The 57,671-nt window shown below is 41.6% G+C and carries 52 protein-coding genes, 1 tRNA gene, 3 rRNA genes and 1 pseudogene (1 of these 57 running past the window's edge); 47 read left to right on the top strand and 10 right to left on the bottom strand.

What is annotated here, in order from left to right; translation table 11 throughout:
• The 15 genes from nadA to WCY03_RS09290 all read left to right on the top strand — a co-directional run.
• Positions 1-567 carry the 3' portion of a quinolinate synthase NadA gene (gene nadA, locus WCY03_RS09360; protein ID WP_345992354.1) on the top strand. 432 nt of this gene lie to the left of the window's left edge, so 567 of the gene's 999 nt are visible here — the last part of the coding sequence; the start codon falls outside the window, past its left edge; it ends in the stop codon at positions 565-567.
• On the top strand, positions 564-1,379 hold the full coding sequence (gene nadC / locus WCY03_RS09355; RefSeq protein ID WP_345992352.1) for a carboxylating nicotinate-nucleotide diphosphorylase: 816 nt from the start codon (positions 564-566) through the stop codon (positions 1,377-1,379). The genes nadA and nadC overlap by 4 nt, the downstream gene beginning before the upstream one ends.
• Before the next feature lie 10 nt (positions 1,380-1,389).
• Positions 1,390-2,448: a flagellar biosynthesis protein FlhB gene (flhB, locus tag WCY03_RS09350; protein ID WP_345992350.1), complete on the top strand. Its 1,059-nt coding sequence runs from the start codon at positions 1,390-1,392 to the stop codon at positions 2,446-2,448.
• 14 nt (positions 2,449-2,462) lie between these two features.
• Positions 2,463-3,404, top strand: a complete 942-nt coding sequence (locus WCY03_RS09345; RefSeq protein WP_345992348.1) for a DHH family phosphoesterase — start codon at positions 2,463-2,465, stop codon at positions 3,402-3,404.
• A complete protein-coding gene (locus tag WCY03_RS09340) occupies positions 3,404-4,774 on the top strand; it encodes a M23 family metallopeptidase (protein ID WP_345992346.1) in 1,371 nt (456 codons plus the stop codon). Before WCY03_RS09345 ends, WCY03_RS09340 begins: the two co-directional genes overlap by 1 nt.
• A gap of 86 nt (positions 4,775-4,860) precedes the next feature.
• Complete coding sequence (gene lpxC / locus WCY03_RS09335) at positions 4,861-5,745, top strand: UDP-3-O-acyl-N-acetylglucosamine deacetylase (RefSeq protein WP_345992344.1); 885 nt, start codon at positions 4,861-4,863, stop codon at positions 5,743-5,745.
• Positions 5,726-6,202, top strand: coding sequence for a hypothetical protein (locus tag WCY03_RS09330; RefSeq protein ID WP_345992342.1), 477 nt, complete (start codon positions 5,726-5,728; stop codon positions 6,200-6,202). The genes lpxC and WCY03_RS09330 overlap by 20 nt, the downstream gene beginning before the upstream one ends.
• 8 nt (positions 6,203-6,210) lie before the next feature.
• Positions 6,211-7,092 (top strand): homoserine kinase, encoded by an 882-nt coding sequence (gene thrB / locus WCY03_RS09325; RefSeq protein ID WP_345992340.1) that lies wholly within the window; start codon positions 6,211-6,213, stop codon positions 7,090-7,092.
• 282 nt (positions 7,093-7,374) lie between these two features.
• The gene (gene infB / locus WCY03_RS09320; protein WP_345992338.1) at positions 7,375-9,984 is read left to right on the top strand and encodes a translation initiation factor IF-2; all 2,610 of its coding nucleotides are present in this window, start codon (positions 7,375-7,377) and stop codon (positions 9,982-9,984) included.
• Positions 9,981-10,346, top strand: a complete 366-nt coding sequence (gene rbfA / locus WCY03_RS09315) for a 30S ribosome-binding factor RbfA (protein WP_345992335.1) — start codon at positions 9,981-9,983, stop codon at positions 10,344-10,346. Before infB ends, rbfA begins: the two co-directional genes overlap by 4 nt.
• Positions 10,336-10,770, top strand: coding sequence for a ribosome maturation factor (locus WCY03_RS09310; RefSeq protein ID WP_345992333.1), 435 nt, complete (start codon positions 10,336-10,338; stop codon positions 10,768-10,770). Before rbfA ends, WCY03_RS09310 begins: the two co-directional genes overlap by 11 nt.
• Positions 10,764-11,774 (top strand): bifunctional diaminohydroxyphosphoribosylaminopyrimidine deaminase/5-amino-6-(5-phosphoribosylamino)uracil reductase RibD, encoded by a 1,011-nt coding sequence (gene ribD / locus WCY03_RS09305; RefSeq protein ID WP_345992330.1) that lies wholly within the window; start codon positions 10,764-10,766, stop codon positions 11,772-11,774. The genes WCY03_RS09310 and ribD overlap by 7 nt, the downstream gene beginning before the upstream one ends.
• A gap of 6 nt (positions 11,775-11,780) precedes the next feature.
• Positions 11,781-12,491 (top strand): bifunctional demethylmenaquinone methyltransferase/2-methoxy-6-polyprenyl-1,4-benzoquinol methylase UbiE, encoded by a 711-nt coding sequence (gene ubiE, locus WCY03_RS09300; protein WP_345992328.1) that lies wholly within the window; start codon positions 11,781-11,783, stop codon positions 12,489-12,491.
• A 1-nt stretch (position 12,492) separates the two neighbouring features.
• On the top strand, positions 12,493-13,749 hold the full coding sequence (xseA, locus tag WCY03_RS09295; protein WP_345992326.1) for an exodeoxyribonuclease VII large subunit: 1,257 nt from the start codon (positions 12,493-12,495) through the stop codon (positions 13,747-13,749).
• Positions 13,746-14,348 (top strand): hypothetical protein, encoded by a 603-nt coding sequence (locus WCY03_RS09290; protein WP_345992324.1) that lies wholly within the window; start codon positions 13,746-13,748, stop codon positions 14,346-14,348. The genes xseA and WCY03_RS09290 overlap by 4 nt, the downstream gene beginning before the upstream one ends.
• 39 nt (positions 14,349-14,387) lie before the next feature.
• On the opposite strand, the gene sppA is transcribed toward WCY03_RS09290, so the two are convergent.
• Entirely contained in the window at positions 14,388-15,257 is an 870-nt protein-coding gene (gene sppA, locus WCY03_RS09285; RefSeq protein ID WP_345992322.1) for a signal peptide peptidase SppA, read from the bottom strand.
• 2 nt (positions 15,258-15,259) lie between these two features.
• Positions 15,260-16,480: a metal-dependent hydrolase gene (locus WCY03_RS09280; protein ID WP_345992320.1), complete on the bottom strand. Its 1,221-nt coding sequence runs from the start codon at positions 16,478-16,480 to the stop codon at positions 15,260-15,262.
• Positions 16,481-16,577: 97 nt separating this feature from the next.
• Here WCY03_RS09280 and aroQ point away from each other — a divergent pair, with 97 nt between their 5' ends.
• From aroQ to WCY03_RS09210, 14 genes are all read left to right on the top strand, one after another.
• Positions 16,578-17,051, top strand: coding sequence for a type II 3-dehydroquinate dehydratase (gene aroQ / locus WCY03_RS09275; protein WP_345992318.1), 474 nt, complete (start codon positions 16,578-16,580; stop codon positions 17,049-17,051).
• A gap of 8 nt (positions 17,052-17,059) precedes the next feature.
• Positions 17,060-17,548 carry a 2-amino-4-hydroxy-6-hydroxymethyldihydropteridine diphosphokinase gene (gene folK, locus WCY03_RS09270; RefSeq protein ID WP_345992316.1) on the top strand — a complete coding sequence of 163 codons (489 nt, stop codon included), beginning with the start codon at positions 17,060-17,062 and terminating at the stop codon, positions 17,546-17,548.
• A complete protein-coding gene (gene flhF / locus WCY03_RS09265; RefSeq protein ID WP_345992314.1) occupies positions 17,545-18,819 on the top strand; it encodes a flagellar biosynthesis protein FlhF in 1,275 nt (424 codons plus the stop codon). Before folK ends, flhF begins: the two co-directional genes overlap by 4 nt.
• On the top strand, positions 18,816-19,691 hold the full coding sequence (locus WCY03_RS09260; RefSeq protein ID WP_345992312.1) for a P-loop NTPase: 876 nt from the start codon (positions 18,816-18,818) through the stop codon (positions 19,689-19,691). The genes flhF and WCY03_RS09260 overlap by 4 nt, the downstream gene beginning before the upstream one ends.
• Before the next feature lie 19 nt (positions 19,692-19,710).
• Positions 19,711-20,046, top strand: coding sequence for a hypothetical protein (locus WCY03_RS09255; protein ID WP_345992310.1), 336 nt, complete (start codon positions 19,711-19,713; stop codon positions 20,044-20,046).
• Positions 20,043-20,729, top strand: coding sequence for an RNA polymerase sigma factor FliA (locus tag WCY03_RS09250; RefSeq protein WP_345992309.1), 687 nt, complete (start codon positions 20,043-20,045; stop codon positions 20,727-20,729). The genes WCY03_RS09255 and WCY03_RS09250 overlap by 4 nt, the downstream gene beginning before the upstream one ends.
• 1 nt (position 20,730) lies before the next feature.
• Positions 20,731-21,819 (top strand): flagellar motor switch protein FliM, encoded by a 1,089-nt coding sequence (fliM, locus tag WCY03_RS09245; RefSeq protein ID WP_345992307.1) that lies wholly within the window; start codon positions 20,731-20,733, stop codon positions 21,817-21,819.
• Positions 21,820-21,823: 4 nt separating this feature from the next.
• Positions 21,824-22,693, top strand: a complete 870-nt coding sequence (fliY, locus tag WCY03_RS09240) for a flagellar motor switch protein FliY (RefSeq protein WP_345992305.1) — start codon at positions 21,824-21,826, stop codon at positions 22,691-22,693.
• Positions 22,694-22,772: 79 nt separating this feature from the next.
• Positions 22,773-23,792, top strand: coding sequence for a tRNA 2-thiouridine(34) synthase MnmA (gene mnmA, locus WCY03_RS09235; RefSeq protein WP_345992303.1), 1,020 nt, complete (start codon positions 22,773-22,775; stop codon positions 23,790-23,792).
• Positions 23,793-24,161: 369 nt separating this feature from the next.
• Positions 24,162-25,676: ribosomal RNA gene (locus WCY03_RS09230) — 16S ribosomal RNA — on the top strand.
• A 140-nt stretch (positions 25,677-25,816) separates the two neighbouring features.
• A tRNA-Ile gene (locus WCY03_RS09225) sits at positions 25,817-25,893 on the top strand.
• 377 nt (positions 25,894-26,270) lie between these two features.
• Positions 26,271-29,187 (top strand): 23S ribosomal RNA (locus WCY03_RS09220).
• 124 nt (positions 29,188-29,311) lie between these two features.
• Positions 29,312-29,427: ribosomal RNA gene (gene rrf / locus WCY03_RS09215) — 5S ribosomal RNA — on the top strand.
• Together the 16S, 23S and 5S rRNA genes with 1 tRNA gene alongside form the textbook arrangement of a ribosomal RNA operon.
• Positions 29,428-29,542: 115 nt before the next feature.
• Complete coding sequence (locus WCY03_RS09210; protein WP_345992301.1) at positions 29,543-30,826, top strand: AAA family ATPase; 1,284 nt, start codon at positions 29,543-29,545, stop codon at positions 30,824-30,826.
• Positions 30,827-30,831: 5 nt separating this feature from the next.
• Here the strand turns inward: WCY03_RS09210 and WCY03_RS09205 are convergent, their stop codons facing one another.
• The gene (locus WCY03_RS09205) at positions 30,832-31,428 is read right to left on the bottom strand and encodes a peroxiredoxin (protein ID WP_345992298.1); all 597 of its coding nucleotides are present in this window, start codon (positions 31,426-31,428) and stop codon (positions 30,832-30,834) included.
• Between the two features lie 156 nt (positions 31,429-31,584).
• Here WCY03_RS09205 and metK point away from each other — a divergent pair, with 156 nt between their 5' ends.
• From metK to WCY03_RS09165, 8 genes and pseudogenes are all read left to right on the top strand, one after another.
• On the top strand, positions 31,585-32,742 hold the full coding sequence (metK, locus tag WCY03_RS09200) for a methionine adenosyltransferase (protein WP_345992296.1): 1,158 nt from the start codon (positions 31,585-31,587) through the stop codon (positions 32,740-32,742).
• Between the two features lie 186 nt (positions 32,743-32,928).
• A pseudogene (locus tag WCY03_RS09195) lies at positions 32,929-33,135 on the top strand (4Fe-4S dicluster domain-containing protein); the annotation flags it as partial.
• 311 nt (positions 33,136-33,446) lie between these two features.
• On the top strand, positions 33,447-33,860 hold the full coding sequence (gene ndk / locus WCY03_RS09190; RefSeq protein WP_345979374.1) for a nucleoside-diphosphate kinase: 414 nt from the start codon (positions 33,447-33,449) through the stop codon (positions 33,858-33,860).
• Positions 33,861-34,040: 180 nt separating this feature from the next.
• A complete protein-coding gene (locus tag WCY03_RS09185) occupies positions 34,041-34,217 on the top strand; it encodes a hypothetical protein (protein ID WP_345992294.1) in 177 nt (58 codons plus the stop codon).
• Positions 34,218-34,236: 19 nt separating this feature from the next.
• Positions 34,237-34,386 carry a 50S ribosomal protein L32 gene (rpmF, locus tag WCY03_RS09180; RefSeq protein WP_345992291.1) on the top strand — a complete coding sequence of 50 codons (150 nt, stop codon included), beginning with the start codon at positions 34,237-34,239 and terminating at the stop codon, positions 34,384-34,386.
• Positions 34,387-34,389: 3 nt separating this feature from the next.
• Positions 34,390-35,388, top strand: coding sequence for a phosphate acyltransferase PlsX (gene plsX / locus WCY03_RS09175; RefSeq protein WP_345992289.1), 999 nt, complete (start codon positions 34,390-34,392; stop codon positions 35,386-35,388).
• A 2-nt stretch (positions 35,389-35,390) separates the two neighbouring features.
• A complete protein-coding gene (locus WCY03_RS09170; protein WP_345992287.1) occupies positions 35,391-36,386 on the top strand; it encodes a beta-ketoacyl-ACP synthase III in 996 nt (331 codons plus the stop codon).
• A gap of 38 nt (positions 36,387-36,424) precedes the next feature.
• A complete protein-coding gene (locus WCY03_RS09165) occupies positions 36,425-37,132 on the top strand; it encodes a DUF445 family protein (RefSeq protein ID WP_345992285.1) in 708 nt (235 codons plus the stop codon).
• Positions 37,133-37,142: 10 nt separating this feature from the next.
• On the opposite strand, the gene WCY03_RS09160 is transcribed toward WCY03_RS09165, so the two are convergent.
• Together WCY03_RS09160 and WCY03_RS09155 are read right to left on the bottom strand one after the other, a co-directional pair.
• Positions 37,143-37,346: an RNA-binding S4 domain-containing protein gene (locus WCY03_RS09160; RefSeq protein ID WP_345992283.1), complete on the bottom strand. Its 204-nt coding sequence runs from the start codon at positions 37,344-37,346 to the stop codon at positions 37,143-37,145.
• Positions 37,346-38,620, bottom strand: coding sequence for a DEAD/DEAH box helicase (locus WCY03_RS09155; RefSeq protein ID WP_345992281.1), 1,275 nt, complete (start codon positions 38,618-38,620; stop codon positions 37,346-37,348). The genes WCY03_RS09160 and WCY03_RS09155 overlap by 1 nt, the downstream gene beginning before the upstream one ends.
• An 80-nt stretch (positions 38,621-38,700) precedes the next feature.
• Between WCY03_RS09155 and WCY03_RS09150 the strand changes: the two genes are divergently transcribed.
• From WCY03_RS09150 to WCY03_RS09130, 5 genes are all read left to right on the top strand, one after another.
• A complete protein-coding gene (locus WCY03_RS09150; RefSeq protein WP_345992279.1) occupies positions 38,701-39,192 on the top strand; it encodes a DUF2062 domain-containing protein in 492 nt (163 codons plus the stop codon).
• A gap of 3 nt (positions 39,193-39,195) precedes the next feature.
• Positions 39,196-41,757 carry an aminopeptidase N gene (pepN, locus tag WCY03_RS09145; RefSeq protein WP_345992277.1) on the top strand — a complete coding sequence of 854 codons (2,562 nt, stop codon included), beginning with the start codon at positions 39,196-39,198 and terminating at the stop codon, positions 41,755-41,757.
• 154 nt (positions 41,758-41,911) lie between these two features.
• Positions 41,912-43,381 carry an FAD-dependent oxidoreductase gene (locus WCY03_RS09140; RefSeq protein ID WP_345992275.1) on the top strand — a complete coding sequence of 490 codons (1,470 nt, stop codon included), beginning with the start codon at positions 41,912-41,914 and terminating at the stop codon, positions 43,379-43,381.
• 26 nt (positions 43,382-43,407) lie between these two features.
• Positions 43,408-43,572, top strand: coding sequence for a hypothetical protein (locus WCY03_RS09135; protein WP_345992273.1), 165 nt, complete (start codon positions 43,408-43,410; stop codon positions 43,570-43,572).
• Between the two features lie 129 nt (positions 43,573-43,701).
• A complete protein-coding gene (locus tag WCY03_RS09130) occupies positions 43,702-46,332 on the top strand; it encodes an ATP-binding protein (protein WP_345992271.1) in 2,631 nt (876 codons plus the stop codon).
• On the opposite strand, the gene WCY03_RS09125 is transcribed toward WCY03_RS09130, so the two are convergent.
• Entirely contained in the window at positions 46,329-47,078 is a 750-nt protein-coding gene (locus WCY03_RS09125; protein WP_345992269.1) for a response regulator, read from the bottom strand. The genes WCY03_RS09130 and WCY03_RS09125 overlap by 4 nt on opposite strands.
• A 243-nt stretch (positions 47,079-47,321) precedes the next feature.
• Here WCY03_RS09125 and hemN point away from each other — a divergent pair, with 243 nt between their 5' ends.
• The 3 genes from hemN to lgt are packed head-to-tail and all read left to right on the top strand — an operon-like array spanning position 47,322 to position 50,796.
• Positions 47,322-48,689 (top strand): oxygen-independent coproporphyrinogen III oxidase, encoded by a 1,368-nt coding sequence (gene hemN / locus WCY03_RS09120; RefSeq protein ID WP_345992267.1) that lies wholly within the window; start codon positions 47,322-47,324, stop codon positions 48,687-48,689.
• A 2-nt stretch (positions 48,690-48,691) separates the two neighbouring features.
• A complete protein-coding gene (locus WCY03_RS09115) occupies positions 48,692-49,969 on the top strand; it encodes a (Fe-S)-binding protein (RefSeq protein WP_345992265.1) in 1,278 nt (425 codons plus the stop codon).
• Positions 49,969-50,796: a prolipoprotein diacylglyceryl transferase gene (lgt, locus tag WCY03_RS09110; protein ID WP_345992263.1), complete on the top strand. Its 828-nt coding sequence runs from the start codon at positions 49,969-49,971 to the stop codon at positions 50,794-50,796. The genes WCY03_RS09115 and lgt overlap by 1 nt, the downstream gene beginning before the upstream one ends.
• On the opposite strand, the gene WCY03_RS09105 is transcribed toward lgt, so the two are convergent.
• Positions 50,764-51,573, bottom strand: a complete 810-nt coding sequence (locus WCY03_RS09105) for a peptide deformylase (RefSeq protein ID WP_345992261.1) — start codon at positions 51,571-51,573, stop codon at positions 50,764-50,766. The two genes, lgt and WCY03_RS09105, sit on opposite strands and share 33 nt — an antisense overlap.
• A 29-nt stretch (positions 51,574-51,602) precedes the next feature.
• Positions 51,603-52,133 carry a carboxymuconolactone decarboxylase family protein gene (locus WCY03_RS09100; RefSeq protein WP_345992260.1) on the bottom strand — a complete coding sequence of 177 codons (531 nt, stop codon included), beginning with the start codon at positions 52,131-52,133 and terminating at the stop codon, positions 51,603-51,605.
• 96 nt (positions 52,134-52,229) lie between these two features.
• Here WCY03_RS09100 and WCY03_RS09095 point away from each other — a divergent pair, with 96 nt between their 5' ends.
• Positions 52,230-52,907: a MerR family transcriptional regulator gene (locus tag WCY03_RS09095; protein ID WP_345992259.1), complete on the top strand. Its 678-nt coding sequence runs from the start codon at positions 52,230-52,232 to the stop codon at positions 52,905-52,907.
• 50 nt (positions 52,908-52,957) lie between these two features.
• Here the strand turns inward: WCY03_RS09095 and dnaK are convergent, their stop codons facing one another.
• Together dnaK and grpE are read right to left on the bottom strand one after the other, a co-directional pair.
• Positions 52,958-54,838, bottom strand: coding sequence for a molecular chaperone DnaK (dnaK, locus tag WCY03_RS09090; RefSeq protein WP_345992257.1), 1,881 nt, complete (start codon positions 54,836-54,838; stop codon positions 52,958-52,960).
• Positions 54,839-54,961: 123 nt separating this feature from the next.
• Positions 54,962-55,501: a nucleotide exchange factor GrpE gene (gene grpE, locus WCY03_RS09085; protein WP_345992256.1), complete on the bottom strand. Its 540-nt coding sequence runs from the start codon at positions 55,499-55,501 to the stop codon at positions 54,962-54,964.
• Between the two features lie 175 nt (positions 55,502-55,676).
• Here grpE and WCY03_RS09080 point away from each other — a divergent pair, with 175 nt between their 5' ends.
• A complete protein-coding gene (locus WCY03_RS09080; protein WP_345992254.1) occupies positions 55,677-57,665 on the top strand; it encodes a hypothetical protein in 1,989 nt (662 codons plus the stop codon).
• Positions 57,666-57,671: the final 6 nt, after the last annotated feature.

Below are 57,671 nucleotides of genomic sequence, written 5' to 3'. Positions count from 1 at the left end.
AAGATGATCATAACTAACGCATTAAAAGAGGGAAAAAAGATCCTTTTCGTACCTGACAGATGTCTTGGACAGAACATAGCAAACCAGATGGGATTAAAATCAATGGTTATAGGGCTCGGCGGTGATCCAAAAGAGTGCGACATCATCTGTTACGACGGGTTCTGCTCGGTTCATCAGCTTTTTACGGTCGAAGATATAGAGTTTTACCGTAAAAAGTATCCGGGTATCCTTATAGCGGTACATCCTGAATGTGATCCTGCTATCTGTGACAGAGCGGATTTTGTAGGTTCTACCTCTCAGCTGATCAGATATATAACGGAACTTCCAGAAGATCAAAAAGTGGCTGTGGGAACGGAGTTTAACATGGTTAACCGTCTGCGCCCGAAAAATACTTACGTTCTTTCCTCTACAAAACCGGAGTGTCCGACGATGAACGAAACCACTTTGGAAGATGTGTATCTTACTCTTAAAGCGATAGACGACGGCGCTCCGATAAATGAAGTGTTTGTTGAAGAAGATACTCAGTATTGGGCAAAGATCGCATTAGAAAGAATGATGGCATTATGATAGAAGATTTTGTAAAAGCCGTTTTAGCCGAAGATGTCGGACGCGGCGACCTGTATGCGCTTGTTGAAACTCCGGTTCAGGCAAGTGCGAAGATAGTAGCAAAGAGTGACGGTGTTGTTGCCGGACGTATCTATATAGATGCCCTTGCAAAACTCGAATCATTTGAGATCGAGTGGCTCAAAGACGATGCAGACGAGTTTACAAAAGGCGATATCATCGCCAAGATACAGGGTTCTTCGCATACACTTCTCAGATGTGAAAGAACGCTGCTTAATATGCTCTTGCACGCAAGTTCCATAGCGACGCTTACAGCCAGGTATGTAAAACTGATAAAGCCCTACGGAACGAAACTCTTAGATACGAGAAAAACACGTCCGATGCTGAGAAATTTTGAAAAATATGCAACAAGAACGGGCGGTGCGGTAAATCACAGAATGGGGCTTGACGATTGTCTGATGCTCAAAGACACGCATCTCAAAACGATAGCCGATCTAAACGGGTATATAAAAAGTGCAAGAGAAAAGATACCTTTTACTTGCAAGATAGAGGTCGAAGCCGAAACTGTCGAGATGGCAAAAAGCGCTATGAAAGCCGGCGCCGATATAGTGATGTGCGACAATATGACGACTCAAGAGATAAAAGAGGTGGTCGAATATAAAAAAGAGTATTATCCTTCGATCCTGCTTGAAGCAAGCGGCAATATCTCTCTTGAGACGATAGAGGATGTCGCTAGAACAGGTATCGATGCTATCAGCAGCGGTTCTCTCATACATCAGGCAAACTGGATAGATATCTCTATGAAAGTTGAATAGGCGATGATCCATGGCTGAAGACGAAGGCGAAAAGACAGAGGAACCCACCTCCAAGAAGATAGAAGATGCCAGAAAAGAAGGCAATGTTCCCAAGAGTCAAGATGCTTCCGGAGCCATAACGCTTTTTGTCGCGATCTTGACCCTTTTGATGCTTTTTAGTTTTATGAAAGAGCATCTTATCCATCTGATCAAATACTTTTTTTCACTGCAGGGTCATACCGAACTTACGCGCGATACGCTTATGAACATCGCAATAGTATCGATAAAAGAGTTTTTGCTCATAGTCATACCCTTTTCTTTGGTAATAGCTATATCGGGGATAATAGGTTCTGTGGCACAGTTCGGATTTCTTTTTAACAGCGATGCCATAGCTCCGAAATTCGATAAACTGAACTTTATAAGCGGGTTTAAAAACCTTTTTTCTTTAAAAAAAGCGCTTGAGGGTTTAAAAACGACACTAAAATCCCTGACTACTTTGGGGATAGGCTTTTACTTCTTTTTTCTTTATACAAAAGAACTTCCGACCGTTGCTCTTTTCGGTCTTCATGAACAGCTTGCATGGATGATAAAAAAAGCGATCATTCTCGCTGTGATCATGCTCTTTGTCATAGCGGTTTTTGCATTGGCAGACCTTATCATCGTAAGAAAACAATATATAGACAATCTAAAAATGACTAAACAGGAAGTCAAAGACGAGATGAAAAACATGGAAGGGGATCCGCTTATCAAATCGAAGATCCGTCAGATCCAGATGCAGGCATCGAGAAAAAGAATGATGGCCGAGATTCCCAATGCGGACGTTGTCGTAACGAATCCGACCCATTACGCAGTCGCTATAAAATATGATGAAAAAAAGAGCCGTGCACCGGTTGTCGTAGCCAAAGGGATGAATCACATAGCCATTCAGATCAAAAAGATAGCGCGTGAAAATAATGTACATATAGTTCAAAATCCGCCGCTTGCAAGATCTCTCTATGCACAAGTAGAAGTAGAACGTGAAATACCCGAAGAGCTTTTTGCCGCAGTCGCCGAAGTTTTGGCCTATGTTTATAAGATGAACAGAAAATAGCATATAATTTCGTTATGAAACAGCAAGAGATCATAGAAAGAATCCAAAAAGCCGAACATGTCGTTGTAATAGCACATGTGAATCCCGATGCGGATTCTCTCAGCAGTGCTTCGGCTGTTTATACTTATATGTTAAAATTGCATAAGAAAGTGTCCTTTTTCTGTTCATCGAAGAATATTGATGAAAAATTGAAGTTTCTGCCGTGGGTCGATAAGATAAAAAACAGTTTCCCAAGCGGTGCTGATCTTGCGATCAGTCTGGACTGCGGTTCCTATGCCAGGCTTGGAGTAGAGCTGGATATCGATCTGATAAATTTCGATCATCATCAAAGTAACGATAATTACGGTACGTACAATATCGTGGATGAGAGTGCGATCAGCACGACACAGGTCTTGTTTGATTTTTTCAAAGCCAACGGTATAGAAATAAACCGAAAAATAGCGACGGCTCTGTATGCGGGGCTTATCGACGATTCATCCAATTTTTCGAGTCATAAAACCGATCACAGAGTCTTTGATATGGCTAAAGAGCTGTGTCTTTTGGGTGCGGATTCAAAATCATGCAATAGTTTCGTGTCGCAATACATGTCGCTTTCGGCGTATCGTTTGAAAGGCGCTATGATGCTTGATATGCAGCTTTACGCAAACGGTTCTATCGCCGTGTTGTGCGTGGATCAGAAGATGATGCAAAAATACGGCGCCAAAGCAAGCGATTGTGAAGCCGCATTAGAAGAAGCTCTGCACCTGCCGACCGTCAAGATCGCATTTTTGTTGAGAGAAAACAAGAATATGTCGCTTAAAGCTTCACTAAGAAGCAAAGAGGATATCGACGTAAACGCTATTGCAAAGCATTTCGGCGGCGGCGGTCATCCGCATGCAGCAGGATTTACCCTGCTCGGCAATGATATGCAAAAAGCGGCACAAGAAATAATCACACTGTTAAAGGAAAGTATATAATGAGAAGAAGAAGAAACTCGTCGTCACTGTTGGTTCTGATATTTTTTATAGCCTTGATAGGCGGAGCGGTATTTATATTCAACTCGTCGATGTTTGAAAGAAATGCTCCCGTGGTCAAGCTGGACAATAACGGATATTGGAACTTAAAAGATCCGTTGCATGTAAACATAAGCGACGATACGGGAATACTTTCTTATAACATAGTCTTAAAAGTGGATGACAAGACCTTCAATATAGCGGATGAAAGGTTTATGGCAAAACAGAACAATATCTCTTTTGAGCTCAAAGCGCCCAAGCAGCTTTATAGAATAAGAACAGACAGCGCGAAACTTATAATTACCGCAAGAGATGCAAGCAAATGGGATTTTTTAAAAGGCAACGAGGTTAAAAAAGAGTTTAATTTCATAGTCGATTCAAAAAGGCCGGAGCTGATAAGTCTTGCGAACTCCTACTCTATACAAAAAGGAGGCTGCGCGGTCGTTATTTTTAAAGCCAAGGACGAAAATCTAAAAAGCATAAAAATCTCTACGAATTTCGGTAAAGATTTTTTGGCACAGCCTTTTTATAAAAAAGGGTACTATATATCGCTTATTGCATGGCCTATCAAAGAGAACAGCTTTAGAGCGACGATAGTCGTAAAGGATATGGCGGGAAATATCTCTCAAGAATACGTACGCCTCTATCTTAAAGATAGAAAATACAAAGAATCCCATATCACGCTCAAAGACAAGTTTTTAGACGGCAAGATTGCAGAGCTTTCAAACGAGTTCGAGGAGACTGACGGTGTCGACGACAGGATCGAAAGATTTAAGATCATCAATGAAAAGGTCCGTGCAAAAAACGAAGCTTTGATACATAAAGTGACGTCGAAAGTGTCGCAAAACACTATGATATCCGATTTCGATATCAAACCGATGTATCCGCTTAAAAATGCCGCGCCTGTTGCAAGCTTCGGAGATCACAGGATATACTCCTATCAAGGAAAAGTAGTAAGTGAGGCGTATCATATGGGCCTTGACCTCGCAAGCGTGCAGATGGGGAGTATCACGACTCAAAATCCGGGGCATGTAGTATTTGCCAACTATAACGGTCTATACGGCAACAATCCGATAATCGATCATGGACTCGGACTTTATACGCTTTACGGGCACTGTTCGAGCCTTTCTGTAAACGAAGGCGATAATGTCAAAGCAGGCGAAGAGATAGCTAAAACGGGGATGACGGGATACGCTATGGGCGATCATCTTCATTTCGGTGTTTTGGTACAAGGAGTAGAAGTACGTCCGGAAGAGTGGATGGATAAGCACTGGATGAAAGTCAATATAGAAGATATTATAGCTGAAGCGAAGAAGATAATAGACAGACAATAATTTTTTCATAGCTTAATAGGTTATAATAGCGGAATATTTATTGCTAGTCAGGATTTATAGTATAAAAGATAACAGGATATCAGATTATGTACCAAACAACTATTAAAAAACCTGTTTCACTCGTTGGAATAGGATTACATCGCGGTAATCCGGTAAATTTGACGTTAGAGCCGCTTGAAGCCGGAAACGGTATCGTATTCGTAAGAAAAGATGTCGGTGTTTCCATCCCTTTGATCCCTGAAAACGTAGTTGATACGAAAATGGCGACCGTGATCGGCAAAGACGGTTATTCGATATCGACGATAGAACATCTTTTATCCGCGATATATGCATACGGGATAGATAATCTGAAAGTGGTCGTGGATTCCGATGAGGTACCCGTGATGGACGGAAGCAGTGCAAGTTTTTGTATGCTTTTGGATGAAGCAGGAATCGCGGAGCAGGAACTTCCAAAGCGTATCATGATCATTAAAAAAGATGTCGAGATCAAAGAGGGCGACAAGTATGTGAAACTTTCGCCTTCAAAGAACTTGAAATATGATTTTACGATCAAGTTCGCTCATCCCGTCATAGAGAATCAGGCGTATGTACTTGAGTTCAGCAAAGAGAACTATAAAAAAGAGGTTGCCCGTGCAAGAACATTCGGCTTCTTGCATGAAGTACAGTATCTAAGATCAAAAGGTCTGGCGCTCGGCGGTTCTTTGGAAAATGCGATAGTGCTCGACGAGAAGAAAGTACTAAATCCCGAAGGTTTAAGATTCAGTGATGAGTTTGTCAGGCATAAGATTCTTGACGCCATAGGCGATATGAGTCTGATCGGCATGAACTTTATCGGCAATTATGAAGCGCTTGCGGGAAGTCATGATCTCAACCACAAGCTGACTATGGAGCTTTTAAAAGATCCGCAGAACTATGAGATAGTAGATATCGTAGGAGCGACAGAAAAAGAATATGCCAAAGCGTATGCATAAAAAAGAGGTCGATCTCGTAGTTTTGGCATTGAGCTCTCCGATTATGGTCGGAGTATATGAAAACAAAAAACTTCTCGACTCGGTTGTTACCGAGGAAAAAAGTTCGGAAATACTGCCCGTTATCTATGAAACTTTGGAAAAAACATATACTATCAACAATATTTTTTACGCAAAAGGACCGGGAAGTTTCATGGCTATCAAAGTGGCATATATTTTTTTAAAATCGCTCTCGATATTGAAAAATATACCACTCTTTGCAACAGATGCCTTTTATTTTAATGAAAATCAACCGATAAAAGCAGTTGGAAAGCTCTATTTTGTTAAAACTTCAACAGGAATTGAAACTAAAAAGTTCGACGATGTTATAATGTCGGATTTTAAGTTGCCGGATTTTTTAAACTATGATGATTTTGATATTAAGACGGCTCCAGAATATGGAATCGGTGCTGTCGGATAAGGAAAAAAGTGACTATTAGCGTACCAGCGACAAGCGCAAACCTAGGACCGGGATTCGATTCTCTCGGTTTGGCGGTCGATCTTAGAAATGTGGTTGAGTTTCATCCCTCTAAATTTTTCAGTATTGCCATTAAAGGAGAAGGGGCGAACAATCCCAGACTTAAAGGCAATAACCTTTTTATAAGCATATTCAATGAACATTATGAGCGTTTAACGGAGAAAAGGCAAAGCTTTAAGTTTACGTTTTTCAATCAGATACCTATGTCCAGAGGTCTTGGCAGTTCATCTGCGGTAATTGTGAGTGCTATCTCCACTGCGCACGAAGCAGCAGGCGTAAGAGTCTCGAAAAGGCGTATCTTAAATCATGCATTGGCGTACGAGTCTCATCCTGATAATATAACTCCCGCTGTAATGGGAGGTTTTAATGCCGCGACAATTGAGAAAAATAAAGTCTTTTCGCAGAAAAAGCATCTGCCCGATTATCTAAAAGCGGTCGTCGTCGTGCCGAATAAACCTATAAATACGTTAAAATCGAGAACGCTTCTGCCAAAATCGTATTCCAAAGACAATGCGATCTATAACCTTTCGCATACGGCTGTCACGGTGGCTGCATTTTTCAATGAAGACTGGGAAATGCTGCGTCTTTCCACCCAGGACAGGTTTCACCAAAAGATCCGTATGAAGATGATGCCCGAACTTTTCACGATACAAAAGATGGCTTACGACAGCGGTGCTTTGATGAGCACGCTTTCAGGCAGCGGCTCTACATTCTTTTCAATGGTCTATGATCAAGATGCCGCAGCACTTGTGAACAGGTTTAAGCAGAAGTTTCCTGATTATGAGGTCAAATGTTTGGATTTTGACAATAACGGACTTGTCGTAGAGCGTTAGTTTATAGAAAATTGAAGTAATATTAAGATATAATGCCGAAAAATTACAGCAGTCCGACTCGAATGTGTATAACCTGCCGAACAAGATTTTCGCAGGCTGCATTATTGCGTTTGAGATGTGCGGATAAATCACTGCAACATTTTTCAAATACCGGTAGAAGTTTTTATCTTTGCCAAGAGTGTCTGAAAAATGAAAATAAAGTCGTAAAGTCACTAATGCGGCAATGTAAAATAGGTGATATGGCAAGTCTGTCTAACCAGTTAAAGGAGATTATAGCTCAGAATGGAAAAAGTTAGAGTACACGAAATAGCAAAAGAACTTGGGGTTACATCTAAAGAAGTTGTTAAAAAAGCTACGGATATGGGTCTAGAATTAAAAACTGCTTCAAGCACGGTTTCGATGGAAGAAGCTGAGAAGATAGTAAATTATATTATGAACGGTGCCGATAGCGATATGCCTCAAAAAACGGCTTCTGCCGATGAAAAAAGCGAAAAAAGTGAAAAAACTGCCGATTCTTCAGTGAAAAAAGATATGAAACCGGCAGACGCTAAAGAGAAGCAGAAAAAAGATGCCAAAAAACCTCAAACGTCAAAAGAGGATGAAGATAGAAACGATCCTTCCGACAAAGAGATAAAAAAAGATGAGAAAAAGATGCCTATCACTATGGCTGCACCGGTAAAAACTTCCGGCTTGAAAATAGTGAAAAAGAAAAAGCCCAAACCTGAAGACGATGTTAAAATAAGTACTCATGACGATAACTCCCTAAAAGCTGTTTCCAACTACGGCAAGATGAGCGCCGAAGCTTTAGCCGAACTCAACTCCCGCAAAAAGAAAAACAAACCGGCTCCGTCCGTAACGAATAAAAAACAGTCCGGCGGGATGAAACTGGATATTTTCGGAGAGAGTCTGAGCGAACTTTCTATGGACTATGACGAGGATGAAGTTGTATTGGTTGACCTAAATGCAAGTACAATGAATGAAGTCAAAGTTGAAGAGCCGAAAAAACCTAAAACACCAAAACCTATCGGAAGAAATTCCGGTAAGAAACAGGGGAGTAAACAGCCTCGTAAAGTATCGCGCGACAAGCGTAAGAAATATGTGAAAGATAAGGTTTCAGATGAAATAGTGACACATGTCGAGATCCCTGAAGATATCCGCGTATATGAGTTTGCGGAGAAGATAAACCGTCCTATGACAGATATCATAAAAGTTCTTTTCGATCTTGGTATGATGATGACCAAAAACGACTTCCTCGGCAAAGACGAGATAGAGATTTTGGCCGAAGAGTTCGGTGTAGAAGTAACTACGATCGATCCAAAAGATGCCTTTAATTATGAAGAATCGTATGAAGAAGAGGTGATCGAAGAGGATGGAAATACGGTAGAGCGTCCTCCTGTCATAACGATTATGGGTCACGTCGATCACGGTAAGACATCACTTCTAGATGCCATTAGAAGTGCTAAGGTTGCAGACGGCGAGGCCGGCGGGATTACTCAGCATATTGGTGCGTATACCGTAAAACAAAACGGCAAATGGATAACGTTCTTAGATACTCCGGGCCACGCGGCATTTAGCTCGATGCGTCAGCGCGGGGCGAACCTGACGGATATTATCGTTATCGTCGTTGCTGCCGATGACGGTGTGAAGCCTCAAACGCTCGAAGCTGTAAAAATAGCAAAAGATTCAGGTGTTCCAATCATAGTCGCGCTTAACAAGATGGATAAAGAGAACGCCAACCCGGATATGGTAAAAGGACAGATGGCAGAACAGGGTCTAAACCCTGTCGATTGGGGTGGAGATATCGAATTTATACCTATGTCGGCGAAAAAAGGCGAAGGTATCGATGAACTTTTGGAAAATATTCTCTTGACCGCTGAAGTTTTAGAACTCAAAGCAAACGAAGATACGAACGCAAAGGCGGTCGTCGTCGAGAGCTCCTTGGAAAAAGGCCGCGGACCTGTCGCTACGGTCATTGTTCAAAACGGTACTTTAAGAGTAGGAGATTATGTCGTCTGCGGTCAATCTTACGGGCGTGTCAAAGCGATCATCAACGATCAAAAACAGCAGATAAAAGCGCTTAAGCCGAGTCATACCGCAGTTGTCGTAGGTTTAAACGAAGTCCCTTCCGCCGGTGAAACGATGATAGCGATGAACTCGGACAAAGAAGCGCGCGAGTACGCTCAAAAACGTTATGAGTACGAAAGACGCAAAGAACTTTCACACTCTACGAAAACAACGTTAGACGAGCTTACCTCTCTCATCGCAGAAGGAAAACTCAAAACCCTTAAGATCGTTCTTAAAACGGATGTTCACGGTTCACTCGAAGCGATCCGCGGAGCACTCTCCGAACTTCGTAACGACGAGGTAAAAGTGGATATCATCTCAAGCGGTGTCGGCGGGATTACGGAAAATGACGTGGAACTTGTCGCAAATAGCCAAAATTGTGCGCTTTTAGGTTTTAACGTTCGTCCGACAGGAAGCGTGAAAGCTGCTGCCAAACAAAAAGGTGTCGACATCAGAACATACTCCGTCATCTATCAGTTGATTGACGATGTCACCGGAATGCTTACTGGAATGATGTCTCCTAAATTTACAGAAACAAATACGGGACAAGCTGAAGTGCGTGATACGTTCAAGATACCAAAAGGCGGAATGGTTGCCGGCTGTGTGGTCGTTGACGGTAAACTTGTACGCGGCGGACTTGTCCGTGTTATTCGTGAGGGCGTCGTAGCTTATGAAGGCGAACTTACTTCTCTTAAACGTTTTAAAGACGACGTTGCAGAAGTCGGAAACGGTTATGAGTGCGGTGTCGTTATCAAAGGTTACGATGATGTCAGAGTCGGTGACGTTATAGAGACATTTACGAAAGTCGAGACCAAGGTTTCCCTGTGACTCCTTCGGAAATAAAAGTAAAACGTACCGAATCGATACTTCAAGAACTGATCCCAGAAGCGCTCAGTTCGCTAAACGATGCAAGAATGCATGAACTCGATGTTATAGAAGTAAAATGCTCTCGTGGCAGAAGCGATGCCAAGGTTTATATGGACCCAAGCATGTTTAGCGATGAGGAAAGAGCTTTTTATGTAAAACAACTAAAAAAAGTCGCTCCGATCATCGAAGATTACTGCCTGAAAGATCAGGGATGGTTTAGGTCTCCGAAATTGACATTTGTTTTTGATGATCAATTGGAAAAAAGCCAAAACATAGAAGATCTTTTTAAACGCATAAAAAAAGAGGAAAAAAATGAGTCTTGAAAGTGATATCAAATCCATTGTAGAATCCGTCGGATTGATGCTCTACGATACTGTGATCACAAGCGAAAACGGTGAGACCATCTACAGAGTAAGCGTTAAGGATCCGCAAAACAAGGGAGTGAGTCTGGACAGATGTGTCGAGATCACGCATCTTATCTCTCCTTTGCTGGATGTGACGCCTCCGGTCTCAGGCGAATACAGGCTGGAAGTCGGGACACCAGGCATAGAGAGAAAGCTGACGAAGTTAGAAAATTTCGTAAATTCGATCGGCGAAAACGTAAGTCTGACTACAAGAGCCAAAGAGAAGCTAAAAGGTGTTTTAAAAGGGGTAAAAGAGGATTCTCTTTATCTTAAAATAGACAATGAAGAAGTAGTCGTACCTTTTGGCGACGTCGTAAAAGCGCGCACCTATTTTGAATGGTAGTCGACGATAAATTTTTTATGGATCTCACGCTGAAGGAAGCGTGGAGCTCTCAGATTTTGACGTACCCGAATCCGGCGGTCGGATGCGCGATCGTAAAAGGCAGCGGCGAGTTGCTCTGTGTCGAAGCACATAAAAAAGCAGGCGGACCTCATGCCGAAGTACTTGCCTTGCAGAGCGCATACCACAAACTGACAGACGACTCAAACATCCTCCCTCTTACATCATCAAAAGAGATACATGACTACATTTTAAAAAATCATCATGGATGTTTTAAAGAGTGTACTCTGTACGTGACGCTTGAACCGTGCGTGCATGAGGGAAAGACGCCTTCGTGTGCTGCTCTTATCTCACAACTGGGAGTAAAAAGAGTCGTTATGGCGTCTGCCGATGAGAGTCAAAAAGCAAAAGGCGGAGCAAAGATGGTTTCGCGGTCCGGTACAAAAGTCGAGTTTTCCTCTTTGCAGGCAAAGGGAGCCGAACTTTTATCGCCGTTTTTAAAATGGAGCCAAGAGAGGTTCGTATTTTTTAAATGGGCACAAAGACTTGACGGCACGATTGACGGCGGAGTCATAAGCTCTAAAGAATCAAGAGAGCTTGTTCATAGGATGCGTGACGTGTGCGATCTCATCGTAGTAGGCGGCGAGACGGTCAGAACCGACAGACCTACGCTCGATGCCAGACTATGCGGAGGAAAAGCTCCCGATGTTCTTATCGTCTCAAGAGGCAAAGAGTTTGATAAAAATATTCCGCTTTTTAACGTACCGGGCAGAAAAGTGATGATAGAGAAAGATTTTGACAAAATAAGAGATTACAACTGCATTTTGATCGAAGGCGGATCGAATATGTTCGAATTCTCTAAAAAGTATGTAGATTACCATCTTTGTTTTGTATCTCTGAAAAGTGGTGGTAAAATACGTTTTCATAAAAACAATGATGATTTTGAACTCTTGCATGTAGAGAAGATATCGGATGATATATTAATGTGGATGAAACTAAAGGGATAGATATTTATGGAAAAACAAGAAAAAATCGTATCGATGTTTGACGATATAGCGCCTACATACGACACGGCAAACCGTGTCATGAGTATGGGAGTGGACAGAAGCTGGAGAAAAAAAGCATGTGATCTTTCGTACAGCTACAGTGACAGTGACACTGTTGATATGATCGTCGATGTGGCATGCGGCACAGGCGATATGATGGATTATTGGAGAAGACAGGCTCAAGTCGGAGGCGTTGCGCTTGGTAAGATTGTGGGGGTAGATCCGTCAAAGGGCATGCTCGATGTCGCTAAAGTAAAGTTTCCCGATTTTGAATTTCATACGGCAAAGGCGACGGAGATCCCGCTGGAAGATGAAAGTGCCGATATATTAAGTATCACTTACGGAATCAGAAACGTAGTCGAACGCGAAGAAGCGTTAAAAGAGTTCAATCGTGTCCTCAAACACGGAGGACTTGTCGTGATATTAGAATTTATGAAAAACGAGAACCCGTCGCTTCTCGGACAGATCAGAGATTTTTATATGAACAGAATCCTGCCAAAAGTCGGCGGTTTTATCTCTAAAAACCTCGAAGCTTACGAGTATCTTCCAAATTCTATCGAGAGCTTTTCAACCGTGGAAAATATGCAAAACGAACTTAAAAATGCAGGGTTTGAGATACTTTTCACGCAAAGTTTCTCCATGGATATCTCTACGCTGATAATCGCCCGCAAACTTTAAGATGAACACTCTTAGCGTCTCATCGCTCAACGAACAGATAAAGACTCTTTTAGAGAGCAGTTTTGTCAGAGTGTTCGTCGAGGGTGAACTCTCCCGCATCACACATCACAACAGCGGACATATCTACTTTACTTTAAAAGACAGCACCTCGGCGATCAAATGTGTCATGTTCAAAGGCAATGCCGCCAAGCTCAGGTTCAATCTTGAAGAGGGGCTAAAAGTCATACTTGACGGTGCAGTTACCGTGTACAAACCCAGAGGCGAGTACCAGATAAACTGTTTTATGATCGAGCCTTCGGGACAGGGCGCCCTTGCTCTCGCATATGAACAGCTAAAGCAAAAACTTTCGCAAAAAGGTTATTTTGATCCAGAGATCAAAAAACAGCTTCCCAAATTTCCCCGCCGCATTGCACTCATCACCTCTGCAACGGGTGCCGCTTTGCAGGATATGCTCCGCGTCGCCGCACAGCGATACAGACTCTTAGAGATCGACATCTATGATGTCTTGGTTCAGGGAAATTCAAGTGCACAGAGCATCGTGGACGCTTTACATGTAAGCGATAAAAAAGATTACGACGTCATCGTTCTTGCCCGCGGCGGCGGAAGCATAGAAGACCTTTGGTCATTCAATGAAGAGATCGTCGCCGATGCTATCTTTGAAGCTCGTACTCCGATCGTCTCTGCCGTGGGACATGAGATAGACTATCTTATATCGGATTTTACGGCCGATCTCAGAGCCCCGACGCCGAGCGCGGCGATGCAGATGATCCTTCCCGATACCAATGAGCTCTACCAATATTTGGACAGTCTGTCCCAAAGTTATAATAATACGGTGGATTCTAAAATATATAACTTTTCACAAGCGCTCTTTCACATAAAAAAACTCTATGAACAAAACTCGATCGAGCAGCAGATAAGACAAAAAAAAGTAGAAGTTACACAATTAAAAGAGAGATTTGATCAAACGATCCTGTTTAATCTTCAAAACTTAAAAAAAGAGATAGAATCCGTAGATGTAAGACTTTCTTATCAAATACAAACCCTATTTTCTCAAAAACAAAACAGGCTTGATGCCTTAAGAGAAAACCTTATCTCGAGCAATCCGAAAAACAAGGTATTATCGGGTTTTGTACAGATAAGCAAAAAGAGTAAAGTTATCTCGCTTGAGGACTTACATATAAACGATAGTTTTGATCTGATGAACGAAAGACTGAAGATCACGTCAAAAGTTATTGAAATTAAGGAGCATAATAGATGAATTATCCAAGTTTTTTTGATCAAGTTGTTAGTATAGATATGATCGATCCTCTTTCAAATGTCTTGGGAACATTTGAAAACGGAGCGCTTACCTTTACATATCTGGATATCGTAAAGGCTGCCGGACACAGCTGTCCGACGGTAGGAGGAGCATATATAATGACCTATAAGGCTTTAAAGGCCTTATACAAAGACGAGATGCCTATGCGCGGTATGATTGAGGTCAGTTTTAAAGAATCGCTTGAAGAGGGTGTCGCGGGAGTCATAGGAAACGTCGTCACACATATAACGGGAGCGACCGATAAAAGCGGATTTAAAGGGTTGAATCAAAGATTCGCACGCCACTCATTGATGCACTTCGATGCACAAATATCTTCGAGTGCGAGATTTAAAAGAGTTGACACGGGTAAAGAGGTGGACGTATTTTATAACCCTTCATCCATACAACCCGATGCAAAGATGCAGCCGCTTATGCAGATGATGATGCAGGGTATGGCAAACGCAGAACAGATAAAAGAGTTCGGCTCTCTTTGGCAGGATAGAGTAAAGAGAATCATAGTCGATAACATAGACTCTGTCGTAAAGGTACAGGAGATCTAATTCTTTATTCATGTAAGAAAAGGCTCTTACATGGATGTTTTATTTTAGGACCAATGCCGGAAAATATGTGTTTAGGGTAACGGCAGCCTGTGCCGAGATCTTTTTGATAAACTCTTCCATAGGGTCCTCTTTGTTCCAAAGCGGAGTTTTGACACCGGACAAGCGAATCAGCTCCTCTTGGGCATCATAGCTTACTCCGATCTTGTCTATAAGTCCGACGGCTTTTGCCTGAGATGCCGTAAATATATGGGCGTTTGCAAAAGAGGGGGCGTCTTCTATTTTTAATCTCCGTGCACTTGCAACGTCGTTTACGAACATATTGTAGGTGTCTTGGATAACTTTATTGAGTTCGGCCTTTTCGTAGGGAAGCCACTCTCTATCCGGCGTTCCCAGCTGTTTATATTTTCCTGCCATTACCACTTGAGATTTTATGCCGATCTTGTGCATGATCTCGCTAAGGTTCGCTCCTTGCATGATAACCCCGATGCTTCCGACCATACTGCCGGGATTTGCTATGATCTCATTTGCCCAGATAGAGGAGTAATAGCTTCCGCTTGCGATTGTTCCGCTTGCATAGACTACAACAGGTTTAACCCGTCTCAATCTTTTTATCGCATACGCGACTTCGATCGAGGGGGCAACTGCACCGCCCGGCGAATTTACTACCATGAGAACACCTTTTACCCTTTCGTTTAAACGGGCATCGTCGATCTTCTTAACGATTTCGCTTACATCCATGATAGGACCCGTTAAAGAAATCTTCTCGAGATTATGCGGTATCAGAGAAGAATCTCCTTTAGGCATAAATATTAATATAACTATGAGTATAAAGACCATCGCCTTAAAATGGTTTTGAATAAAATTTACAGTTGCCGTGATCGGTAAAAAAAGTTTTTTTAGTCCTTCCATTATTATTCTCCTTTGACTTGATTGCCGTTTATATATATTTTGGAGATATTATATCTATGTAAGAGTAAATGAAGTGCAAGCTGTTCATTTGGTTCACAAACAAGGTCCAGTACCAGCATATCGGCGTTTTTACCCTCTTTTATCTCTCCCGTATTAAGTCCCAGTGCTTCTGCCGCATCTTTTGTGACGCTCTTGATAAGGCGCGAGGCGAGCGGCAGAAGGTCGGCTCCGTGATGCATAAAAAGAGCTATCTTCATCTCTTCAAAGAGATTTAGCGTATAGTTTGAACTAAGTCCGTCCGTCGCACAGATCCATTTTACGCCATGTTTGTCCAGATCGTCAAGACCGATAGCTCCGTTTCCGAGCAGACGGTTTGAAATCGGACAGTGTACAACCGTATGTTTTGAGAGAGCAAGCTCTTGAAGCTCCTCCTTGGTCGCTTGAACGACATGCGTCATCAGTGTCGGAATCTCTTTGAAATGTTGTAAAAACTCTTTTATGTCCGTTACGGCTTTGTCCTGTTTTAAAAAATTTACAAAAAACTCTTTGAAATCGCCCTCATTTTTTTGAAGCCACTCTTTTTCGGCTCTGCTTTCTAAAAAGTGGGCACTCAATTTCAAGCCTTCGTTTTTTACGATATTTAGAGCTTTTTTGATGAGAATCGGATGAACCGAATAGGGTGAATGAATGGCGACCGCAGGATAAAAGCCTTCTCTCGTAACGGATTTTGAGGCATCGAGCCTTTGTAAAAAATCGTTAAAAAGTGCATCCGCCATGCTTGCCTGTGAGCCGATAAGTTCATTGAAAAACACCACGTTTTGAGGAGATGCTGCGGCTGCTTCAAGATCCATCCCGTGCGAGCTGACAGCTCCGTAGGTGGTAATACCCGATGCAAGCATCATATCGGCCGCTTTTTTCATACATGTAAAATCACACGAGTTTACAAGCTCCTCGCGGTTTGATATTACACTGTAAAGCCACTGTAAAAAATCTCCGTATTTTAGAGTCTCCTTATTCGCACTGAACTCCAGGTGGACATGAGCATTTATAAGTCCGGGCATCAAAAGCGAGTTCTTGCCGAGTTCGATGATCTCGGCATCTTTATAAATCTCTTTCAACTCTTTTAAAGGCGCGATCTTGCGTATGGTCTTATCGTATGCGACGGCTTTGTTTTCAAGCAGTTGCTCGGCGGTATAAATATAGTTTGGATTTATAATTTTCACATTTGCTCTTTTACTGGATAGTTTTAAAATATATTATGCTTTATTTTGATAAAATGGGCGCTTAATTAAAGTATATAAAATAAAAAAAAGGTAAAAAATGAAAATCGTAGTGATCCAAGGACCGAACTTAAATATGTTGGGAACACGTGAACAACAGTTTTACGGACCGATGAAGTTGGAGCAGATTCATGCTCAAATGAAAGATGTTGCAACACAAAGCGGTGTGGAGATAGAGTTTTTTCAAAGTAATTTAGAGGGTGAACTGGTTGACAAGATTCAAGAGTGCTACGGCGAGGCTGACGGGATCATCATAAATCCGGCGGCATACACGCATACGTCCATAGCTATCCGCGATGCTTTGAGCGCAGTCTCTCTCCCTGCCATCGAAGTGCATATATCCAATACGTACCGTCGTGAAGAGTTTCGTCAAAAGAACCTTATAGCACCTGTCTGCACCTCTTCACTTGTCGGTTTCGGACCGTTTGGCTACCACCTTGCGATGGTAGGGATGCTTCAGCTTTTCAATGAGATAAAAGCGATGCAGGAAGCTCAAAAAACACAGCAGGCGTAAGGAAAGATATGGTGAAAAAATATGCCTTAAGTGAAAAGCTTACGCTTATCTATACGGCATTTTTTCCATATAAAAAACAACAAACTTCATCGCATAGATACAGGGTCACCATAGGGATCGGCGGAAATGTCGGTGATGTTTTAAGAAGATTTAATCATCTTTTTTTTAAACTTAAGAAAGATAAACGGGTCGAGGTTTTAGAAACTGCGCCGATTTTGAAAAATCCGCCTTTTGGTTATTTGGAACAGGATGACTTTTTAAACTCCGTTGCAGTCGTAGCAACATCGATGCAGCCGAAATTTTTTCTCGCTTATTTAATGCGTTTGGAAAAAAAATTTTCAAGAAAACGCAGTTTTGCGAATGCGCCAAGGACTTTAGATTTGGATATTTTATTTTTTGACAACCGAGTTATAGATACGAAGTCTTTAAAAATCCCTCATCCCCACTGGATGAAAAGAGAAAGCGTAGTGATCCCATTAGCAAGTGTTAGCAGATGAAGATTTTAACATTTAGCGGTAAAACTCCGACAGAAGCATTGAAAAAAGCACAAGCTGCTGTCGGTGAAGATGCGATGCTTATCGAGACTCGCGAGATCCAAAAAAAAGCTCTCGGAAAAGAGCCGTTGTATGAGATCGTCGTCGGTGTGGATGAAAAACAGACGAAAAGCGCACGGCAAACAACCAGAACAAAACCTCTTGAGATGCAAAAACCCATAAAACAGGACAGTGAAGACGTCTACTATAATATTTCGCGTGCGGCAAGACAGATATCCGATATTGCCAAAGTAACGGACGAAGAGGTCTATAACGGTGAAAAAACCGTGCTTGCGCAAGCACCTCAGCCTAAGGAGCTCGTGGATATCAAAGCCGAACTCTCAAAGCTCGGAGACAGGGTAAAACTGATCCAAAACATGTTCTGGCAGGAACGTTCACCGAATTTAGACCGTGCAATTCCCTCGGAGTTCGCAGAGATATACAAGATGGCGCTGGAAAGCGGTATGAACAAGGAACATCTCGATGAGATGATGCATCTGAGTCTTGAACATATGCCGCTTAAGATGAGAGAAAATTCAGAGACCGTCAAAAGATATTTTAAATCGATCCTTAGAAAAATGGTTCCGGTTAGAATGGAGAGTCTTCCGACGTCCAACAGCAAGAAAGTGATCATGCTGGTAGGTCCTACCGGTGTCGGAAAAACCACATCCATTGCAAAGCTCGCTGCAAGATACTCGTATCTGATGGAGAAAAAATATAAGGTCGGACTTGTGGTTTTGGATACGTACCGTATAGGTGCAGTAGAGCAGCTGATGCAGTATGCGAGGATGATGAAGCTCGGTATCGAGACCGTAGTAGATCCGCCGGAATTCTCGAGTGCACTGAACTCTCTTCGGTACTGCGATTATATTTTGATTGATACGATGGGCTCAAGTCCCTATGATAAAGGTAAAATAGAGAAGATATACGAGTGTTTGAACTCCAATACCACGGAGTTCAATATCGATGTCGTTTTGGTTATGCCGAGCTCTATAAAGTACGAAGATTTAAAAGCGACGTACGATAATTTTGAAACGCTTGACGTGGATACCATGATGTTCACAAAACTGGACGAGACAAGAGGATTTGGGAATATCTTTTCACTGGTATATGAGACCAAAAAACCTATCAGTTATTTTTCCGTCGGTCAGGAGGTTCCTGAAGATTTGGTAGTGGCGGACAGCGACTTTTTGGTCGAATGTCTGCTGCATGGATTCAGCCGGAGCAAATTATGATGGGGCATCAGGCAGAAAAGCTGGAAAAACTGGTAGCATCATCGACAGCCAAGAAATCCAAAAAGACCAGATTCGTAGCCATAACAAGCGGTAAAGGCGGTGTCGGCAAAAGTACCATCAGTTCGAATCTGGCATATATACTGTCGCAAAACGGTCTTAATGTCGGTATCTTCGATGCGGATATCGGTCTTGCGAACTTGGATGTCATGTTTAACGTGAGCATAAAAAAGAATATCCTGCATGTATTAAAAGGCGAAGCGAAAGTCGCAGATATTCTTATCCCTATAACAAGAAATCTTATTCTTATCCCCGGTGACAGCGGAGATGAAATCCTGAAATATTCCGATGAAGCATTATTTACAAGATTTATGCAAGAAGCCCAGGTACTCGATAAGCTTGACGTCATGATCATAGATACCGGCGCGGGGATCGGAGAGCATATCCAGATGTTTTTAAATGCGGCGGACGATGTTGTAGTGGTGACCGTTCCCGATCCTGCGGCGATCACCGATGCATATGCGACCATCAAGACCATCTCATCCGTGAGAAATGATATTTCTGTTATAATGAATCAGGTTAGAGGCGAAAAAGAAGCTACGGCAGTATTTGACAAGATTAAAAAAGTCGCTTTGTCGAATATAAGAGAAGATTTGAACCTTGCTTATTTGGGCAAAGTGAACGCAGACTCAAAAGTTTCCATGTCCGTGAAGCAAAGAGAGCTTGTAAGTGTCGTAAGCCCGTCTTCGCAGTCAGCGGTCGATTTAGAGCTGATAGCCAAGGAGATAGCGAAAAATTTGGAACGAAATGTGCTAGTTTCATCAAACGAAAGCGGATTAACGGGGCTTTTTAGACGTTTAATGCAGCATTTTTGATCAAAGGGGCGAAAATTTTATGTTAGCGGCGAATTTTGTATCTTTTTTTACAGTGCAGGGTTTTTTTATCGGGCTGGTTTTTGGATTGTTAAAATCCGACAGCGCCGACGGCTTGCTTACTTATACGTTCTTGATCAGCGTGTTTTTTTATCTGTTTTCGCATGTGATCGTCGCATTTTATTTTCGAACACTCTCCGTAAGAACATACAGTTTTGCAAAAAGCCGTCATGAGTCCAATCTTGACCAGATCGTAAAAGAGATAAATAAACGTGAAAAAGTGATCGATACCGCGCATAAGATCACGGATGTGGCCGCTAAGATGAATACCCAAGACGAGATGAAGGCTGCGGCATGATACATGCATATGAGAACGAGCTCAAATACAAAGAGGATGAACTGGCGATCGCATATCTTCCTGCAGTGAAAGCTATGGCGTTCAGACTTAAAGAGAGGCTGCCTAGCTCTGTCGATTTCATGGATCTTAGCGCTATAGGAACAGAAGAGCTCGTAAAACTTGCCAGAAGGTACGATGAGGCGCAAAACGACTCGTTTTGGGGATATGCCAAAACAAGGGTTTACGGAGCGATGCTCGATTATCTGAGATCGCTTGACGTTTTGAGCCGTTCAAGCAGAAAGCTCGTCAAGAGGATCGATTATCTTGTAGAGGAGTATCTTCTGACTCATGATGAAGAGCCGACGGATGCGCAGCTCGCCCAGATGATCGAAGGGGAGAGTGAAGAAAAGATACACGAAGCCCGCATAGCGTCTTCGATATATGCCATCTTGCCTCTTCAAGACCAGCTCAATACCGGCGATGAAGGCGAAACTTTAGAGCGGGTCGAGAAGGAACAGCTTGTCGAGGTTATAATGGACGTTTTATCAAAATACAGCGAACGGGAACAGATGGTGATTCAATTATATTATTTTGAAGAGCTGACCTTAAAAGAGATCAGTTCGATCCTGGATATTACAGAATCAAGAATCTCACAGATTCACAAATCGGTGATTAAAAAAATCCAAGAGAGTATAGGAGCATAAGATGGCAGATATACTTTCCCAAGAAGAGATAGATGCGCTGCTCGACGTCGTGGATGACGGCGAGGATATTTTAGAAGAAGCTTCAAGCGACGAGATCTATTCACAGCGTCAGATAACGCTTTATGACTTTAAACGTCCAAACCGTGTATCAAAAGAGCAGCTGCGTGCATTCCGCGGTATCCATGACAAGATGGCACGTTCATTGTCGTCGCAGATATCTTCCATCATGCGTTCGATCGTAGAGATACAGCTGCATTCGGTCGATCAGATGACTTACGGCGAGTTCTTGATGTCTTTGCCGAATCCGACGAGCTTCAACGTCTTTTCGATGAAACCGCTTGAAGGCAACGGCGTTTTGGAGATAAACCCTTCCATCGCTTTTCCAATGCTTGACAGGCTCTTAGGCGGAAAAGGCGAGCCGTTTGAATCCACAAGGGAGTTTTCAGATATAGAACTCAGTTTGTTCGAGACTATTTTACGCGTTATGATGTCAACCCTCAAAGAGGCATGGGGACCTGTTACGGATCTGTATCCGAACGTGGAATCAAAAGAGTCAAGCCCCAATGTCGTTCAGATCGTTGCGCAAAACGAGATCGTCGTCATGGTCGTTATGGAGATCATAATCGGGCACAGTTCGGGTATGATGAACATATGTTATCCCGTTATATCTCTTGAACCTGTTCTACCGAAACTGGCAAGCAGAGATTTGATGCTTAACGAAACAAGTTCCAAAAAAAGCAGAAATCAGGAACTGCAGGTTCTTCTTGGCGGGGCGCAGGTAAATATCGAAGCAAACTTAGGCTCTGCAGAACTCGATATGAGAGAGGTTTTGGACCTTAAGATCGGAGATATTATACGTTTGGATGCAGATGCCAATGATATAGTTACTCTTTCAGTAGACGGAAAGGTGAGGTTTAAAGGTGAGATCGGTCTAAGAAGATTTAGAAAATCCATACAGATAACAGAGATCGTAAAAACGGAAAAAGATGCAGTGAAGCGCTCGTTGGAAAACTTAGAAAGACAGCGTAAAGCAAAAATAAGTATTGCAAAAGATATTATAAATGAAGATGAGACCGAAGGTGAGGAGTAATTAGATGGAAGAGTTTATTAAGCTGTTTGAACGTGAGACCGTAGCTACAATTGAGAGTTTAATCGGACAAGCTCCATCTATAGTGAAAAAAGAGGAGGAGACGTTATCGATAATTTCTAATATCCTGCCTCCTATATCTCTAATAAAAGTAGCGGTCAGCGGAGATATAGAGGCAAATATCATGGTTGCTATGTCTCCTGCTCTTGCAACCGCTCTTGGCGATATGATGCTCGGTGGCGAGGGCGAGAGCAAAGAGGATATGAACGAAGAGGATCTGGATGCTACCAAAGAGATCGTCTCTAATATTATGGGAGCAATATCAAATACTCTCGGTGCTCAAAAAGAGCTGCCGGTGATAACGTTAAAAGTAGATAATATCGAATTTATAGGAGATGACGGAGATATAAATCTTGACAGTTACAGCAAGATGTATGTCTATACTTTCACTCTTGGAGAGATAAACTCTTTGATGATGCTTATTACCGATAATACGTTTGAATCATCGTTTCGCTCCGAAACTGAAGGACAAGAGCAAGGCTCTGCAAAAGAGCTGACGCCGCCTACGATCTCTTCAAAATCGAACGAAAACAGCAATCTTGACTGCGGCGATATGAAAAACATCTCTTTGATACTCGATGTCAAATTACCTGTAAGAGTCAGAATAGGTAAAAAAAGGATGCTTCTAAAAGATGTCCTTAACATGGATATCGGTTCGGTGATCGAATTGAATCAGCTTGCAAACGATCCGCTGGATATTTTGGTGGACGATCATGTGATCGCACAAGGTGAAGTCGTTATCGTAGATGGAAACTTTGGAATACAGATCACGACCATCGGTACGAAAAGAGAAAGACTCAATCAGTTAAAATCTTAAACGGTATAAAAAGCCATAAGAGCATACTTTGCATAATGTTATAATTTCATCATAGATTTTATTTTAAAAAAGAGAAGTGATGAAAAAAAAAGTTTTGGTAGGTATGAGCGGAGGTATAGACTCAACCGTATCGGCACTCATACTAAAAGAAGACGGATATGAGGTCGAAGGTATTTATATGCGCCTGCATACAAAGCCGGGCTATCATGAGATCCATCAAGCCAGAGCTCAAAAAGCTGCAGATTTCGTAGGTATGAAACTCCACATAGTAGACTTAGAAGATATATTTAAAGAGAAAGTATTTGATCCTTTTATCAAAACGTATGAGGCGGGAGAAACTCCAAACCCGTGTGCGTTATGCAATAGAAGCTTGAAATTCGGCGAGATGGTAAAATTTGCCGATACTATAGGTGCTGATTACATAGCGACCGGGCATTATATTCAGCAAGACGGAAAATATCTTATGCAGGCCCAAGATGATACAAAAGATCAAAGCTATTTTTTATTCTATATAGATAAAACAATAGTTCCAAGGCTCTTATTTCCTATGGGCAGTCGTAAAAAAAGTGATATTAAAAAGCTTGCGGCTTCCATTGAAGGTTTAGAATCCTTTGCTTCTCAGGCAGAATCAAGCGAGATATGTTTTGTTGAAAATACTTATGTTGATCTTTTAAAAGATTATGTGCAGGTAGATCAACCCGGTGAAGTACTTGATATGAACGGCAATGTCGTGGGCGAACATAAGGGATACATGCATTATACGATCGGCAAAAGAAAAGGCTTTACCGTTCGGGGTGCGCATGATCCGCATTATGTAGTGAGCATAGATCAGAAGAAAAATCAGATCGTAGTAGGAAAAAAAGAGGACCTTGCCTGCTACAGCGTCACACTGCGTGATATTAATATGTTTGACGAGAGAACCGATTTTGAATCTACCGTAAAGCTGAGATATAGAACAAAAGCCGTAAAGTGCAGCGTTAAAATAGACAATGGTATTGCAGAAGTTAAGCTGCATGAAGCGGTGTTCGGTGTTGCAAAAGGACAAGCCGCAGTATTTTACGATGAGGACAAGCTAATAGGCGGCGGCTGGATATCTTAAAAATAATATTTTTTCATAAATATCACTGATAAAAGTGCAAAAGAATTACGTAAATCAACAAAAAGACGAAAATTTTAAAAATTCGGTAAAAAACCTCTTGACAATGGATAGATTTTTCCCTATAATTCCCGTCCACAAACGAAGAGACCTAAAGTTTAGGGATTTAAAGAGAGATAAGAATTTCACGTTTGAGATCATTGAAAACTAAGCAAGTAGACGACGGGGACGGCTAACGAGAGTTAGGGTTGTCGGAAGTTTACTTAAAGATAACTATAACATAACCGTCTATTTAATACTATTTATTAAATGGATACTTTTTAAAAAATAAAGCCAATGATTTTTATCTTGGGCTTTGGTTCAAATAATTCAATTATGGAGAGTTTGATCCTGGCTCAGAGTGAACGCTGGCGGCGTGCTTAACACATGCAAGTCGAACGATGAATAAGAGCTTGCTCTTAGGATTAGTGGCGCACGGGTGAGTAATATATAGTTAATGTGCCCCAAAGACCGGGATAGCCACTGGAAACGGTGATTAATACTGGATACACCTTTTAAGCAGAAGCTTAAACGGGAAATGTTTTTTCGCTTTGGGATCAGACTATATCCTATCAGCTAGTTGGTGAGGTAAGGGCTCACCAAGGCAATGACGGGTAGCGGGTTTGAGAGGATGATCCGCCACACTGGTACTGAGACACGGACCAGACTCCTACGGGAGGCAGCAGTGAGGAATATTGCACAATGGGGGGAACCCTGATGCAGCAACGCCGCGTGGAGGATGACGCATTTCGGTGTGTAAACTCCTTTTATGAGTCAAGATAATGACGGTAGCTCATGAATAAGCACCGGCTAACTCCGTGCCAGCAGCCGCGGTAATACGGAGGGTGCAAGCGTTACTCGGAATCACTGGGCGTAAAGGACGCGTAGGCGGGTTGTCAAGTCAGGTGTGAAATCCTACAGCTTAACTGTAGAACTGCACTTGAAACTGGGAGCCTAGAGTATGGGAGGGGGAGATGGAATTAGTGGTGTAGGGGTAAAATCCGTAGATATCACTAGGAATACCGAAAGCGAAGGCGATCTCCTGGAACATAACTGACGCTAAGGCGTGAAAGCGTGGGGAGCAAACAGGATTAGATACCCTGGTAGTCCACGCCCTAAACGATGTTCACTAGTCGTCGGGATGCTTGTCATCTCGGTGATGCACCAAACGGATTAAGTGAACCGCCTGGGGAGTACGGTCGCAAGATTAAAACTCAAAGGAATAGACGGGGACCCGCACAAGTGGTGGAGCATGTGGTTTAATTCGAAGATACGCGAAGAACCTTACCTGGCCTTGACATTGATAGAATACTGTAGAGATACGGTAGTGCCTTTCGGGGAACTTGAAAACAGGTGCTGCACGGCTGTCGTCAGCTCGTGTCGTGAGATGTTGGGTTAAGTCCCGCAACGAGCGCAACCCTCGTCGTTAGTTGCTAACAGTTTGGCTGAGCACTCTAACGAGACTGCCTTCGTAAGGAGGAGGAAGGTGAGGACGACGTCAAGTCATCATGGCCCTTACGGCCAGGGCTACACACGTGCTACAATGGGGCGTACAGAGAGTTGCGATACCGCGAGGTGGAGCCAATCTCTTAAAGCGTCTCTCAGTTCGGATTGTTCTCTGCAACTCGAGAGCATGAAGCTGGAATCACTAGTAATCGTAGATCAGCATTGCTACGGTGAATACGTTCCCGGGTCTTGTACTCACCGCCCGTCACACCATGGGAGTTGATTTCACCCGAAATCGGGAAGCTAACCTTCGGGGGGCTACCGCTTACGGTGGAATTAGCGACTGGGGTGAAGTCGTAACAAGGTAACCGTAGGAGAACCTGCGGTTGGATCACCTCCTTTCTAGAGTAAAGAGATATCATTCGTTTGATATGCTCAATATAAAGAAAATCTCACACGAGAAAAAAATGTTAGTTGTTCAGTTGTCTGCTTGCTTAGTTTTCAGTGATCTATGTTATTTCACATATCGACCGATTATTCTCGGGCCTATAGCTCAGCTGGTTAGAGTGCACCCCTGATAAGGGTGAGGTCAGAGGTTCAAGTCCTCTTAGGCCCACCATTTTTGAGTTATAGTACTTGAAAAATGAAGAAGAGAATAAAGAAGTTTAACACCAGACCTACAGAGGTAGGTTTAGTGTTAGACTTTAAAAGTCTAAGAAGAGTTCATTAAATTAATATTGTCAAAGTCAACTAAAGTAAAGAATAAACAAGGTTTATTTTTGAAATAACAACTACAACAGATCGCTGTCTTATGTTAAGTAAGGCAGTGAGCGCAAATTAGAATAGTACGCCAAAGGAAGTAATTCCTTAGGCTGCGCTAACGCTAAGTTCTCTTCGACAGAGAGTCCAATCGCACTAGTGCGATGAGCTTACTGCTGAAGTAAACCCAGTGTTAACGTAGGTATTCGGACTTTGTTCGGATAACGTATCATATAAAAAAAAGATATTAAGGGCCATAGGTGGATGCCTTGGCTGGTAGAGGCGATGAAAGACGTACTAGGCTGCGAAAAGCCTCGGGGAGCTGCCAAGAAGCTTTGATCCGGGGATTTCTGAATGGGGCAACCCGGCATGGCGCGAGTCATGTCACCCTACGGGGGGCGAACGAAGGGAAGTGAAACATCTCAGTACCTTCAGGAAGAGAAATCAAACGAGATTCCCAAAGTAGCGGCGAGCGAAATGGGATTAGGACAAACCTGGTGCTTGCACTAGGGGTTGCGGACTGCATACGGTATTTGAGTCGATAGATGAGCCATTTGGAAAGATGGGCCATAGAGGGTGATAGCCCCATAATCGAAATCGACGATAAGCCAGCAGGATCCAGAGTAGGTCGGGACACGTGTTATCTTGACTGAAGCCGGGGGGACCACCCTCCAATCCTAAATACTACTACCAGACCGATAGTGAACCAGTACCGTGAGGGAAAGGTGAAAAGAACTGCGGTGAGCAGAGTGAAATAGAACCTGAAACCTATGGCTTACAATCATTCGGAGCACTATTATATATAAGTGTGACGGACTGCCTTTTGCATAATGAGCCTGCGAGTTGTGGTATCTGGCGAGGTTAAGCGAACGCGAAGCCGTAGCGAAAGCGAGTCTTAATAGGGCGACATAGTCAGATGCTGCAGACCCGAAACTGAGTGATCTATCCATGAGCAGGTTGAAGCTGGTGTAAGAGCCAGTGGAGGACCGAACCCATTGACGTTGAAAAGTCTCGGGATGACTTGTGGATAGGGGTGAAAGGCCAATCAAACTCAGTGATAGCTGGTTCTCTCCGAAATATATTTAGGTATAGCCTCGAGCATTAGCATACAGGGGTAGAGCACTGACAGGGCTAGGGCTGCCTACCGCGGTACCAAACCCTATCAAACTCCGAATACTGTATGTGCAACCTCGGGAGTCAGGCGGTGGGTGATAAAATCAATCGTCAAGAGGGGAACAACCCAGACTAGCAGCTAAGGTCCCAAAGTTACATCTGAGTGGAAAAGGATGTGGAGTTGCTGTGACAACCAGGAGGTTGGCTTAGAAGCAGCCATCCTTTAAAGAAAGCGTAACAGCTCACTGGTCTAGCGATTCTGCGCCGAAAATATAACGGGGCTAAGATGTACACCGAAGCTCTAGATTCATAGTTTACTATGAGTGGTAGGAGAGCGTTCCAAACAGCGTAGAAGCCATACCGGCAAGGAGTGGTGGAGCGTTTGGAAGTGAGCATGCAGGCATGAGTAGCGATAAAAGGGATGAGAATTCCCTTCGCCGTAAACCCAAGGTTTCCTACGCGATGCTCGTCATCGTAGGGTTAGTCGGGACCTAAGTCGAGTCCGAAAGGGGTAGACGATGGCAAATCGGTTAATATTCCGATACCGACGGTTGTTCATTTGAGTGATGGGGGGACGCATAGAGTTAAACGAGGTCACTGATGGAATAGTGGCTCGAAGGGTGTAGGATGATAAGCAGGCAAATCCGCTTATCGCGAATCCGAGACCTGACAGGCAATCCAATCTCTTCGGAGAGCGGGTTGAATCGTTGATACTGTCGTGCCGAGAAAAGCCTCTAAGCGAGAACAGCCGTTGCCCGTACCGTAAACCGACACAGGTGGGTGAGATGAGTATTCTAAGGCGCGTGGAAGAACCCTGGTTAAGGAACTCTGCAAACTAGCACCGTATCTTCGGTATAAGGTGTGCCTTAATCGTTAGGAGATTTACTCTCCAAAGCGATCAAAGGCCGCAGCAAAGTGTCCCTCCCGACTGTTTACCAAAAACACAGCACTCTGCTAACTCGTAAGAGGATGTATAGGGTGTGACGCCTGCCCGGTGCTTGAATGTTAAAAGGATTTGTTAGCTCTGCGAAGCATTGAATTGAAGCACAAGTAAACGGCGGCCGTAACTATAACGGTCCTAAGGTAGCGAAATTCCTTGTCGGTTAAATACCGACCTGCATGAATGGCGTAACGAGATGGGAGCTGTCTCAACCAGGGATCCAGTGAAATTGTAGTGGAGGTGAAAATTCCTCCTACCCGCGGAAAGACGGAAAGACCCCGTGCACCTTTACTATAGCTTGACATTGCTATTGGGATATCCATGTGCAGGATAGGTGGGAGCCGTTGATGTAGAAACGCCAGTTTTTACGGAGGCATCCTTGAGATACCACCCTTGGATATTCTGATAGCTAACTTGGTACGATTATCTCGTGCGAGGACAATGTCTGGTGGGTAGTTTGACTGGGGCGGTCGCCTCCTAAAAAGTAACGGAGGCTTACAAAGTTCGGCTCAGAAGGGTTGGAAATCCTTCGTAGAGTATAATGGCATAAGCCGGACTGACTGTGAGACAAACACGTCGAGCAGAGTCGAAAGACGGTCATAGTGATCCGGTGGTTCTGAGTGGAAGGGCCATCGCTCAAAGGATAAAAGGTACGCCGGGGATAACAGGCTGATCTCCCCCAAGAGCTCACATCGACGGGGAGGTTTGGCACCTCGATGTCGGCTCATCGCATCCTGGGGCTGGAGCAGGTCCCAAGGGTATGGCTGTTCGCCATTTAAAGCGGTACGCGAGCTGGGTTCAGAACGTCGTGAGACAGTTCGGTCCCTATCTTCCGTGGGCGTAGGAAAGTTGAGGAGAGCTGACCCTAGTACGAGAGGACCGGGTTGGACGTGCCACTGGTGCACCAGTTGTTCTGCCAAGAGCATCGCTGGGTAGCTACGCACGGATGTGATAACCGCTGAAAGCATCTAAGCGGGAAGCCAACTCCAAGATGAACTTTCCCTGAAGTACGCTTGAAGACTACAAGCTTGATAGGCTGGATGTGTACGCAGAGTAATCTGTTTAGCTGACCAGTACTAATAGTACGTTCGTCTTTTTTTTAGCTCACTGCCTTACTTAGTATAAGCAAAGTGGTCTGTTGTTGTAAATGTTGACTTTGATAATAAACTCCTCAAGTCCAAGCAGTTGGATATAAGCGCATCCCGGTGCTTTTATATCCGATTGTCTAGGTGGCTACAGAGAGAGGGAAACGCCTGGCCCCATTCCGAACCCAGAAGCTAAGCCTCCCATCGCTGATAATACTGCACCTTTCAGGTGTGGAAACGTAGGTCGCCGCCTAGTTATCGGATTTACCCTTCCTTTCAAATTATTTTTTTCCTTTGACTCTTTACATTTAAATTTCTATACAACACTACTATGTTAAAATCACGATCTATTTACTTACAAAGAGATATATTTGAAAAATATCGTTGTAGATCATCTTTATAACAATCAAAATATTTTTTTAACCGGCGGTGCGGGTGTCGGCAAAACCACATTGGTCAATGAGATTATTGAAACCTTTGAAAAAGATTCAAAAAAGATCGCAAAATTGGCTTCTACTGGAATGGCAGCTACATTGATTAACGGTCAGACACTGCATAGTTTCTTGGAAATCGGCATATGTAATAACCTCTCAGAACTAGAACAATCATCCAAGATAAAAATCAGTAAAAAATTAAAGAACATCCTTTTTGGCATAAGTCTGATCATAATAGACGAAATATCTATGATTAGTTCCTCTTTATTTGATCTTATAAGATTCAGATTGCTTCAAGCGGAATATAAAGGTGCCGTTTTGGCAGTCGGAGATTTTTTACAGCTTCCTCCCGTTGTCAAAGGATATGAATCTGTCAATTTTGCTTTTGAGTCGCAGGCATGGGCAAAGTTAAATTTTTTAACCATTGAACTTACAAAAAATCATAGAATTGATGATGAAGATTTTATCTCTTTATTAAATCGTATAAGATTTGGTCAATTGGACACTTCTTCGGCTGAAATATTGAATAGTTTTGTAAAACCTTTTACCGAAGATCTAAAAAACTTTACTCTTCTTTTTGGAAAAAACAGCAGCGCTTCTTCTCATAATAAAAGACAGCTTTCTTATATCGACGGTGATCTGCATATAAAAAAATGCGAGATAATAAAACATGACGATTCTGTTACAGATACTCAAGTTGAGCGTTATTTAAGTGACTCCAGAGTAATGAAAGAATTGGAGTTGAAGATCGGTGTTCCCGTACTTTTTACCAAAAACTCTTGGAATCATTTTAACGGTGAACGGGGTGTGGTGGTCAATATCGACGAAAGATACGTTTATATTCGAAAAAGTGATTCTACCATCGTAAAACTTGATCAGAGTGCTCAACATAAAACTATCTGGATAGAACAGGAAAACGAAGGAAAAAAAGAGAGCGTAGAGAAGAAGCTTTTTTCTGTTTACCAATATCCTATCGTATTGGCATTTGCAATAACGATACATAAATCTCAAGGAATGAGTATAAAAGATCTGATAATTGAAACAAATGAGATATTTGCACCTTCTCAGTTCTATGTTGCGCTTTCCCGTGCTACGTCTCAAAAAAGGCTGATATTGATAAAACCCAAAAGAGATTGGAGAGAACTTGTTTTTGTAGATAAAAAAGCTGTGGAATTTACTATGGAAAATAAGCCGAGAAGCGAGATTCTCGGCTTATTATAAAACAATTATAGATCGTTTTCGTGTTTTGCAAGGTAGTCTGCTACGCCTTCAGTTGAAGCTTTCATCCCTTCGTCGCCTTTTTGCCATCCTGCAGGACATACTTCACCATGCTCATTGGTAAATAGCATTGTATCTACCATACGGATCATCTCATCGATGTTGCGTCCGAGAGGAAGGTCATTGATCACGGCATGACGAACAGTACCGTCCGCATCGATCAAAAATGATCCGCGCAGAGCAACGGATTCACCGAAAAGTACATCGTAATCTCTTGATATCTGTTTGCTCAAATCTGCAACAAGTGGGAATCTTACTTTTCCGATACCGCCTTTTTCAACAGGAGTTTCTCTCCAAGCAAAGTGTGAGAATTGACTGTCAACCGATACGCCTATTACATTAATGCCGCGGCTTGTAAACTCTTCTATTCTATGAGAGAACGCTATAATCTCAGAAGGACATACAAATGTAAAATCTAACGGATAGAAAAAAAGTACGGCACCTTTTTTTCCTAAATTTTCCATCAAGTTAAAGTTTTCGACGATCGAACCGTCTGCTAAAACCGCAGTTGCAGTAAAATCCGGAGCTTTGTTTGTTACTAACATTTTTATTTCCTTATAAAATTTATTTATGGAGAAAGTTTACCCTATAAAGATTAAATAATTTATTGTTTTTTTAATAATTGTTTTTTTTTAAATATCCTTTAGATATAATCACGATGACTTATGAGGCAAGACCTCGTATTTCAATAAAGGAAATCGATGACTAAAGAGTATATTTTTACTTCAGAGTCTGTAACAGAAGGGCATCCTGATAAGATGGCAGATCAGATCAGTGATGCAATTTTGGATTATATTATTGAGCATGATACGTCAGCACGTGTAGCGTGTGAAACATTGGTATCGAATGGTTTTTGTGTAATTGCAGGCGAACTGAAAACAACGGCTTATGCGCCGATGCAGGTAATAGCGCGTAAAGTGATCCAAGAGATCGGCTATACGGATGCGACATATGGCTTTGATTATAGATCGGCTGCTGTTTTAAACGGGATCGGTGAGCAGTCTCCTGATATCAATCAGGGGGTTGATCAGGCAAGCGGTGAAATAGGCGCGGGCGATCAAGGTTTGATGTTCGGTTACGCTTGTAAAGAGACCGATGTTTTAATGCCTTTGCCGATATATTTGGCTCACCGTTTGACCGAGCGTTTGGCGCAGGTCCGCAAAGACGGTACGGTTCCCTATCTGCGCCCTGACGGCAAAGCACAGATAAGTGTCAAATATATAGATGACAAACCGGTATCAGTCGAGACTATTGTAATATCTACACAGCATGCCCCTGACGTATCTCAAGAGAAAATTCATGAAGATATGATCAATGAAGTGATAAAAAAAGTAATTCCGGAGGATATGATAAGCGAAAATATCGTTTATCATATCAATCCGACAGGAAAATTCGTGATCGGAGGACCGCAAGGCGATGCAGGACTTACGGGACGTAAGATCATTGTCGATACATACGGCGGATCTTGTCCTCATGGCGGCGGAGCGTTTAGCGGAAAAGACCCTACGAAAGTCGATAGAAGTGCGGCGTATGCAGCCCGATACGTAGCCAAAAATTTGGTTGCGGCCGGTGCGTGTGAACGCGCGACCATTCAAGTGGCTTATGCCATCGGTGTCGCAAAGCCCGTATCGATCATGGTAAATACGCATGGAACTGCCGTTGTATCTGAAGAGATGATAGAAAAATGTGTTGCAGATCTATTCGATCTTTCGCCAAAAGGGATCATAGAATCTCTAAACCTGCTTCGTCCGATATACAGAAAGACTGCTGCATACGGACATTTCGGTCGTGAAGAGGATGAATTCACATGGGAAAAAACAGACAGAGCGGAAGATATTAAAAAGTATCTCTCGATCTAAGAAGTTTTCTTTTGCATAAGGCGTATAATGCGCTTTTATGTGAAAGAATAAATATATGTAATTATAATAAATTTTACATCAAGAAAAGTGTAACATATCGTGATTTTCACATCAAATATCGTCGGCTTTTAGCTTGATTTAAAATAGTTTTGTTTATAGTTACTTGAATTAAAAATAGGAGATAACATGGCAGTAATTATTAACGATATATGTATAAACTGTGGTGCTTGTATAGACGAATGTCCGGTAGAGGCAATAGTAGATGAGGATGATAACCCGACGGGTGAAGAGTTATATTATGTATATCCAGATAAATGTGTAGAATGTATCGGTCATCATGACGAGCCGGCATGTGCTACAGCATGTCCGACTGAAGGATGTATCACATGGGATATGCCATTTGACTCTGCTCATAAAGATTTCTTTGCAGGTGCTAACTATGTCGGCGGTAAAAACTACGTAGTAGAAGATGCTGATGCAGAGATGCCGTCTCGCGACGATGTTAGTGCAGACGCTCGTAAAAACCGCGAGAACGTAGTAGATTAATTAAACTTAATTATAGGCGTCTTTATAGATGCCTATAAACCCCTCTTTTTTTTCTAAATCATTTGTCTTTTTAACACAATATCCGCAGGTTTAAATAAAAATATACTTTTATTTGGGTATAATTCCACTCTATTTTTTTATATATACTAGGAGTACTGATGGAACGTACGTTATCTATCATCAAACCTGATGCTGTTGCAAAAGGTGTTATCGGTAAAATTTTGGATCGTTTTGAAAGCAATGGTCTTAGAATAGCAGCTACAAAAAAACTTCAACTTTCTCGTAAAGATGCAGAGACTTTTTATGCTGTTCACAGCGAGCGCCCGTTTTTCAATGATTTAGTTGATTTTATGATAAGTGGACCGGTTGTTGTATCTGTACTAGAGGGTGAAGACGCGATGAAAAAAAATCGTGATCTTATGGGGGCTACAAACCCTAAAGAAGCAGCAGCTGGTACTATCCGTGCAGATTTTGCGGAAAATATCGATGCTAATGCGGTTCATGGAAGCGATTCATTGGAAAATGCTGCAGTGGAGATAGCGTTTTTCTTTGCGGAAAAAGAGATTTCGTAATCCGTTTTTATGACCGTTAATTTTAGAAAAGTTACTAAAACACCATTAGACTTTGATATAAGGTCTGATAATATTGTTTTTAAAGGTAGTTTGAAGTATGATGGCGAAAATCTTGTACTTTTGCAAGCTACTATAACCGGATCAATCGATTTGGATTGTTATCTCTGCTCAGGCGATGTAGTGCTTCAGCTTAATGAAGATGTCGAATTTTTGATAAGCAACGGAGTTTATAACGGAATGAGAGAAGATTATGATGTCGTAGAATCTTTTGACGGAAATATTGATATCGAAGAGTTACTAAACTCCGAAATAGAGTTGATAAAGAGTGGCTATCATAGCTGTGAAGATTGTAAATAAGAGGAAAGGAAATTAAAAAATGGCAGTACCAAAAAGACGTGTGTCACATTCACGTTCTGCAAAACGCAGAACTCATTATAAAATCAGTTTGAAACGTCCTGTAAAAGACGTTGACGGAACATACAGATTACCACACCACATTAATCCAACTACCGGTGAGTACAAATAATCAATGGTGAAAATCGCTATTGATGCAATGGGCGGGGATTTCGGTCCTGAGCCTATCGTAAGTGGAGTTGTTCTTGCTCTAAAAAAAAGAAAGTTTCACCCTATTTTAGTTGGTAAAAGAGATGAAATTTTATCTTTATTACCCAAGGGATATAAAGATAAAGTTTCTATAGTCGATGCTGATGATCTCATCAGCATGCATGACGCTGCGACCGATGCTTTAAAACGTAAAGAAAGCAGCATTTATAAAGCGATCGAACTAGTAAAAGAGGGACATGCCCACGGGATCGTCTCTGCCGGACACAGCGGTGCGACAATGACACTCGCTACTCTTCGATTGGGAAGACTCAAGCATGTCCTTCGTCCGGCGCTTGTAACTTTGATGCCTACAAAGATCGGACGCCGTTCCGTTTTACTCGATGTGGGCGCCAATGTCGATTCAAAGGCTGAGCATTTAGTGCAGTTTGCTATAATGGGCGGATGTTACGCAGAAGATATGCTTAAAATATCCGAGCCGAGCATCGGCCTGCTTGCAAACGGCGAAGAGGACTCAAAAGGCAATGATCTCACTAAAGAAGCTTTTAAACTCTTAAAAGGCTATAAAGGTTTTAAAGGCAACGTCGAAGGCAGTGATATTTTTAACGGCAGCTGTGACGTGATCACATGTGACGGGTTTGTGGGTAACCTGGTGTTGAAAACTTCAGAAGGAGTGGCCTCTACCATCAGCATCTTGATAAAGGACTATATCCGTAAATCGCCCATAGCGATCACGGGTGCGCTTTTAATGAGAAAAGTTTTCAAACTTCTTAAAAAAGAGATCGATTATGCCGAGATCGGCGGAGCTCCGCTGATAGGTATAAAGGGCTGTGCAATCGTCAGCCATGGAAAAAGTAATTCAAAAGCTATCAAAAATGCTATATTTCAGGCTATCAGGTATATAGATACCGGTGTAAATCAGCATATAGAAGACCGTTTGGAAGCTATGAAATCAAAGGAAAAATAACGATGTATGCAGCTTTTCGCTCTATTGGAGCCTATGTACCTGAAAAAATATTGACAAACGAAGATTTGGAAAAGATGGTAGATACGTCCGATGAGTGGATAACCAAGCGTACAGGCATCAAAGAGCGCCGTATCGCATCTGAAAACGAAACGACCAGCGATATGGGCGTCAAAGCTGCATCTTTGGCTATCGAAAGATCGGGTATCGATAAGAGCGAGATAGATCTTGTCGTCTGTGCGACGATATCACCCGATTACTTATGTATGCCCTCTACTGCTACGATTATAACCGACAAACTCGGTCTTGGTAATATTATGGCATTTGATATATCTGCGGCATGTACGGGATTTATCTATGCTCTGAATGTAGCTAAGGCTTTCGTGGAATCGGGCTTGAAAAAAAATGTTCTCATTGTCGGAGCGGAAAGGCTGAGTAAGATCACCGATTACAGCGACAGGGCTACATGTATCCTTTTCGGTGACGGTGCAGGTGCTGCTATGATAAGTGCGACTGAAGATAAGAGAGAAGCTATTATCGACGTGCATACGGGCAGCGACGGTTCTTATGCCGAACTTCTTATGACGCCAAACGGCGGATCGGGTTCGATCCATGACAGTCTTACGGCGGAATCCGCGGGAGCATTCATGCAGATGAAAGGCAACGAGACTTTTAAAGTCGCCGTCAGAACGTTGACAAACGATGTCAAAGAGATACTCGAGACAAATAAGATCTCATCTGATTCTATTAAGCATTTTGTCCCGCATCAGGCAAATTACCGTATTATCAAAGCCGTAGGCGACGCTTTGGAGATGAAAGACGAACAAGTGGTGCTTACCGTTGCAAAATATGGGAACACTTCCGGGGCGTCTATCCCTATGGCGATCAACGATATATATGAAAGCGGAAAACTAAAAGCGGGGGATATGATGCTTTTGGATGCTTTTGGCGGCGGACTGACATGGGGAAGTGCATTAGTCCCTTTTTCTCCAAAAAAATAGTTTTAAGATCCTAAACTCCGTTTGAAACAGAGGCAGCCATGTTAAATAAATCTTTTATGACGAATTTCATATCTCTTCTTTTGATAGGTATTGCTTTTATCGTTCCAAAAGAGTTCTCAAAATATTTTTTATATGCGGGGTTATTTGCACTTTCAGGCTCCGTTACCAATCAGCTTGCTATCCATATGCTATTTGAAAAAGTTCCGTTTCTTTACGGTTCGGGTGTTATAACTTCAAGATTTGAAGGATTTAAAGCAAGCATCAAAAATCTTATGATGAGAGAGTTTTTTACAAAAGGGCAGCTTGACAGTTTTTTTGCTAAAGAGGAAAAAAAGCTGGATCTTGTCCCGATAATAGAAGAGACGGATTTTTCTCCGGCATACGACGCGCTTACAAAGACGGTCATGGAATCATCTTTTGGCAGCATGCTCGGTATGTTCGGCGGTGAAAAAGCGCTCGAAGCCCTTAAAGATCCGTTTAGTAAAAAAATGAAAGATGCGGTTTTAAAGATAGTAGAATCCGATGCGTTTAACCAAACGATGCAGAACCATTTGAAAAGTTCGAGTCTGAGTCAGGATATGCTTGATTCGATCGAAAAGCTTATCGATACGAGACTTTGTGAAGTCACTCCGCAGATGGTCAAAGAGATGATCGAACGCATTATCAAGGAACATCTCGGCTGGCTTGTTGTATGGGGAGGAGTATTTGGCGGACTCATAGGAGTCGTAAGTTCGATACTGCTATAAAGCCCCGGTATCAGACGACTTTGATCGTTACTTCGGCGATCTTTATGATGTCGCCTGAGACTATTTTTGCTCTTTTCCTCAGTTCTGTCTCGCCGTTTCTTTTTACATGGCCCTCGGCAATGAGGATCTTCGCATCTGCTCCGCTGTCTACGAGGTCTAATACCTTTATAAGTTTATAGAGTTCTATATAATCATCGGTTAATCTGAATTCCATTATCTTGGGGACCTTTTTGTTATTTTTCTTTTCTTTTGCGCTGCAGGTTTTCTTTTTTGAGGTGTTTTTGGTTTTTCGGTGTTTTTAACGCTCTTTTTCGGACGGTTCGGTTTTATATCGTCACTCGCGGCTTTTTTGGTGATATCGACCTCAAATCCTTCTAGCTCTACCCTCGGTATTTTGACATGTATGAGTCTTTCTATGGTTTTCATCTGCTCTTTCTCATTGATATCAAGCAGGGTGATGGCTTCGCCGTCGTTTCCAGCACGCCCGGTTCTGCCGATACGGTGTATATAATCTTCTGCGACAGAGGGGAGCTCGTAGTTGATTACTTGCGGGAGCTGCTCGATATCGATTCCGCGCGAAGCGATATCGGTTGCGACCAAAACTCTTATCTCTTTTTTCTTGAATTTAGAAAGTGTTTTGTTTCTCTGCGCAAGCGTCTTGTCTCCATGAACCACTTCGGTTTTCAAACCGTCGAGCTTCAGCTCCTGAGCCAGAATATCCGCACTCTTTTTCGTACGGGTAAAGACAAGTACCTGCTGGTAATTTTTTGAACCGATCAAAAACGAGAGCAGTTCGGCTTTTCTGTCTGCATCTACGAGATAGATGATCTGCTTGACAGTATCGACGGTCTTGTTCTGTTTTGCTGTTTCTATGAACTCAGGCTTTTTCAACAGAAGGCGCGAAAGTTTTCTTACTTTGTCGTCATATGTCGCGGAGAACAGAAGCGTCTGATGCTTTTTGGGAAGCTCGGCATGGATAAGTCTGATATCTGTCACAAAACCCATGTCAAGCATTCTGTCCGCTTCATCGACCACAAAGATCTCCAAGTGCTTCAAATCTATGCTTTTATTTAATATGTGCTCGCGAAGTCTTCCCGGAGTGGCGATGAGTATGTCGATGCCGTTTTTAAGCCGTTTTTCTTGGGACTCAAGACTTTTTCCTCCGACAAGAAGCGAGAACGAGCTGCCCATATATTTGGCATATTTTTTACCTTCTGCTTCTATCTGGATCGCCAGTTCGCGCGTGGGGGTCATCACTACCACTCTGACTGCCTTTGGAGAAAGAGGTCTGTTGTCTCTTAGTCTTTGAATAATAGGAAGTAAAAATGCAGCAGTTTTTCCCGTACCCGTCTGAGCGGTTGCAAAGATATCTTTTTTAGCAAGGACAAGCCCTATTGTTCTGTCTTGTATGGGTGTCGGTTTTTCATAACCCAACTCGCCTATCGCGTCTAGTATAGGTTTGATGAGACCAATTTTTTCAAATGACATCTGTAAATCCTTTCGGTAGCATAATTTTAGCATTTTAATTGATATAATTACACCGATATTAGAAGTAACAGGCATATTTTATGGTTAGAAAATTTTTTAAAAAAAAGAGTTCCGGCGGGAAGCTTGACCAGTTTATAGAAAAATACAATATTCCAAGAGCTTATCTCTCGACAAACAGAAAAAACATATCAAAAGGTGTTTTTATAGGGCTTTTTATAGGATTTATTCCCATGCCTATGCAGATGCTCGCTGTCGTTGCCATGATGCCTTTTGCTAAGTTCAATGTCCCAATAGCGATCTCCATGGTCTGGCTGAGTAATCCTTTTACGATGCCGGCCATGTATTATATGGAGTACCTCACGGGAAGCTTTTTTTTAGGAACGCAGGTTGCACCTGTTGAGATAACGATGCAGTGGTTCAGCGACAATCTGAAAAATATATTTGTGCCGCTGTATGTAGGTACGCTTTTTTATTCGGTCACTGTTTCTAGCGCTATGTATTTTTTGATAAACTTTTTATGGAAGCGCTCAGTTCATAAAGAGAGAAATTCACTAAAAGACGACGAGGAGTGAAAATTGAGTAAACATAAGATGATCTTTTTAAAAGACTACAGGGCTCCGGATTTTACTATTGAGAAATGTTATTTGGAATTTGACATTTTTGAAGAGTATACGATCGTCAAAAATAGGATGAACGTAGTTCAATGCTGCAACGATATTTATGACGTCAGATTTAACGGAGTCGATCTGGAACTGCTCTCTTTTAAAGTAGACGGAAAAATACTCAGCAGGGATATGTATAAGGTAGATGAAGAGAGCCTGACCCTTTACAATGTATACGGAAATTTCGATCTTGAGATAGTAACGAAGATATACCCGCATAAAAATACGGAACTCGAAGGTCTGTATAAATCAAACGGAATGTTCTGTACGCAAAATGAACCGGAGGGTTTTAGACGTATCACCTACTTTTTGGACAGACCGGACGTGATGGCAAAATATACCGTAAAAGTGATCGCCGATAAAAGATACCCGATGCTTTTGAGCAACGGAAATAAAAAGGAAAGCGGCGAGATAGACGCCCATCGCCATTTTTGTGTCTGGGAAGACCCTTTTGCAAAGCCTTCGTATCTTTTTGCTCTGGTAGCAGGAAATCTCGGTTTTGTAAGTGACAGCTTCAAAACGATGACCGGCAGAGAGATCGAGCTGAATATCTATTGCGATCTTGGAAATGAATCAAAATGTTTTCATGCCATGGAGTCTTTAAAAAAAGCGATGAAATGGGATGAAGAAAAATATGGCCGCGAATACGACCTGGATATCTACAACATAGTCGCAGTCGATAGTTTTAATATGGGAGCTATGGAGAACAAAGGGCTCAATATCTTTAATTCCCATTACGTGCTTGCGGATAAAGAGAGCGCGACGGACCAGAATTATATGGGAATCGAGAGTGTGATAGCCCATGAATATTTTCATAACTGGACGGGAAACCGTATTACATGCAGAGACTGGTTTCAGCTGACGCTTAAAGAGGGGCTCACCGTTTATCGCGATCAGACTTTTAGTGCGGATATGAACTCTAAAGAGGTTGTACGTATAGACAACGTAAAATCTCTGCGCGAGCGTCAGTTCGTAGAGGATGCGGGACCGACGGCACATCCTGTACAGCCTGACTCGTATATCTCGATGAATAATTTTTATACGTCGACTGTTTATGAAAAGGGCGCTGAGATCATAGGAATGTACCATACGCTTTTAGGTGAAGAGAATTATAAAAAATCCATGAATCTTTATTTTGATACTTTTGACGGACAAGCCGTCAGGGTCGATGATTTTTTCTGGGCGATGGAGCAAAACTACGAGGGAGATTTGAGCCAGTTTAAGAGATGGTATCACCAATCCGGCACGCCGACTCTGCAAGTCAGCGAAAGTTATGCCGAGGGTACATTAAAGCTTACGTGCAAGCAGATCGTACCGGCGACGGTGGAAGGCAAAGATCAGCTGCCTTTCATGTACCCTTTTAAAATAGCTTTGTTCTGCGAGAACGGGGAGTTTATAAAAGAGGAGACATTGACCATCAAAGAGGAAACGGAACTCTTTACGTTCGAATTTCTTCCTTGCAAGCCGAAACTCTCTTTAAACAGAGGATTCTGCGCACCGATAAAAACGGTCTATGAAGATCAGGATTATCCGTTTTTGATGAAATACGACAATGACAGTTTCAATAGATATGAAGCGGCTCAGGAGTTTGCACTGCGCACTTTAAACAAGCTCATAGATACAGGTACGATCGATGAACTCTATGTGCAGTCGTATAGAGAACTTCTTGATGCCGATACGGACCTGATGTATAAAGCGCAGCTTTTGGAGCTTCCGAGCATATCGAACCTGATGCAGACAAGAGAAACAATAGATTTTGTAAAATTATGCGATGCAAGAGAATCACTGATCCGACATATCGCGTCTATATATAAAAAAGAGTTTTTCACCCTTTATAAATTGAACCACGACGGTGAGAATGAATCCGTCTCTTCCGATGCGATGGCTGCAAGAGCTCTAAAAAACAGAGCTCTGCAGTTTCTTTGTTCGCTCAAAAGCGAAGATATTCAAGAGATATGCACTAAGCAATACTATGATTCTAAGACCATGAACGATAAAGTGACCGCTCTTTCGCTGCTGGAAAACTATTTTAGCAAAACTGCGGAATCGGCACTAAAAGATTTCTACGACAAATATAAAAACGATATGCTGGTAATGAATAAATATTTTACAGTCATCTCTTCTGCAAAACGAGAGGATGTGTTATCAAGAGTCGTCGAATCGCAAAGAGACGAAGTATATGATGAAAAAGTGCCAAACCTTGTCCGCTCATTGATCTACACTTTTACAAGAAACTACCGTTACTTTCATGCAGATGACGGAAGCGGCTATGAGTTTATCGCCGACAAAGTAATAGCGATAGACAGGATAAACGCACAGATAGCTTCAGGGCTTGCAGGTGCGTTCAAGATATACGGGAAACTGGACAGTTGTCACAAAAACGTGATGAAGGTTCAATTGGAGCGCATTCTTGCAACGGACAATCTTTCGGATAATACATATGAGATAGTTTCTAAAATTTTGGATAAAAAATGAAACATAACCAACAAATAGGATAATTTTTTAAAAAATTAAGCTTTATTTTTGAAAACTAGCACTACAATAAGGAGACATTATAATACTATCATAAAATATTCTTCTTGAGTAGTGTTGTGATTTTTAGTTATATTATTTGATACGAGGAGTAGGCATGGCAAGATTAGTTGTTCTTGGCGGAGGGGTTGCAGGTCATACAGCCGCTACATTTGCAGCAAAATGGTTAGGTTCTGAGCATGAGGTTGTAGTAGTTACACCTAACGCGAAGTGGAACTGGATTCCTTCAAACATCTGGGTTGGTGTTGGAGAGATGAGTAAAGAGGATGTTACGTTTGATTTGGCACCTGTGTACCAAAAAGCAGGTATAAATTATAAACAAGCAAAAGCAGTTTCTATTAATCCTGAAGGTAAAGAGGGTTCAGACAAACCTTTTGTTACTGTAGAGTTTACAGGACAAGGTAAAGTCGGTGAAACTGAAGAGGTTCAATATGATTATCTGATCAATGCAACTGGTCCGAAACTAAACTTTGCTGCTACTCCAGGTCTTGGTGATGCAAACGGTTTAGGTGAGTTTACAGTTTCAGTTTGTACGGCAGATCATGCTGTTCATGCAAATGAAGAGTTCCAAAAAACAATCGAGAAGATGAAAAAAGGGGAGCGTCAAAAATTCCTTATCGGTACAGGTCACGGTATGTGTACTTGTCAAGGTGCGGCGTTTGAGTATATCTTCAATATCGAGCATGAACTAAGAAAAGCAGGTGTCCGTGATATGGCGGATCTACAATGGATATCTAACGAATCGTTCCTTGGCGACTTCGGTGTCGGCGGACTTCATATGAAAGCTATGGGCTTCGCGGTCAGTTCTAGAATCTTTGCAGAGTCTTTATTTGCAGAACGTAACGTTGAATGGACTATCGGTGCTCACGTAAATAAAGTTGAAAAAGGTAAAGCGCATTATGAACTTCTAGACGGTTCAATGGGTGAACATGAATTCGATTTCGCGATGCTTATCCCTCCGTTTGCGGGTGTCGGCATAAAAGCATATGATAAAGCCGGTGAAGATATCACTGCGACAGTATTTGCTCCAAACGGATTTATGAAAGTTGATGCAAACTACGCTGCTGGTGCATATGAGAACTGGAAAGCTAGTGACTGGCCACGTACATACCAAAACCCTACATATAAAAATATGTTTGCTGCGGGTATCGCATTTGCTCCTCCGCATGGTATATCTAAACCGATGAGTTCACCAAACGGAACTCCGATCAATCCGACTCCTCCACGTACAGGTATGCCTTCAGGTATTATCGGTAAAGCAGTCGCTCACAGTGTTTGTGATTTGATGACAAAAGGTGAAAGTGCTCACTTACATGAAGCTTCAATGGCTGAAATGGGTGCTGCGTGTGTTGCATCGGCAGGTAAAGGTATCTTCACTGGTACTGCAGCGGCTATGACTATCTATCCTGTTGTACCGGATTTTGAAAAATATCCTGGAACAGGCCGTGATACGGATTATACATTTGGTGAAATCGGTCTTGCCGGCCACTGGATCAAACATATCCTACACCACCTGTTCATCTATAAAGCTAAGCTAAATCCGGGCTGGACTCTGATTCCAGAATAAAAATAAAATAAAGAAAAGGAAAGAATATGTCAAAATACGGTGAAAAGAATATCAAAGCTTACGGAAACAACTTTACTACAATGACACCTGGTCCATTCGCAAGATGGATGAGAACTTGTCTTATTTGGCAATTTTTACGTTTTATCGCGATCAATATTAAAATGATCGTGGTCGTCGGAAAAAGCCACTAAATTATTGCGAATCGGATTTTTCCCGATTCGTAAACTACTTACAAAAACTCTCTTCATAAACTCTTTTTTTACCTTTATAACGACTAACTTTTGTATAATATACTATTACGAATCAAGTAGGTAGTCATTATGAGCGAACTTTTAAATCTAAAATCAAATATATCGACTTTAGAAAACGGCAAATCTTCTATTATTTCCAAATGGATGCAACACAGTGCTCCACAATCCATACTTATGTATCATAATATAAACAGAGAAACGTTTGTAAAAGATTACGCCGGGCCCGTATTTGATTATTTTATGGGTGTTATCAAAGGTCTTGTACAGATAGGAGACTGCCCCGTTATCGCAGATTTTTTGAGGTATTTGAAAGATAGAAACATAAGTTCCAAAGAACTTTTTACGATCTGCAGCCATTTCAAACTTTCGATGGTGGAGTACTCATATGAAACTCAGATCAATACAAAAGAGCTCTTTAGCGAGATCAGTTACGTCTTTGATAAAAACTTTTCAAAAGTTCTGGAGATATATTCCGAAACAATCTATGAAAAAGATATAGAGATAGGAAAAAATGTGGAGCTTTTGGAGCAGTATATCTATGCTCTTAATGAAAGCGCGCTCGTATCAAAGACCGATCAAAACGGATTTATTACCCATGTTAACTCAAAATTTGTGACATTATGCGGATATGAGGAGAACGAGCTTATAGGCAGATCTCATAATATAATGAGACACGAAGATATGTCAAAGGCCTTTTTCAAAAAGCTTTGGGAGACGATCCAATCCAATCAGATCTTTACGGGAACGATCAAAAATAAAAGCAAGGACGGCAGCTATTTTTATATCGATACGACTATTATGCCTATAGAAGATCCTTTTAGCGGGAAAAAAGAGTATATGGCCATAGGTTATGAAGTAACAAAACTGATCGACGCAAGACAAAAAGCGATAGAAGCCGATAAAGCAAAAGACTATTTTTTATCAAACATGTCTCATGAGATCAGAACGCCTTTAAATGCCATATTGGGATTTGTGTCGCTTTTAAAAGATGAAAACATGTCTACCAAACATAAAAACTATCTCGACATCATCCATAACAGCGGGGAAAATCTTTTAAATATCATAAACGATATACTTGATTTTTCCAAGCTTCGAAGCGGCGAGTTTACCATAGAGCCTAAAATATTTAATCTCGAGGAGGTTCTTTCCCGTACAATGGAGCTGTTCGTGGCTTCTGCCAATCAGAAGCAGATAACGATAATAAGTTTTATCGATCCAACGATCCCCTCAGAGATACTGGCAGATCAGCTCAGGCTCGGGCAGATAGTCTCGAACTTTTTAAGCAATGCCATCAAATTTACGCCTATAAACGGCATAGTCGAAGTCGATGCAACATATGAGGACGGAACCATAAAAATATCGGTAGAAGATTCGGGAGTCGGTATTGCAAAACGCGATATTAAAAAGATATTCGAGGCTTTCACTCAAGCGCAAAACAGCGTTATAAAGCGTAGCGGAGGGACGGGCCTTGGACTCTCCATCTGTAAACAGCTTGCAGAGATCATGGGCGGGCATATCGAGGTGGAATCGACGATCGGTCACGGAAGCAGATTTACTCTGCATCTTCCCGTAGTAGTAGTAAACAGCGACATATTGAGTTTGGATTGTAAAATGCTGCAGGATAAGCACATCGCTTTTTTTGTCAATGATAAAACAGACACCAGAAAACTGGATATCTTTAAAAAATACTACGACCAGATAAATATAAAACTGAATCTTATCAATGACATAAAGCAAAGCAACTATGATCTGCTTTATTTTATGGACAGTGATCTTGATGACGCCGACAGATACAAAGTTATTCAAAAGAACAGGCCTTCAATAGCGATCATGGAGTATATGGACGACAGTTACGATCTCATAAACAGCATATCCAACCTCTGCTTTCCCGTGTATCTGACAAAATTAAGAGACAGGACCTTGGACGCTTTGGGTCTCAAAGAGGCTTATAACAAACGTAAAAGCAGTTTGAAAAACGGTAAAAATTTCAGCGGACACATCTTAGTCGCTGAAGATAATGAAGCAAATCAGGAGCTTATAAAAATCATTTTGGACAAATACGGCGTGACATACGATATCGCTTCAGACGGAGTCGAAGCCGTTGCGATGTTCAAAGACAACAGGTATGATCTTGTTCTCATGGATGATCAAATGCCTATAAAAAACGGTTTTGAAGCGGTGGATGATATACGATATTATGAAAAGAGCTGCAACTTGAAGCGTACGCCTATCTCTACTTTAACGGCAAATGTCGTGAAAGGGTGTAAAGAAAAAAGCCTGAAATGCGGGTGCGACTATTTTCTCGGAAAACCGATCATTTTAAAAGAGCTCGAAGCGGTATTTGAAAGATTTTTAGAAACCGTCGACGAGCAGGAGAGTGAAAGCGATTTTGACATAGAGTCTTTAAAAGACGAGCTGCAACTTGATTCTGAACAGTTGAAAATGCTTTTGGAGATATATATAAAAAAGATGGACGAAACGCTTCCGAAATTAAAAGACGAGATATTTCAAAACAATTATTACGATATCTCAAGACTGGCTCATTCGGTTAAAGGTTCAAGTGCAAACTTTAGATTGGAAAATATGCAGAAGTATGCGCATGAACTTGAGATCAATGCCAAAGAGGAAAATGAGATATACCACTATGAAGAGTGTATGGAAAGAATAGAAAAAGAGTATATGAAGATTAAAAACTTTTAATCTTCTATATAGTATCCCATGCCCGATGCATTTTTAATGATGTCGGTCGGCAGTTTGTTTCTGAGCCTCCATACCAGTGTACGTACGCTGTTCTCAGTAGCTCCTTCATCTTCCCATACATAACCGATAGCTTGTTCAAAGCTTACAACCAGACCGAGTTGCGCAACCAAAAGACGGATGAAAGAGTTTTCTTTTTTTGTCAGTTTTATCTTTTTGGAGTTATAAAAAGTTTCGCATACGCTTATATCCAGATAGTAATTGTCTCCAAAAGGAACGATCGGTTTGTCGACCATTTTTTTACTGTAAAGAAGTTTTTCCAGATTGAGCTTATCGATTTTTAGAGAATCAAGACTCTCGTTTCTCTTTTTTTCCTGGTCGTATTTATAAAGGGCCATCTGAATCGTCGCATGCAGATTTGACGGATCAAAAGGTTTTATGATGTAGCCGTACGGTTCTGTTTTGCTCGCGTCTTCGATTATATGGTCGTCGGTATGTGAAGTCAAGAAAATAAACGGCATCAACTGTTTTTCACGGATATAGTTTGCCAGCATTATACCGTCATTGCTTTCTTGAAGTGAAATATCGATAATTATTATATCAGGGTCATATATTTTCATTTTACTTTTGGCACTAGCCGCGTCATCGGCTATTGAAGCGACCGAGTATCCCTGCTTTTCAAGGGACATTTTCAGGTTCATTGCAGTTACTTCATCGTCTTCTACAATCAACACCCTCTTGTTTTTCATGTATTTATCCTAAAACTATAATTATTTGAAAAAGTGATAATTTCATATCCGTTAGTATACTAAAAAAGTGATATTTTTTGAAGAATATAATATAAAGTAATCGGATTTGTGTTAAAACTAAACATAAATATGTACATTTCTTCTTAGTAACTTCTTACATGTGAGGATTCTTTGTATGTTTTATAACTTATTCAACACATATTTGCCATAATCACATCTATATTATAAAAAATGGATCCCTTTATGCTAGATTTCGCAAAATTCACAAAATACTCTAAACCAGGACCGAGATATACCAGTTATCCTACAGCTTTAGAATTCAATGATAATTTTAGATATGACGAATATATAAACAAACTGGAATCACAAGACAAAAATCGTCCGTTGTCTCTGTATTTTCATCTGCCTTTTTGTAGAAGTGCCTGTTATTTTTGCGGCTGCAACGTGGTTTTTACTTCCAAAGATGACAAAAAAACGAGATATATAGACTACCTTCGCCGTGAACTGGAGATATTAAGCAAGCACCTTGACACCTCAAGAGAGGTTATTCAGATGCATTTCGGCGGCGGGACACCTACTTTCTTTTCCGATGTACAGCTTGATGAGATCATCCGTATGATCAAATCTCATTTTCCAAACTTTGTAGAGGGGGCGGAGGTCAGCTGCGAGATCGATCCTCGTCATATCGATGAGGCTCAGATGAAAGCTATGAGCGATGCGGGTTTCAACCGTGTGAGTTTCGGGATACAGGATTTTAACGAAAAGGTTCAAGCTGCCGTCCATCGTATCCAGCCCTACGATATAACGAAAAACGCTATGGAACTGGCCAGAAAATACAACATGGTTTCGGTAAACACCGATCTGATATACGGTCTTCCGTACCAAACTTTGGAAACTTTTAAAGAAACGCTTGAACTTGCTTTGACGCTTGATCCGGATCGTTTTGCGGTGTTTAATTACGCGCATGTTCCATGGCTTAAAAAGACGATGAGAAAGATCGACGAAACGACGCTTCCGACTCCTGAAGAGAAACTTCATATCATGCAGTACACCATAGACTTCTTTACTTCTCATGGATACAAGATGATAGGAATGGATCATTTCGCAAAGCCAGAAGACGAACTTTTTAAAGCGATAGAAAAAGGCGAGTTGCATAGAAACTTCCAAGGGTATACGACCAAAGGAGGCGCCGATCTTATCGGTGTCGGTCTTACTTCCATAGGAGAAGGCGTAGACTATTATGCTCAAAATTTTAAAGATATGAACGAGTATGAAGAAGCGATCGATGCGGGACGCCTTCCGTTTGAGAGGGGAGTATTGCTTAATGAAGACGACAGGATCCGCCAGTATGTCATCATGGAGCTGATGAGCAACTTCAAGCTTGATATCAAACGTTTTGAAAAAGAGTATAACGTAGAGTTTAAGAGCTATTTTGCAGATGCCGTCGAAGCTTTGAGACCTTTTGAAGAAGAGGGGCTTTTAACGATCGATGAGGATCATATTGTATGTTCTGAAACGGGAACCCTGCTCATTAGAAATATCGCGATGCCTTTTGATGCTTATATGAAAAAACACGCGGCGAGTCAAAAAACATTCTCTAAAACGGTGTGATAATGCAGACAAACGATATATTTGATTTTAAAGCTACGTCTGATCAATGTATAAAATGCGGGAAATGTATCCCTGTTTGTACCATTCATAACGTAAATCCCGACGAAGTAACCTCGCCGCGCGGGTTTATAGATCTGCTCGGAGCTTATCAAGACGGAAACCTGGATCTTGATAAAAATGCAAAGAATATCTTTGAAAGCTGCTTTTTATGTACGAACTGTACCGACGTATGTCCAAAATCACTACCTACGGACATGGTTATAGAACAGGTGAGAAACGATATCCGCAAAAAGTATGGACTCGCGTGGTTTAAAAAAGCATTTTTCTATCTTCTGCGCCATAGATTCACTATGGATCTTCTTTTTAAACTCGGATATGTCTTTCAAACCTGCGGATTCAAGATAAAAAAAGAGATAGAATCGATGGAGCCGAGATTTTCTCTGCCTATCATCAAAAAAGACAGACTGCTTCCGAGTATGGGCAAAACATCGTTTTTAAATGCGCATCCGGAAAATATAAGCAACGGCGGGAAAAGAAAAGTAGCGATCTTTATCGGATGTTTGGGAAATTATAATTATCGCCAGGTCGGAGAGTCTCTATTGAGCATATTAAAACATCTGGAGATCGACGCATTTTTAGCAAAGGCACAAAAGTGCTGTTCGGCTCCCGCTTATTTCACGGGTGATTTCGATACGGTCGATTATCTTGCAAAATACAATATAGAGTATTTTGAAAAGTTCATCGATGACGTGGAGGCGATAATTATCCCCGAAGCGACATGCAGCGCTATGATGAAGATAGATTATGAGCACTATTTCCACGATCAGCCCGAGTGGGGCGAACGTGCCAAAAAAGTAGCCAAAAAGATCTTTATGGCGACGGAATGGCTCGATACCCATACGCATCTTCGGACTCTGCTCGCGTCAAAAGGCAGACAGGATGTCGATGTTACGTACCATGACCCATGCCATGCGAGAAAAATGCAGGGGATATACCAGGAGCCGCGTAAGCTCATATCTCAAAACTATACGATAAAAGAGATGAGCGATCCTAACGCCTGCTGCGGATTCGGCGGGGTGACGATGCAAACTGAGAAGTACCACTTTGCAAAAGCAGCGGGTGTGCCTAAAGCCGCCATGATAAAGCAGAGCGGTGCAAAAATAGTCAGTGCGGAGTGCAGTGCCTGCCGTATGCAGATCAACGACTCAATGCACCATGCAGAAGTCGATGCCGTATTTAAGAATCCTATTGAACTGATCGCCGAAGCTCTGGAGAAATAATGGAGTTTTGGAATCATGTCTATGAGCATTTTAATCCCGTAGCTTTTCATATTTTTGTTCTGCCCGTGCACTGGTACGGGATGATGTATGTGCTGGCCCTTGTCACGGCTTTGTATATGGCCAAATGGATCGTGAAAAAAGACGGTATAGATATCACCAAAGAGCAACTTGACAACTTTTTTATCTATGTGGAGATAGGTGTGATACTGGGAGCAAGACTTGGGTATATCCTCTTTTACGATCCCGACACGCTTTATTATCTCTCTCATCCATGGCAGATATTCAATCCTTTTAAAAACGGTGAGTTTGTCGGTATCAGAGGAATGAGCTATCATGGAGCACTGTTTGGCTTTTTGATAGGAGCGTACCTTTACAGCAAAAAAGACAAAATCGGTTTTGGAAAACTGATGGATATCGTTGCGGTATCCGTACCTTTGGGATATGTGTTTGGACGTATAGGCAATTTTTTAAATCAGGAACTTGTAGGTAGAGTGACAGATGTAAGCTGGGGTATCTATGTAAACGGCATACTTCGCCATCCTTCTCAGCTCTATGAAGCATTCTTGGAGGGCGTGGTTGTTTTTGTCATCGTGTATATGTATAGAAACCATAAAAGATTTGAAGGCGAGTTGATACTGCTGTATGCGTTTTCGTACGGGATACTTCGGGCGGTAGCCGAACTTTTCAGGGCTCCGGACGTTCAGATAGGCTATATCTGCTGCGGTACAGTCACGCTCGGACAGGCGTTAAGCCTGTCTATGGCTTTGCTTGCAGTAGTGCTTTGGTTCTATTTCTTACCAAAGAAGGAAGTAGTTGGCGACAAATAGGATGATCAGTCTGATCAAAGAGATCGCAGTCGAACCTATGATATTGCCTATTTGACAAGAGGTACAGTGTTTGTACTGTTTTCCTTCGTATTGTGCATAGAAAAAGTAGATTACGGATGTCGTAAGCATAGCTATCATTATGTAGTTTTCCGCCGTCTTTAATATCGGAAGCATCGATGCATCTATGAAAAACTTCGCTCCAAGCGATACAAAACCTATAGCAAAGAGAATTTTCAGCAGTTTTAAAAGTCTGTCCCTTTTAAAGACCGTCGGGCAATCGTTTTTCATGATCGCATCCGTTCCGAACTCCAGTTTCGAATCAAAAAGTTTTTTTTCGTCTTTATCAAGTCTGACCCTGAAGTTTGCTCCGAAAAGATAATCCATCTTTCTTTGAAGAACCACGGCAAGATCCCCTTCGGCCTCTAAAAATTTCTGGTTTTGCTCTTTGTCTTCATACATCACTTTTATTTTTTCGTAACGTGTCGTTTTGGCGCTCAGCTCCGGGAAGTAAGCCGTCGTTTCGATAGGATGTATCTTTCCCTCTCTTTTTATGACTCTTGGATTTATGATCTCTAAATACTCTCCGTTTTCCTGTTTTATAACGATGACCGAGAGCGGTGAGCTTATCTGAAAAGCTGCAAGAGCGGTGATTCCGTTTGCCTCCATCGTATCTTTTAAATCTTCTATGATCGCGAACAGCTCGTCATTGAAATGCCTGACATTCGCGCCATATTCAAGACTAGGAGTTGTCGGATATTTAACAATTTCTTTTACCATGTTTCGTCCCTGTTTTTATATTTTATATATTACTCACCAAGTGCAAATACATTAGAGAGAGTATTTATATAGTTAAAGTAGCCCGTAATTGCAACGGCTTCAAGAATTTGAACATCATTATATCCAAATTCTTTTAAGGCATCTATCTCCTTTTTTTCTATTTTGTAGTTGTCTTTTTTGGAGGCTTTGATACAGAAATTTAGAAGAGCTTTCTCTCCTTCGGTCGTATTTATACTCTCGACACCCTGCAGGATTTGTTCGATCTTCTCTTCACTGAGTCCTAACATCTTTGCTATGCTTTTATGTACGTCTACACACATTTTGCAGCCGTTCTCTTTTGAGATAAGCAGTGCGATCGCTTCTTTTATGTCATAAGAAAGAGTCGTTTTTTCTAAAAGATATTTTTGAACCATCATATCTGTCGCAAAATATATTTTTTCATCCAGTGCAATAAGTTTGAATATCTCTCCCAGCTGTCCCGTTTTTTCTAAGATAGGTCTTGCTTTTTCTTGTATCTCGGGACTCATGTCTTCAAATTCAGGTAGTTTTATATGTGCCATTTTATTTCCTGTTATAAATCTTAAAAACGTTAAGTTCAACTTAACGATATAATTATAATGTATAATTCTTAATTAGAGTTTTAAAAAGAGAAAAACATGGAATACAAAATATCGCAGCTCGTCTCGATGACAGGCATGCCAAAATCTACGATACTGTACTATATCAGAGAGGGTATGCTGCCAGAAGCAAAGAAGATAAAGTCAAACGTACATGTCTATAACGACGAACATCTTGAATTGATCAAATATATCAAATATATGAAAAACAGTATAGGCAGCAGCAATGATGACATCAAGATAGCGTTAAAAAATAAAAACAGCTCTTTGGCAACGTCGTTTACGATGATAGAACCGTTGATGAATACGCTGAGTCTGGTTTCAAAAAATGATAGATTTTACACCAAAGAGGAGTTTATCGGCAGTTTTAAGATTAACGAAAAACTTTTAGACAAACTCATAGACGATGGTTTGATCGTATCGCTTCACGATGACCGGTTCACGGAAAAAGATGTCATTATTATCAGACTGGTCGAGTCGTTCGAACAGGTAGGGTTACAGTACGAGATACTTAAACAGTATATGCTTCATGCAAAGGAGATAAGCAAGTTGGAGCGAAAGATGCAAGAACAGCTTTGCAAAGTGCGGACCGATGATAACTTTACGACTCTTTGGGAGATCATGTTTGATACGCTTTTCAAAGCTAAGGAGTATGTGTTTAACAGGTATACGTATAAAACATTTTTAAAAGCGATAATGGAAGATAAGTTTGGGTAAAAAGAGAGAGATAAAAGAGCATTAAAGCTCTTTTATGTATAAGACAGATATTATTCTATCTCTGCGTCGATAACGTCGTCATCGGCTTTTTTAGCTTCTTGTGCCGCTTCTGCGCCTTGATTTTCTTGTTTGTACATCTGCTCTGCCATTTTATGGCTCACTTCTGTCAATGCTTTTACTTTCTCTTCGATCTGCTCTTTTGTAGAGTTTTCATCTTTAAGCGTTGCTTTTAGTTCTTCGATAGCTTTTTCGATTTTGACTTTTTCTTCTGCATCGAGCTTGTCACCCATCTCAGTCATAGACTTCTCAGTCTGAGCGATAAGTGCATCTGCCTGGTTGCGAAGGTCAACAAGCGCTTTGCGTTTTTCATCTTCAGCTTTGTGGCTTTCAGCATCTTGAACCATTTGATTGATCTCTTCTTCGCTAAGCCCTGTGCTTCCCGTAATAGTAATTTTTTGTTCAGTACCTGTACCTTTGTCTTTTGCGCTAACGGTTAAGATACCGTTTGCATCGATGTCAAAAGTAACTTCGATCTGAGGTACACCGCGCGGAGCAGCCGGAATGTTAGAAAGTTCGAAAAGACCTAAAGATTTATTGTCTTTTGCAAACTCACGCTCACCCTGTACAACGGAGATCGTAACAGCCGGCTGGTTGTCTTCTGCTGTTGAGAAAACTTGAGATTTCTTAACAGGGATAGTCGTACCTTTTTCGATGATTTTAGTTGCAACACCGCCAAGTGTCTCGATACCGAGTGAAAGCGGAGTAACGTCAAGAAGAAGAACGTCTTTAACGTCTCCTCTTAAAACACCGCCTTGAATAGCAGCACCCGCAGCAACAACTTCATCCGGGTTAACACCTTTGTTAAGCTCTTTGCCTCCGAAGTACTCAGAAACCATTTTTTGAGCAAGCGGAACACGAGTAGAACCGCCGACCATGATAATCTCTTTTACGTCACCGTTAGATAGATCTGCATCTTTCATAGCTGTTTTGATGTGGCTGATAGTCTCTTTTACAAGAGTTTCGATCATACCCTCGAACTTCGCACGAGTAAGTTTCACAACAAGGTGTTTAGGACCAGTTGCGTCTGCTGTAATGAACGGTAGGTTGATCTCAGTCTCTTGAGCAGAAGAAAGCTCTTTTTTCGCGCTTTCTGCAGCATCTTTTAGACGTTGAAGAGCCATTTTGTCGTTTTTAAGGTCTATTCCGTTGTCATTTTTAAACTCAGCTGCCAGGAAATCAACGATCTTGTTATCAAAGTCGTCTCCGCCTAAGAACGCATTTCCGTCAGTTGAAAGAACCTCGAAAGTTCCGTCACTGATCTCTAGAGTCGTAACGTCGAACGTTCCGCCTCCAAGGTCGTAAACAAGAACGTTTTCATCAGCTTTGCTCTCTAGACCGTAAGCCAGTGCAGAAGCGGTAGGCTCGTTTATGATACGTAGAACGTTAAGTCCCGCTATAGTCCCTGCATCTTTTGTCGCTTTACGCTGTGCATCGTTGAAGTAAGCGGGAACGGTGATGACCGCATCGGTTACTTTTGATCCCAGATAGCTCTCTGCATCCTCTTTTAATTTCGTAAGGATCTTAGCAGAGATCTCTTGAGGAGTGTATACTTTCCCGGCAACATCGACTGCAGCCATACCGTCTTTGCTTACAATCTTGTATGTAACTTTATCGTGTGCTTCTTTTGCTTTGTCTTCATCCATCATAAGACCCATGATTCTCTTAACAGACGAGATGGTCTTGTCAGGATTTGTGATCGCTTGACGTTTTGCAGGATCACCTACAAGTACGTCGCCTTTGTCTGTGAAAGCAACAACTGAAGGAGTAGTATTTTTTCCCTCTTTGTTTGGGATGATTTTTGCTTCGCCGCCCTCATAAACAGCGACACAAGAGTTTGTTGTTCCTAAGTCAATTCCAATTACTTTTGACATCTTTATATCCTTTTTTTCAAGTTTTATTTTTTAGTTTCTGACTCGTAAGAGTCAAGCTTTAGTCGCCTTAGCGGCGCAAGCGTAGGAAGTTGGGACTTTGTTCCAACTCCGTTCCTTTTATTATTAATTTGCTACTATGACCATCGCATCACGTAACGGGCGGTCTTTGTATCTGTAACCTGTTTGAAAGGTCTGTACGATCGCTCCGCTTTCATGTTCGTCACTGTCGACTTTTTGAACCGCATTGTGGATGTTTGGATCAAACTCCTCTTCGTGGCTCACTGCCGTAACACCGTGTTTTTCCAAAGTGGTAAGAAACTGCTTCATTGTCAGTTCGATTCCCTCTTTGAGCTTTTCTAAGAGCTCTTCGGTGGCAAGGTCGGCATTTTTAGTTGCCGAGATCGCCATATCCAAAGCATCGATCACCGGGATGAGGTCCCTTGCGAATTTTTCATTCGCATAATCAACCGCTTGATACTTCTCACGCTCTAAACGTTTTTTAATATTATCAAAATCTGCATGTACTCTTGCGTACTTATCTTTTAATTGAGCGTTTTCGTTATGAAGACGCTCAATTTCACTAAGCTCTTCTGTGACCTCTTCTGAAGCCTCGATCCCCTCATTTTCCTGGGGTGTTTCTTCATTCATATTTTCATTAGACATATTGTAAATCGACTCCTTTTTTGAAATCCGCGAGTATTATAACAAATTGAGTCAATCTATGTCAAGTACAATATTATTAAATTTACTTAGAATAGTTGAGTCAATCAATATCAAGTATAAAATTTTATCAATTTATCGCTTTTATGATAAAATTTTTAAAAAAAAAGGCTCTGTTTTGAAATACATCGGATGGTTTTTCGGACTGATTTTATCTTTCATCGTCATTATATATATAACTGCGTTTACCGCATTTGGCAATAAGCTGCTAAAACCCGTCGTCGAATCGAAGTTAAAGGAGAATACTGATCTTCCTCTAAAGATCGATGTATTTAAACTTACAACAAATTATATTGAACTATCTTTATGGTTAAATGAAAAAAACAGCTTACTTGTAAAAGGGACGTATTCGCTGTTCTCTCGATCGTTTGATATATCTTACAACTGTAAATTCGATGAACTGCAGTCACTGGCTTCTGTAACAAAAAAGCAGCTTCACGGAAAACTTCATACAAACGGTGAGGTTAAAGGAAATCTTGATTTTATGAAGATTGACGGTATAAGCGACGTGGCAAAAAGTGACACTTTTTATCATGTAGAACTGACAAAATTCGATCCGACGTCCGTCATTGCCAAAGTAAAAGGTGCAAAGCTTGAAAATATCTTGGCGCTTCTGGGAGAAAAACCCTATGCAAAAGCAGATATCGTACTTGACGTAAATTTCAAAGATATAAAGCCGCATCATTTAGACGGAGATCTGGATTTTCATATCCGTAATTCCGTAATAGATTACCAGATCATACAAAAAGAGTTCGGCGTCGATCTGCCGAAAACCGAGCTGAAAGTCGATGCAAAAGCAAGGCTTAAAGGCGATGAAGCCGTTTATATGTATGATATGGATTCCAATCTTGCAAAGATAAAATCGCAGGGAGTACTTACGCCTTCTCCGCTTGCTTTGAACCTTACATATGATATCAGTGTAAAAGAGCTCGCTCTACTTCGTCCTTTGCTTAAAACGCCGCTTCGCGGAAAAATAGATGTCAAGGGTAAAGTAAAAGGTACGAAAGAGAAGCTTCATGTAAGCGGAACAAGCGGTATAGCCGGCAGCAATACAGTTTTTGACGTCGAATTTGCCGATCTTAAACCAAAACAGATCGATGCGGATATAAAGAATATAGACCTTTCAAAACTCCTTTATATGGTCGAACAACCTCATTACGGCGACGCCCTGATCGATGCGCAGATCAAAATAAAAGATCTCAAACCGTTCAACGGAACGGTCGTATCAAAGATAACTCGCGGTGTTCTCGATACGGGCTATGTTTCAAAAACTTACGGATTTAAAAATATGCCTTCGGTAACTTTTAATGCGCTATCTCAGAGCAGGCTTTTGAAAAACAGTATAGATACGGCGGTAGATATTAATTCAAATCTTGCGGTTCTTGGTATTAAAAAAGCGAGTTACGACCTACAGACTAAAACTTTAAACAGTGATTACAAAGTGAAGATCCCCGATCTGAGCAAACTCTACTTCGTGACAAACAGAGAGTTAAAAGGATCTGTTCTAGTAGACGGGAGTCTGAAAAAAGATAAAAATATGCGGCTTACGGCTCATTCGGATATATTTGACGGAAAAGTGGACGCACTTTTGCATAATGACGATCTTTCAGCCAATCTAGAGAATCTGCAGACACTTCCGCTTTTAAAGATGCTGATCTATCCGGAGATATTCGCCTCATCTTTGGACGGGAAACTTAACTATAATCTTGCTAAAAAATCGGGCAAGTTCGATGCCAAACTAAACGACGGCCATTTTACGAACAATCAAATGATAAACCTTGTCAAACAGTATGCGAAAACCGACCTTTATAAGGAAAAATTCTTGGGTGATCTTCATGCTGACATCCGTCAGGAAAACATAACGGCATCGCTTCATCTAAATTCGAACAACGCAAAGATAGATACAAAAAACCTGAAACTAAACTCAAAAACAAAATATATCGATGCCGATATAAGGATCGAAGCCAATAAGAATCCTCTTACCTTGAGTTTAAAAGGTAACGCAGCCAAACCGCGCATCGGTATTGATGCAACGGAACTCATAAAAAAAGAGGCGGGAAAAGCGATAGAAAAAGAGGTGAACAAGTTCTTAAAAGGGTTGTTCTAATCTTTT

Source organism: Sulfurimonas sp. HSL-1716 (assembly GCF_039645975.1).
Lineage (GTDB): Bacteria > Campylobacterota > Campylobacteria > Campylobacterales > Sulfurimonadaceae > Hydrocurvibacter > Hydrocurvibacter sulfurireducens.
The sequence above is the reverse complement of the archived record's forward strand: the minus strand, read 5'-3'. Positions and strand labels throughout refer to the sequence as shown.

Bases quoted from the DNA above. Each gene is read 5' to 3' on its own strand.
- WCY03_RS09155 (WP_345992281.1), bottom strand. From the start codon at position 38,620: ATGTCATTTGAAAAAATTGGTCTCATCAAACCTATACTAGACGCGATA.
- xseA (WP_345992326.1), top strand. From the start codon at position 12,493: ATGAACACTCTTAGCGTCTCATCGCTCAACGAACAGATAAAGACTCTT.
- fliY (WP_345992305.1), top strand. From the start codon at position 21,824: ATGGAAGAGTTTATTAAGCTGTTTGAACGTGAGACCGTAGCTACAATT.
- metK (WP_345992296.1), top strand. From the start codon at position 31,585: ATGACTAAAGAGTATATTTTTACTTCAGAGTCTGTAACAGAAGGGCAT.
- WCY03_RS09105 (WP_345992261.1), bottom strand. From the start codon at position 51,573: ATGGTAAAAGAAATTGTTAAATATCCGACAACTCCTAGTCTTGAATAT.
- lpxC (WP_345992344.1), top strand. From the start codon at position 4,861: ATGTACCAAACAACTATTAAAAAACCTGTTTCACTCGTTGGAATAGGA.
- WCY03_RS09100 (WP_345992260.1), bottom strand. From the start codon at position 52,133: ATGGCACATATAAAACTACCTGAATTTGAAGACATGAGTCCCGAGATA.
- ndk (WP_345979374.1), top strand. From the start codon at position 33,447: ATGGAACGTACGTTATCTATCATCAAACCTGATGCTGTTGCAAAAGGT.
- WCY03_RS09290 (WP_345992324.1), top strand. From the start codon at position 13,746: ATGAATTATCCAAGTTTTTTTGATCAAGTTGTTAGTATAGATATGATC.
- WCY03_RS09310 (WP_345992333.1), top strand. From the start codon at position 10,336: ATGAGTCTTGAAAGTGATATCAAATCCATTGTAGAATCCGTCGGATTG.
- WCY03_RS09095 (WP_345992259.1), top strand. From the start codon at position 52,230: ATGGAATACAAAATATCGCAGCTCGTCTCGATGACAGGCATGCCAAAA.
- WCY03_RS09160 (WP_345992283.1), bottom strand. From the start codon at position 37,346: ATGGAATTCAGATTAACCGATGATTATATAGAACTCTATAAACTTATA.
- WCY03_RS09250 (WP_345992309.1), top strand. From the start codon at position 20,043: ATGATACATGCATATGAGAACGAGCTCAAATACAAAGAGGATGAACTG.
- mnmA (WP_345992303.1), top strand. From the start codon at position 22,773: ATGAAAAAAAAAGTTTTGGTAGGTATGAGCGGAGGTATAGACTCAACC.
- WCY03_RS09150 (WP_345992279.1), top strand. From the start codon at position 38,701: ATGGTTAGAAAATTTTTTAAAAAAAAGAGTTCCGGCGGGAAGCTTGAC.
- WCY03_RS09140 (WP_345992275.1), top strand. From the start codon at position 41,912: ATGGCAAGATTAGTTGTTCTTGGCGGAGGGGTTGCAGGTCATACAGCC.
- WCY03_RS09135 (WP_345992273.1), top strand. From the start codon at position 43,408: ATGTCAAAATACGGTGAAAAGAATATCAAAGCTTACGGAAACAACTTT.
- WCY03_RS09165 (WP_345992285.1), top strand. From the start codon at position 36,425: ATGTTAAATAAATCTTTTATGACGAATTTCATATCTCTTCTTTTGATA.
- WCY03_RS09130 (WP_345992271.1), top strand. From the start codon at position 43,702: ATGAGCGAACTTTTAAATCTAAAATCAAATATATCGACTTTAGAAAAC.
- plsX (WP_345992289.1), top strand. From the start codon at position 34,390: ATGGTGAAAATCGCTATTGATGCAATGGGCGGGGATTTCGGTCCTGAG.
- WCY03_RS09340 (WP_345992346.1), top strand. From the start codon at position 3,404: ATGAGAAGAAGAAGAAACTCGTCGTCACTGTTGGTTCTGATATTTTTT.
- WCY03_RS09170 (WP_345992287.1), top strand. From the start codon at position 35,391: ATGTATGCAGCTTTTCGCTCTATTGGAGCCTATGTACCTGAAAAAATA.
- dnaK (WP_345992257.1), bottom strand. From the start codon at position 54,838: ATGTCAAAAGTAATTGGAATTGACTTAGGAACAACAAACTCTTGTGTC.
- grpE (WP_345992256.1), bottom strand. From the start codon at position 55,501: ATGTCTAATGAAAATATGAATGAAGAAACACCCCAGGAAAATGAGGGG.
- WCY03_RS09260 (WP_345992312.1), top strand. From the start codon at position 18,816: ATGATGGGGCATCAGGCAGAAAAGCTGGAAAAACTGGTAGCATCATCG.
- WCY03_RS09115 (WP_345992265.1), top strand. From the start codon at position 48,692: ATGCAGACAAACGATATATTTGATTTTAAAGCTACGTCTGATCAATGT.
- nadC (WP_345992352.1), top strand. From the start codon at position 564: ATGATAGAAGATTTTGTAAAAGCCGTTTTAGCCGAAGATGTCGGACGC.
- folK (WP_345992316.1), top strand. From the start codon at position 17,060: ATGGTGAAAAAATATGCCTTAAGTGAAAAGCTTACGCTTATCTATACG.
- infB (WP_345992338.1), top strand. From the start codon at position 7,375: ATGGAAAAAGTTAGAGTACACGAAATAGCAAAAGAACTTGGGGTTACA.
- WCY03_RS09205 (WP_345992298.1), bottom strand. From the start codon at position 31,428: ATGTTAGTAACAAACAAAGCTCCGGATTTTACTGCAACTGCGGTTTTA.
- lgt (WP_345992263.1), top strand. From the start codon at position 49,969: ATGGAGTTTTGGAATCATGTCTATGAGCATTTTAATCCCGTAGCTTTT.
- sppA (WP_345992322.1), bottom strand. From the start codon at position 15,257: ATGGAAGGACTAAAAAAACTTTTTTTACCGATCACGGCAACTGTAAAT.
- WCY03_RS09255 (WP_345992310.1), top strand. From the start codon at position 19,711: ATGTTAGCGGCGAATTTTGTATCTTTTTTTACAGTGCAGGGTTTTTTT.
- aroQ (WP_345992318.1), top strand. From the start codon at position 16,578: ATGAAAATCGTAGTGATCCAAGGACCGAACTTAAATATGTTGGGAACA.
- WCY03_RS09330 (WP_345992342.1), top strand. From the start codon at position 5,726: ATGCCAAAGCGTATGCATAAAAAAGAGGTCGATCTCGTAGTTTTGGCA.
- hemN (WP_345992267.1), top strand. From the start codon at position 47,322: ATGCTAGATTTCGCAAAATTCACAAAATACTCTAAACCAGGACCGAGA.
- fliM (WP_345992307.1), top strand. From the start codon at position 20,731: ATGGCAGATATACTTTCCCAAGAAGAGATAGATGCGCTGCTCGACGTC.
- rpmF (WP_345992291.1), top strand. From the start codon at position 34,237: ATGGCAGTACCAAAAAGACGTGTGTCACATTCACGTTCTGCAAAACGC.
- flhF (WP_345992314.1), top strand. From the start codon at position 17,545: ATGAAGATTTTAACATTTAGCGGTAAAACTCCGACAGAAGCATTGAAA.
- WCY03_RS09345 (WP_345992348.1), top strand. From the start codon at position 2,463: ATGAAACAGCAAGAGATCATAGAAAGAATCCAAAAAGCCGAACATGTC.
- WCY03_RS09125 (WP_345992269.1), bottom strand. From the start codon at position 47,078: ATGAAAAACAAGAGGGTGTTGATTGTAGAAGACGATGAAGTAACTGCA.
- ribD (WP_345992330.1), top strand. From the start codon at position 10,764: ATGGTAGTCGACGATAAATTTTTTATGGATCTCACGCTGAAGGAAGCG.
- ubiE (WP_345992328.1), top strand. From the start codon at position 11,781: ATGGAAAAACAAGAAAAAATCGTATCGATGTTTGACGATATAGCGCCT.
- flhB (WP_345992350.1), top strand. From the start codon at position 1,390: ATGGCTGAAGACGAAGGCGAAAAGACAGAGGAACCCACCTCCAAGAAG.